Genomic DNA, 57,671 nt, shown 5'->3' with positions numbered 1-57,671 from the left:
CACAATATGTCATTTCTGGTTAACGAAAATGACAGCACTGAAATCGTTCAGGGTCTGCATCGCTCGTTATTTGAATAAACAGATTCAGGGCGGCCCCGCCCTGAGAGTTAGCTATTCGCTTTTTCAAGCTCATCATGCAGCTTTAACACTTCATCACCGTCTTCCTGTTCAATCAGGTAGGCGGGGTTGTTGTCATCGGCCTTGCGGGTGACATCTTCGCCCTGTAATTTGCGGGTGACTTCTTCCCAAAAGACTTCTCTAACTTTGCCCTGACCTTTGCCGTTGCCCCATTTCCACTCGACCTTAGTGTTTGTTTGGTATGCTTTCGTCATTCCTGTTCTCCTTTAATAACGTGTAGATTGTTACGGGCAGCATTTCTGTACAGCGCATTAATATTTGGTAATGCCGGAGACGTTAACGTGAGCGAAGAGAGGGGAAGTGAAAATAAAAAAAGCAGGTCACCGGCATCCCGGTGACCTGCTTTATGGTTAGGCGATTACGCAACGCGCAACGCGCTACTTATTGCCCGGTTTAAACAGGTTTGTATCTGCACCCGGCTGAATGCGCTGGGCATGCAAAAAGTGCATATGACGTTCAAACTGAGTCAGGATATCCTCTATCACCTGCGCTTTGGTGTAACCCATCAGGTCATAGCCCTGTCCGCCTTCTGCCAGCAAAGGTTCAACCCGGTAATACGTTGATCCACTTTTTGCTGAGCGTGTCGCGAATGATGGCATGGAGTATTTACTCGGGCGCAGTTCGTAATAAAAATCCTGCGCTTCGTGCAAATCGACCTGCAGCGACATAAACTCATCATCAGCATCGCGATTTTCAGAAATACTTACGTCCAGATCCCGCTCTTTTAGCGCGCTCTCCACTTCCTTCATGGCTGGCATTGCGACATCATCGAGGAATTTACGACATTGCTCGTGATCCGGGAAGCTTACGAAACGGTGCAACCGCTGAGTCCAGTTCTGACCGGTCTCGCCCACACGCGTACCACTGGGCAGGTTAGCATCCGAGGTTTTTTGCTTAAGCCCTTCAACACGTAAGGCTTTAAATAACCCCAGCATCATCAGGCACAGCACAATGGCAAACGGTAAGCCGGTTACTACCACCGCACTTTGCAAGGCTGTCAGTCCGTCGGCCAGTAACAGTGCTATGGTCAACAGACCAATTATAGATGCCCACATGATACGCATCCAGGCAGGTGCATCACTGTAGGGGTCTTTTAATACTGATGTCAGGTTAGAAAGTACCAGCGACCCGGAGTCACCGGATGTAATGAAAAATACAAACGCCAGAATACTTACAACAATAGTAGTCAGGCCAGCCCAAGGAATGCTTTCCAGGAAGATATAAATTGCTGAACCGGGGTTGTCCATCGCCTGCTGCCCAAATTCCTGCGCACCGTTCATCACCATATCAATGGCGCTGTTACCCATTACTGACATCCATACGATCATGAACGACAATGGCAGAATCAATGTGCCGGCAACAAACTCGGCAATAGTGCGTCCACGGGAAATACGCGCCAGGAATAAACCTACAAACGGACCCCATGCTATCCACCACGCCCAGAAGAACAACGTCCATGCATTCAGCCAGTCGGTAGGCTGGTCAAAGGCATAGGTGTTAAAGGACATACTGACGAAGTCTGAGAAATAATCGCCGATGTTCAGTATCAGTGCGTTGAGTAAGAAGCGTGTTTCACCGACAAACAGTACAAACAACATGAGTAGAAGCGCCATCAGCATGTTAAATTCTGACAACCGGCGAATCCCTTTTTCAACACCGGTGACGGCAGATATGGCGGCAAAAACGATAACTACCACGGCCAGAACGACCTGTGTGACAATCCCTTCAGGCACACCGAACACATGATTTAAGCCGTAATTGAGCTGTATCAGGCCAATCCCAAGGCTGGTGGCAATACCGAACACCGTTCCCAGTACCGCCGCGATATCAACGGTGTGTCCAATCGGACCGTAAATTTTCTTACCAAAAACCGGGTACAGGGCAGAGCGGATGGCCAGTGGCAAGCCGTGTCGGTAACTGAAAAAAGCCAGCGACATACCGACCAGCGTGTACACACCCCAACCAGACAGACCCCAGTGGAAAAGCGTTATTTTTATGGCATTGCGAGCCGCATCGCCGTCGGCGCCCATATCCACCGGTGGTGTCATAAATTGCGTTATCGGCTCAACAATACAGAAGAATATTAAATCGATACCAATGCCCGCAGCAAACAGCATGGCCGCCCACGTGACAATATTAAACTCTGGCCGGGTATGCTCTTGGCCGAGCCGTATTTTGCCCCACGGCGAAAGGGCGATCACAATGACAAAGAGCAAATAGACAAAAATAGCCAGAAAGTAGAACCAGCCAAATGTTGAAGAAATCCAGGTGAGTGCTTTTCCAATTAAAGAGCTGGCCGACTCGGTGAAAAACATAGCCCATAGCGCAAAGGTAATAATACCGATGACCGATCCGTAAAACGGGATCTTATTTACGCGAACCTTTTCCTGTGAGTTGTCAGCATCTTGCTTATTATTATTTTGCGACATTGCGCTATCCTCTCGTAAATTGATGCTCCAATGCATCGTTCACTGAGCTGAACACCCGCATCCATTCTAATCAGCGTAGTTAAAGTGCAAACAAGGGTTTCCATCGCAAGGTCACCAACCATCGGTCATTTTGTCGGGTACAGGTGACGTCGCTGGCGCTTGACTGACAGACACTCACAACGCTACAACACATACCCTCACCGAGATGACGAGCTGCAGATGTATAATTATTTTGAGATATATAAACATTATAGAAGCATTTGTGACTTTTCGATCATGCATAAGTCACTCTTTCGTACCACATTTCCATCGTTAAAATGGGTTGAGCGTGTATCCCTGCTGTTGCAAGAGTGCGTGTGCGGTCATCGCCGACAGGCTCACAGATACGCCTTCGATAAATTGTTCGGCAGATAAGCCATGACCGGCCATAGACTGCCCGCATACAATTATCCTGACATTTTCATTAAGTAATGCATTTAACAGCGGCAGATTTGCATTCGATGCAGATTTTTTTTGCTGATAGGCATCCTTATTAAGTAAATCAAGTGTTGCGCTGCCGTGCACTACAATGGCCAGCTCTATATTTTCCTGTTTAACACCATTAGCAACATGCATGTTGATAAAACGTGCCGCACTATCGAATTTTCGGTTAATAGTGCCGGGCTTGGCACCGGAGACGACATCAAAGGCCACTTTAAATGATGTTGCTTCATCCAGCGGTGTATGTGCGATATCCGCTTTTTTGCCAAATTTTTCGAATACCGGTCCGGTAGTAAACGCGGCGCCATATACAGACGTGGTCAATACCGTAGTGAATAAGGCAAACACTGAGATGAGTCGAGGCATGATAAGTCCTATCTTGTTGTAATATTTTTGGTTACATCACACCGGGGGAAAGCGATTAATTCTATTCATATATTGATAAAAAGGGGGAGTTGGCAAGTGTAAGATTTGATTATCTTTTCAAGGTTGATGCGTACAGCATGTGACCGTAGTTTAGCGCGTTCTGTTGGCGAATTTTATCAGAATAATCCAGATAAGCACCTGCGCTACACGGATAACCAGTGTTTAAAGCTGATGGTATCGCCGCAGAGTTATTTCGGCTGAACACCGAAGAACACATTCTAAAAAACGTTGGGAAACTATCTTATTGGTCCGTTCAGCTACGAAACCGAGAGCAGCCCATATTTCGGGGCAGACTTTGAGACAGGGCGCTGGTTTAATCGGAACCTACGGATTTTCCGCAATATCCAGCGTATTCCTGCAGCGCCGAAAGAGCGTATCCTTGTGATTTTTGGTTCCGGGCATATGAATTTACTAAACCTGTTTTTCGATGCTTCGCCACAATTCCATCGCGTGCCACTTTCTGGCTATCTGTCAGTGGAAGACCATTAAATGAATAAGCGGCCCTGATGACCGCTTTATTGGTATTGGATAGTTTGAGCCCGCCGTAAAACTTATGCGTGGCTGACCAGCGGATCAGAAACTGGCCGTAACACTGGCCCAGACATTTCTGGTTTTATCTTTCGCGTTGTAATCATCGGTGAATGCTACCTCGCTGACCACGCCGCGTCCGGTGAGGTATTCGAACTCGCCGTCGCCATTCAGGTCGTTATATTCAACCGAATAGGTAGTAAAGTCCTTATCCAACAGATTATTCACCCGGAGATTTAACGTCACATTGTCGTTCAGCGTCCAGCGAGCTCCCAGATTGAGCAGGGCGTAGTTTTCAAAGTAAAGCTCTCGTTCAAAAACAGCGTCGTAACCGCGGTATCTGTCAGAGCGCCACTCACCTTGCAAATACACATTAAGGTCATCGGTTACCTGCCACTCAAGATTAGCATTGGCCATATGTTCTGCGGTATTGGTCAAGGGCAGGCCCGCCTGACTACCACTTTTTTGTTCACTGTCGGTCCACGTATAGTTTGCATAAATCGACCAGTCAGGCAAAAACGCGTAGCGTCCGGCAACCTCTACCCCTTGTAAGTCAACTTTATCAATATTGATTTTCTGACTGTAGGTGTCGTAACCAAGCTGGTCATATTCACCCAGGTTAACGCAGGGGCGAACGTTGCCGGTCACCTCACAACTAAGCACCGTGTCGCCGCGGGCAATTTTGTCATCAAAACGGGTGTTGAAATAGGTGATATTGAAGTTGTGTTCACCGGTACTCCAGTAAAGGGCAACTTCCGAGTTTACGCTGGTTTCCGGTTCAAGCTCCGGGTTTCCGGCAAACGGGCTGGTTCCCTGGCCACCAAAACCGGTAACCCCGTCATACAGGTCGGTAGTTTGGGGCGTTTTATAGCCTGTACTGACCCCGCCTTTCAGCGTCCAGAAGTCGTTAAGATTATAAACGGCGTACAAGCGCGGAGAAGTCTGACTGCCAAATACATCATGATCGTCATAACGAATCCCGGCTGTTACTGTCAGGGCGTCGGTCATCATCCAGTTATCTTCAGCAAAAACGGAATACATGTTTTGCTCCTGAATCGCGCCAGCGTTGCCTGTTTCCAGGCCGAACACGCCGTCTTGCAGCTCACCGTCAATTAGCTGCCCGCCCAGTACCAGATTGTGATCGCCTGCTAAGTCCCTGAGCGGAATATCCGCGCGAATATCAAAGGTGTACTGACTGCTGTCGAGGGGCCGGTCAGGGCGAGGCAGGAAGGTTTCTTCTGCCAGATCACGCCGCGCTTCTTCAGATAAGCCTTCATACTGGCCACTTCCGTCATACATTTGTTGCAACAACAGACGCTCGCCAACGCTTAGTGGCAGCGTACGGCCATTGTTCTGTGTGTCAACGTAGGAGAGGGCCGCCATTAACGAGCCAAACCCGTACTCTCCGTCATAGGCTAATGACCACCACTGGCGATCAAACTCTTGCTCCGCCGCATAACCAGCACGGGGGTTAACCTGACCGCGACGATCCTGCCAAAGACTTTCTATACTGTCGCGAGTACCCAGCGGATAAATAATCTCATCGGCTTCCAAGTTGTACTCTGGAGTATTGTCGTACTCCTGATGAGAGTTATCATAATTAAACGTTAGCTCATGCCCCTTGGCGGGCGTGTAGTTTACCGTGAAGCCATAATGCTCGTTGGTATTGTCGACGGTACGCCCGCCACTGCCAAAACCCAGCGAGCGCACGTGCACGATCCCGTTGGGGTCAACAGCCGGGGAAAGTTGTGGCGTAGAGGCTTGTTGTTCATACAGGCTACCTCTGAAGCCCAGACTCAGCGTATCGGCGATCACCGGTCCGTTCACTGAAAAGTCGGTGGTGATGTCATCGCCAAAATCATCATCAGACTGAAAGCTTCGACCAAATGTAATGGCGCCGTTCCACTCATCGGTATGCTTTTTCGTGATTACGTTAATGACGCCGCCCAGCGCATCAGCGCCATAGAGTGTAGAAGCCGGCCCGCGAATGACTTCAACACGCTCTATGGTTTCTACCGGAGGAATATGATTAAACGCGTTGCCACCAAAGTTGTTCGGATAAATATCACCGTGGTTATTTTGACGTCTGCCGTCAATCAGCACCAATGTGTACTCGCCGGTGAGTCCCCGCATACTGATGCTTCCCTGGCCGGTCTTATCCCGGGTTGAGCCGACATCGATACCTTCCTGGTATTTCACTGCATCAAGCAGGGAGGTAAATGCACGGGTTTTAATGTCTTGCGCAGTGATGACGGAAATACTTGCTGGTGCCTGGGAGAGTTTTTGCTCAAAACCGGTCGCCGTAACAACAACGCGTTCAATTTCATTGTCGTCGGGAACTGCTACAGCATTAGCGTTAAATGAAAGTGCAGCCTGAATAGCAATTGCAACAGTGGTAACGGCATGTTGTTTTCTCATAATCTATCTAAGTCCTTAAGTATGTTCACATTCCTGATGCGATGAAGTGGGCTTAGTGTAGTGAGAACAAAATCAATGTCAATGCAAATGAGTATAATTCTCATTTAGATTCAGGTAGGCTTAATAATGTTGTTAAAAAGCCTTAATTAACGTGCATCGGGGAGCTACTGGCTTGTACTGGCGAGGTGACGATGACTACGAAAAGAGGCATAAAAAAAGCGGCGCTTATGGCCGCTTTTTTTTAAAAGGATACTTTTACACTTTAAACTGACGGATTGAATGCTGAAGCTCTTCAGCCAGACGTGCAACTTCAAGACTGGATTCAGAGGTCTGCTGTGCACCCACCGTGGTTTCTTCTGCGATACCAACGATGGTTTCCAGCTTCTCACTGATTTCCTGAGAAACAATATTCTGTTCACGCGCAGACTGTTCAATCTGAGAGCTGACATCGTGCGCCTGACGTACGGCAGTAGAGATAATATCCAGTGCACGGGTCGCAGAGTCGGTTTGCTCAACACATACCGCCGTCTGATCTTTACCCTGATTCATCACATCAACCGCGCGCTCGGCACCAGCCTGCAGTACTTCAATCATGGCATTGATTTCCTGCGTAGACTCCTGAGTACGACTTGCCAGCGTTCTGACTTCATCGGCAACCACCGCGAAGCCCCGGCCTTGCTCACCCGCACGCGCTGCCTCAATAGCTGCGTTCAGCGCCAACAGGTTGGTCTGGTCAGCAACGCCACGAATTACATCCAGGATGCCGCCGATGCTGGCACTGTCCTGATGCAGCTTATTGATAACATCAGCTGCCTCCTGAACATCTCTTGCCAGTACTTCGATAGTGCGTTTATTTTCTAATGAAATCTGGCGTACTTTTTCCGCCTCGCTGTCAGCGTGGCGGATCTGACTAAGCGTGTCTTCGGCATTTTGTACAACCAGCTGTGAGGTAGAATGCATTTCTGTTGTGGCGGTTGCCACCTGAGAAATTTGCAGTTTCTGATCCTGAATAGAGTGGGTGGTTTGTGAGGTCACCGTTGAGGTTTGCTCAGAGGCTGCCGCTAACTGCTCGGCCCGATCGTTAATGCCGTTAATCAGCGCCTTAAGATTGGCAATAAGCAGGTTACAGTTGCGTGCAAGCTGGCCAAATTCATCTTTGGCGGAGTCGTCAAGCTTGTGCGTCAAATCTCCTGATGAAGCCACCTGAAGCAACTCGTTGACACGGTTGAGCGGCCGTGTGATAGCCCGAACAGTGAAGTAACCGATGATTGCCGCGGCAATTAAAGACGCCACAACAACAATGATGACTATCAAATTACCGTTTGAGACTTTGTCTGTCACCTGCTCATCAATTTCAGCTGCACGTTGATTGGTCAGCGCCAGCAGCTTTTCCAGTTCAACCATGGCCGACTGAATGTTGTTATCAGACGCATTTAAAGCCTGTTCGGCGGCATTTCGGTAAGACAGACGATCCTGATGAAGTTGCACCACACCATCGCTGCCGGAAATCGCTTCCAGCGCTTCGCTGACCATTTCACTGATTTCTTCCAGGCTGCCCGATGCATCCTGGCCATTTGCCGCCTCCAGCATCGCTGAGAGCTTTTCAGACACATTCTCCACCACCAGAGACACTTCGTTACTTAGTGTTTCGGAACGGATAATCGTCTGTGTTTTAACATACTCGTTTGATACCGTGAGCATGGAAAGCAGGGCGCTCTCCAGTTCTCCGCCTATTTTTGCCGCTTTCTGCAACGAAGGATTTGATTCAACTTCGGGCAAATAGGAGAAATCCAGCAGGTACGTTGAGGCATCGTCAGCATTGTCTTCTGCAACGCCTATCTGATCTTCAATCGTATTGCGCATACTCATGTACTGACGATGCATCTTATACATTTTTTCAGCGTTGGCGATATAGTTGCTATAGCTGTTATGAACCTTGTCCAACGAAGACTTTAATGCAGGATCGTCACTGACTATCGGCTGAAGTTGTGCATACGTTTTATCGAAGGTCGCCTTACTTTCATTGAAGCTTTCCTGCTTTTCATTCAGACCGGATAACTCTTCTTCAATGTAAGATTCAAAGGTCAGTCGACCCATATTCAGAAACGTTGCCTTTAGCGTATTGCTTCCTGAAATTGTCGGGATCGCAGTGTTATTAACTTCGTCAGTGGCCGCACCAATGGAGTTGAGGTTATACAATGAGGAAATGCTGATTAATATCAGTAAAAGACTGATGGTAAGAAAGCCACCAATTATACGTTTGGCCACCGTGATTTTCATCGGAACTCCTGCTACTACCCAATTATCATTATCATTTATACAGCTAATACCAAATCATTACAGATTATGCTTAAAAATCCACATAAATGTGTTGTTTTAAGTGGCTGCACCGCAAAATTGCGCGATTCTGGTATTATATCGACTTAAGCACAGTGAACTTAAGTAAAATAATGATACAAAAGTATCGTATTAGACGTTCCGAATATGCGAAAAATCAGAGGTTTCCGGAAAACGGATTTACCCTATTTGGCTTGAACGTGCGTCATGACACCTGTTTCAATGCAGTAGGCTGACATTTCGTTGCCCCATACATACCCGGTATCTAAACCAATGACCTGTTTTTTATCTGTTACGCCATTTAATGCCGCCCAATGTCCGAATATCACTTTCTCGTGACTCTTCAGGCCGGGGTTGTTTAGCTCAAACCATGGTTTTAAGTGTGCAGAGGCTGAACCAGGTTTGCCTTTTTCTTTAAGATCAAGTCGATAGTCGGTGGAGACAAAACGCATACGGGTGCAGGCGTTGATGATAAACCGTAATCTGGCAAAGCCTGAAAGTTGCTCTTCCCAGTGTTCAGGGGCGTTATCGTACATGTTTTGCAGAAGTTCAGGATAGCGCTCAGACGCCAGCCACGAACTGACCTCGTTACTGAATGCCAGTAACTGGTCTGTGCTCCATTGGGGAAACAAGCCTGCATGAACCAGTGTATGATGCTCATCAGCTTTTAGGGCCAGCCCGAAAGTGCGTAGCCACCGGCCAATTTCTTCAAGTCTTTCACTCCCCAACAGATTATCAAGATTATCTTTAGGGTTAGCCTTGCGTATCCCCTCAATCACTGACAACAGGTGCAGATCGTGATTACCAAGCACCGCATCAAAGCGATCGCCCAGGCTCATGAGATAATTTACGGTAGCCAGTGAATCTTCACCCCGGGCAACAAGATCGCCCACTGAAAGTAAGCGATCGCAGGACGGATCGAAGTGACACTTATCCAACAGTTTTCTTAAGCCGCTATAGCAGCCCTGGATATCGCCTACGATAATTGTCTGACCTGACGCCATGAAATGCCTTACTTAATTGCAGAAGAATTAATTGATGATATTCGGAACGGCGAGAGTGAAGACGTCAATCGGCACTTTAAACATATCGCCATCTTCCGTTTGCATCTGATAATAGCCTTCCATGGTACCCACCGGGGTGTCAATGACAGCGCCGCTGGTATACTCGAAATTTCCGCCCGGCGCAATTTTCGGCTGTTTGCCAATGACGCCATCCCCCTGCACTTCAGACTTTTTGCCCGAACCATCTGTAATCAGCCAGTAGCGGCTGATTAACTGCACAGGTATATCGGATTCGTTAGTAATGACAATCTGATAGGCAAAGGCATACTTTTCATCAGTATTGGCGGGATGATCCGGTAGATGCCTGGTACTGACATCGACTTTAATTAACGATTCGTTCACTCCTGCGGTACCTCTTGGGCAGAAATATAGTTGGCAATGCTGGCAAAATCCTGCAAAGACAAGGTCTCTGCTCGTGTACCGGGATTCAGTCCCAGCTCAGACAGCGCTTGCTCACTAATACAATCTTTCAGACTGTTGCGAATGGTTTTGCGACGCTGGTTAAAGGCCTGTGCACATACCCTCTCCAGCGTATTGACCGAGGTGACATCTACCGGTGGTGCGCGATGAGGAACCAGACGAACGACCGCTGAATCGACCTTGGGTGGCGGTTTAAATGCTTCAGGCGGCACGGTCAGCACGGGCATGACCTGACAATAATATTGTGCCATCACCGATAAGCGGCCATAGTTTTTCGACCCCGGGCCGGCTGCCAGACGATTTACCACTTCCTTTTGCAACATGAAATGCATGTCACTGATGCTGTCGGTGAAGTAGAAAAGATGAAACATTAACGGCGTGGAAATATTGTAGGGAAGGTTACCAAACACGCGCAAACGCTTCTGCGTATCTTCTCTGGCAGCCAATACTGTGCTGAAGTCCAGTGTTAATGCATCCTGCTCGATGATATTCAGCTTTTCCCCATGAAACGGGTGATGGCGCAGACGCTTAGCCAGGTCGCGGTCAAGCTCTACCACTGTAAGCGCATCTACACGCTCACAAACAGGATCGGTAAGGGCGCCCAGGCCGGGCCCGATTTCAACCAGATTCTCGCCATTCTGTGGATTGATAGCATTGACGATCTGTTCGATAACGTAATCATCATGCAGGAAATTCTGGCCAAACCGCTTTCTCGCGGTATGGCCTAAATGGGTTTTACTCATAGGTGACTGTTCGCAAGTTCTATGGCTTTTTCGAGGGCTTTTTTAAAGCTACCGGCATCGGCCTGACCGGTGCCGGCTAAATCCGTTGCTGTGCCGTGATCGACCGAAGTGCGGATAAAAGGCAGGCCTAATGTGATATTTACTGCAGCCCCGAAGCCTTTGAATTTTAATACTGGTAATCCCTGATCATGGTACATCGCAAGTACCACGTCGGCATCTTCCAGATATTTGGGTTGAAAGATTGTATCAGCAGGAAGCGGTCCCGTCAGGTTAATTCCTTCATCGCGCAGTTTTTCCAGCGCCGGAATGATCGTGTGGATCTCTTCTTTGCCAATATGCCCGTTCTCGCCAGCGTGAGGATTTAAACCGCACACATAGATATGCGGGCTGGCAATACCAAACTTTTGCTTAAGATCGGCATCGATAATACGGATAACCCGGTGAAGACGCTCTTCGGTAATAGCTTTAGCGACATATTCTAACGGAATGTGCGTGGTAGCAAGTGCAACATTCAACCCTTCGGTGGCAAGTAACATCACCACGTCGATCGTGTTTGACTGATACGCGAAGAACTCAGTGTGGCCGGAAAAGGATACCCCGGCTTCGTTGATAATGCCTTTATGTACCGGTCCGGTGACAACGGCATCAAAGCCTTCTTCCATATTGGCCTGACATGCCTGACGCAGTGTCTCGACCACATATTTACCGTTGGCGCTATCCAGCGTCCCCGGCTGAACGGGAGCGTCAGTATCAATCTGACGAATAAACAATTCACCGGGTACCTGTAACCGGGTTTCGTCTTTTTCAAATGGCGTCAGTTTAATCGATAGACCAAGTTGTTCAGCGCGCTGGGACAGCACCGCCTCATCGGCAAACACCACCAGTTGCGCATCCCACGCCTGCTGTGCAAGTTGCAGGATCAGGTCAGGGCCGATCCCGGCGGGTTCGCCGGGGGTGACTGCTATTTTTAACGGTTGCGTAGACACAGTAATTTACAGCACCTCAATATAGGCGGCATCACGCATTTCACGCATCCAGGTTTCAGATTCTTCCTTAAATTTCCGGCTGTATATCAGCTGACGCGCCTTATCTTCTTTACGCTTTTCTGTAGCATCATCAAAGCGGCGATCCTGTAATTGAATCAAATGCCATCCATGCGTAGAACGGATAGGCTGGCTGTATTCACCAGGTTCAAGATTTGACAGTGCTTTTTGGAATGCAGGTACGTACATGGTCGGGTCAGCCCAGCCAAGATCACCGCCTTTAAGCGCAGACCCCGGATCTTCTGAATGCTCTTTGGCCAGCTCTGCAAAATCGGCGTCTTCGGCGATAACCTGCTCGCGGAATGTTTCAAGGCGCTCTTTGGCTTTTTCTTCACTCAGGATAATCGACGGTTTGATAAGAATGTGGCGGGAATTTACTTCTTCCACAGTCACTTTTTCGATACCGCGGGTATCTTTTATTTTCAGTATATGAAAACCTGCGCCGCTTCGAATCGGACCAATCAGATCATCTTTACTTTTACCCTGTACCGCTTCGGCAAAAAGTGTCGGCATGGAGTTAATATTCAGCCATCCCATGTCACCGCCTTCCAGGGCGTTTGAACCCGAAGAAGAGGTGATGGCTATTTTGGCAAAGTCAGACCCGTCTCGCAGTAGCTGCAGCACCCGATCAGCACGAGCCCGTGCATCCTGTACCGCTTCCTCGTCCGGCTCTGAGGGCAGACCAATCAGAATATGACCAAGATTGTACTCTGCCTGTTCAGCGCCCTGTTCGTTCATCAACTCAACCAGCGAGTTAACTTCCTGCGGGGTAATATAAATACGACGGCGGACATTGGCGCGGCGGACTTCACCGACAATCAGTTCTTCCCGAACATTTTCGCGATAATCATCGTAGCTCAGTCCATCCTGCGCAATCGCCTGTCGCAATTGATCAACGGTCAGATTCTGATTTTGCGCGATATTGGCGATGGTCTGCTCCAACTGTGGGTCAGACACCTGGATACCCATTCGCTCAGCACGCTGCATCTGCAGATTTTTAAGAATGAGGCGCTCGATTGCCTGCGTGCGAAGTACCCGATCAGAAGGTAATTCCTGATCTTCTGACTGCGCGCTGCGCTTAACCTCAGCAATCAGCTTTTCAATTTCGCTTTCCAGGATGACACCCTGATCAACGATTACCGCTACGCGGTCCAGTGAAACTTGCTGTGCCCAGCATGTAACAGTAAGCAAGGCACTTAAACACATAGCCCGGATAATGAACTTCATAATTACTCTTTATTGTCGTTAATGTGGCCGGCAGAGCGTCTGCCGGCAGGGTAAATTAATTCAGATTATAGGGTTGCCGATAACCAAACATACCATCTTCGAGCATGCGGCGGCTGGATTTTGCAGATCCTAACCCTTTGAAGATAAATTGTAAGCCTACGCCCGAATCATATTCATCCGTTGACTGTAGCCCGTCAATACCAAATCGGTTGCTTAGCTGACGCTGCGCCACAACCTGCACAGCCCAGCAACAGGATTCATACTCAACACCCACATAGGTTTCAATGCTGCGGTGACGTTCAAGGTCACGGTAAGAGCGTCCAACCCAGTGCCAGTTTTTGCTGATTGGCCAACTTACTGACACGCCAACCTGGTCAATCGTTTCACCGCTCAGCTCACGCACATAACGGTGGGTAAGCTGAATCAGACTTTCACTGTCACGACGATATTCCAGCCCCAGGCTGCTTCTTTCCACCTTATCGGTTTGGGTCGTGATTTGTATATCAGAATGGAAATACCAGTGAGAGTCAAATCGCCAATCCAATTCTGCAGCCAGTGCCGAGCGATCCCGATCACCATCCGGAGACATTATACGATTATCTTCAAGATAGAATATCTGACCCAGACTGATCGCAAATTGTTCCCGATTTTGTTCATCCATAATGCGCGAGGTGGCACCAAGGGTAATCTGGTTGTTATCAATAATACGGTCCAGGCCGGTATATTCACGGCCCCGGAAAAGCCCCTCAACATCGGTCAAAAGTGTAGTGGTATCATACAAACCGATGTTGCTCTGATCTTCATAACTGGTATACAGATACTGAACTTTTGGCTCGAAGGTCATGGTATCGGTTTTATCAAACCAGCTGCCGTCCCTTTCAAAATACAAGGTGCCATAGAGTCTGCCACGGCCCAGCAAGCGGTTCACATCTTCGTCCAGGTCTGTTCCCTCAACATTATTTTGCTGATAGGTGGTGTTCATTAAGGTAGCTTCTGCAGTTAACTCACCCCAGTGACGCTGGTAAGGCAGTGCCAGCGAGGGGGCAACATGAAAACGCATGGCTGTAGGCTTTGTTTCATCAGCGTTATCAAAATAGGCCAGCTCCGAATCCAGCCGGAATTCAAGCAATGTGCCAATAGGCTGAGTCATATTCAGCCGGGCTTCGGGCAGCGCACGATAGTTATCCGGACGATCGCCTATCGTCTCAAAGTCGCGAATGTGCAAATCCAGGGTCATGTTTTCAGAAAAGTAGTTGAACCCGACCGTGCGAAATAAATGGGTATCAGCCCGGTTGTAATCATCAGAGCCCAGGTCGACAATATAATTGTCGTCACTTATGCCATTCACATCGACGCCAACGGTCCAGTTTTGCCCCAGAATTCCGTCATGTTTTATGCGATAAAAGTAACGGTGATCATCGCTGGCGGTATCTTTATCAGAAGGCAGATATTCAACATCTACGACGCTGTAGCCTTGCTCACTCAAATGACGAAACTCTGTCTGCAGCTGCACGCCACGCTTTGACATTACCCGCGGTGACAGCGTCATATCGTACTCAGGGGCCATGTTCCAGTAGAAAGGTTGCTCGTAATCAATACCGGTATTGGATGAGCTGCCAATTTCGGGGAAAAGCAATCCTGTCTGACGTTGGTTACTCACAGGAAACGCAAAATACGGCAGGTAGAAGACAGGCACGTCGCCCACGTAAAACCGGGTGTTCTTGGCTTCGCCCCATAGCGAGCCGCGCGCAATATCAATTTCTGACGCGCGGATGGACCAGTCTTCGGCGCCAGCCGGACAGGTCGTAAACCGGACATCTTCAAGGGTAAGTCCTTCAGACGTTGACAGATCAATGACCTGCGCAGTGCCTCTGCCGCTTGAGCCATTGAAAAAGTACTCGGTGTTTTGCATCTGCAGGGTTTCTTCAGCAGAATCCAGCGAGACCTCGTCACTACTGACCTTCAGTTGTGCATCCTGATACAGTACATCGCCCGATGCATGCAGCTGACGGCCATTATTGCGGATTTTTGCTTCATCGGCGCGAATCGTGGCGGCATCAGAGGTTATATCCACATTACCGCTGAAATTAGCTTCTTTTTGCGATAGCACCTCTGTGCGGTTAGCCTCAACTCGCACCTCACCCGGGGCCATAAGTTGTTCAGTCGAGAACTGAACCGGCGAAACAGGGCAAAGTAATGCGTTGTCGGCGTCATTATCATCGCGTGTGCTGTTTGCAGACTGGGCATAAGCTTGCCAGCTTAAAGCACATAATAATAACGAAGCGCAGGTATTTTTCATGCGATGACGGATAGCCTGTGGTAATAGATAACTTATATTCTTCGGGGTCAGATGACACCGACTGCTTTTATCATTCTTAGCGTCGAGGTGACGCATTTTGCGCCGCTAAGCGAAAATTAACCGCTAATTCTAAGCCCTTCTAATCCAATAACCAACCGATGAGCTAAAAAAATCAGCGTTTAAGACATTTTTTATGCATAAATGCGCACATTATGTAATCAGCTTACGGTGAGCCTGCATTATTAGTTGCCCGTCGAGTCGATATTTTCTATTTTGTTTTTTGAGTTATAGTGCCACTGACCACGTATAAGCGAATGAGTTCAGCGGATGTCGGTGATGAGGAGGTTGTAAAAATGCCATTCTGGGGCAAATTACTGGGTCTGATTTTTGGTTTCATGTTTTTAAAAATACCCGGTGCGATACTCGGCCTCATTGTTGGGCATCTGTTTGATCGCGCATATAGTCAGGACTTCAATAAGCTGGGGGGCTTCGGGCGATTTTTTACCGATCAGTCCGGGCTGAAGCAACAGGCTATCTTTTTTCATAGCTTGTTTGCGGCATTAGGCCATCTGGCAAAATCAGATGGTCAGGTTACGCCGCGCGAGATTCAACTTGCCTCAGCGCTGATGGACGAAATGCAATTGCAGGGCGATGCCCGGCGAGAAGCGCAGCAAGCGTTCAGAGAGGGCAAAGCGTCCGATTATCCCATTACCGACACCCTGAAAACCCTTTATGACAATTGCCACGGGCGCCGCGATATCCTTCAGGTATTTCTGGAAATCCTGATTCAGGCCGCGTTTGCCGATGGTAATGTGACATTGGGCGAAAAGCGCGTGCTGGATAAAGTGGCCAAAGCGCTTGGTTTTAAAAAGCACGACCTGGATTATCTGATTACCGCTTATGATGCCCAACGTCGATTCCGACAGCGCGCCGGGGGTCAGCAACAGCAATCTCATTACGATGAGACGCATTCGCTTGCCGACGCTTACCAGATTCTGGGCGTGTCCGAAAAGGATGATGATAAAGCCGTGAAACGCGCTTATCGCAAACGGATGAGCGAGCATCACCCGGATAAACTGGCCGCTAAAGGTCTGCCTGAGCAAGCACTGGAAATGGCTAAGAACAAAACCCAGGATATTCAGGCCGCTTACGAAATTATTAAAAATCACCGGGGAATCTAGTCAGTGGGGCAGGCGCAGTTAACCGATGACAACCGGGAATTGATTGACAGTTTTATCCAGATGCTGTGGCTGGAAAAAGGCCTGAGCGACCATACACAACAAAGTTACCGTACCGATTTGACCAAGCTGGCCTTATTTAGTCAGCAGCAGTCTTTTTGCGCGATAAATCGCTTGAGTACAGAAATGATTCAGGATTATCTGTGGCATCGTCACGACAGCGGGCTCTCCACACGCAGCACACAGCGGTGCATGAGTGCGATGCGGGCATTTTTCAATTACCTTATCGCCAGCCATGTGCGGCCGGACAATCCGGTCTCGGTACTAAGTAACCCTAAAACACCACAGCGACTGCCGTCGTCACTAAGCGAATCGCAGGTAGAGGCATTATTAAATGCGCCTGACATCGACGATGAGATTGAGCATCGCGACCGGTGCATGTTGGAAGTGTTGTATGCAACAGGGTTGCGGGTGAGTGAACTGATCGGTCTGACGATGGAGCAGGTGAGTCTCGTTCAGGGCGTGGTGCGGGTAACGGGTAAGGGCAACAAAGAGCGCCTGGTGCCACTGGGTGAGGATGCCATGGACTGGATTGACAGTTATCTTCGCCATGCCAGGCCTGCTCTGGTAAAACAAACCAGCGATATACTATTCTTGAGCCGGCGAGGACAAAAAATGACGCGCCAGACTTTCTGGCATCGCATCAAGCACTATGCGGTGCGCGCCGGTATCACAGAGCACCTGTCACCGCACACGTTGCGTCACGCCTTTGCCACACACTTGCTTAATCATGGCGCAGATCTGCGTGTGGTCCAGATGTTGCTGGGCCACAGCGATTTATCCACCACCCAGATCTACACGCATGTGGCAACAGAGCGACTGCAGAACCTGATTCAGACGCATCATCCCCGAGGCTAACACCTTGGTGTTCAGTTATCCTGTGGTAGTATGCGTAAAAATTGAAAGTTAACAGTGAGATTACCGGTCTGTAGATTAAGTGACCGAGTAAGGAGAAATTGTGATTAAAAAACTGATTAGCATTCTGGCTCTTACAACGGCGTCGATAGGTGTCGTTCATGCGCAGGATGATGCCCTGAAGCAAAAGCTGGAAAATGTCCTGGGCATGAATGTAACCGCGCTGGCAGACTCGCCGGTAGCCGGGCTTAAACAGGCTACCACAGACCGTGGACTGTTTTATGTCAGTGATAACGGTCGCTATTTTATGCAGGCCCGTATTTTTGATATGCAAAACGGTATGCAAAATATTACCGAGTCTGCGCTGGCAGATATGCGCCTGGACGGTATCAAAAAGTTTAAAGATGATGCTATTCGTTTTGAGGCAAAAAATGAAAAGCATGAAATTACCGTATTTACAGATACAACCTGTGGTTACTGTCGCAAGATGCATAAGGAAATTGACCAGCTGAATGCGCTGGGGATTACAGTAAATTATCTTGCATTTCCCCGTAACGGGTTAGACTCACCGACCTATAAAGAGATGGTGTCTGTGTGGTGTGCCGATGATACGAAAGCCGCGCTGACCAATGCCAAACAGGATAAAGACATTGCGCCTACGCAGTGTGAAAACACCGTGGCAGAGCAGTATCAGTTTGGCCAGTCAGTGGGGGTTACCGGTACGCCCAATATCATTCTTGATGACGGCACCTTGATACCTGGTTATCAGCCAGCGGGCATGCTGTCGCAAGCTCTGGATGCCGAATAACGGCCAGCCACAATGTCAAGCAGCGCCGCTATCAAATCGGCGCTGTTCCTCCCCGGACAGTAGTCCCGCACACCATTTGTCGTTAAAATAGTGTCGCTATACTTCTTTTCTAATTTAAGCAAAATCGTAAAGGTGTACCTTCATGGGACTGGCAATTATCCGACGAGAACTACAGGCTGAGTCGCTGGGCGACGCGTTGCATCCTGTACTGGACAGGGTTTACCGTGGCCGCAATGTCGCCTCAGTGGATGAGCTGGATACCCGGGTTAACGCACTTTGTCATTATGAAAGTCTCAAAGGCATCGGACAGGCCGCGGCTATCCTTCATACGGCGATCGCCGAACAACAGCGTGTGGTCATCGTCGGCGATTTTGATGCAGATGGTGCCACCAGTACCGCCGTTTGTATGCTGGGGCTACGCCAGATGGGACTGCAGAATATTGCTTATCTTGTCCCTAATCGCTTTGATTTTGGTTATGGGTTAAGTCCTGAAATCGTAGATGTTGCCTGTGACGACGGGGCTCAGGTTATCCTCACCGTCGACAATGGTATCGCGTGTCTGGATGGCGTTAACCGGGCAAAGGCGCGCGGTGCCACCGTGGTTGTCACGGATCATCACTTACCCGGGGCAGAGTTGCCGCAGGCTGATGCGATTGTTAACCCTAATCAGCCTGACTGTGGCTTCATGTCCAAACATCTGGCGGGAGTGGGAGTTGCTTTTTATCTGATGCTGGCGGTCCGGGCCCGCTTACAGCAGCAAAAGTGGTTTGAACAACAAGGTATTACGCCACCGAATCTGGCTGAACTGTTGGATATCGTGGCTGTAGGCACCGTTGCCGATGTGGTGGTTCTGGATAAAAATAACCGTATTCTGGTGCACCAAGGCTTACAGCGGATCAGAGCAGGGCGTTGCCGCCCCGGTATTCGCGCACTGCTGGAAGTCGCTGGCAGACAGCCGGGGAATATCGGTGCGTCTGATCTTGGATTCGTGGTTGGCCCACGGCTTAATGCGGCAGGCCGGTTAGATGATATGGCGCTGGGCATAGAATGCCTGCTTTGCGAGGATGCCATGCAGGCGCGCTATATGGCGACCGAGCTGGATCGCCTGAATCAACAGCGCCGGACCATTGAGTCAGAAATGAAGGAGGAAGCCGAAGCGGCCATTGCTGCGGTGTCCGTGAACGCGTCCAGCCTGCCAGCGGGACTGGTGGTTTATCAAAAGGATTTTCATCAGGGCGTTATTGGTATTGTTGCAGGGCGTATTAAAGACAAATATAAACGTCCAACGATTGCGTTTGCTCATCAGGACGAAGATACCATAAAGGGGTCTGCCCGTTCGGTAAATGGTGTGCATATTCGTGATGTCCTGGAAGAGGTCAATATCCGCCAACCCGGACTTATTCCTAAGTTCGGCGGACACGCCATGGCCGCCGGATTAAGTTTGCCTTTGACATCGCTGACGGTTTTTCAGCAGACATTCGATGAGGTAGTTGCCACGCATCTTGCCCGCGTGGGTGACTCACATCATATTGTCACCGATGGTGCCCTCAATGTTGACGAGGTGTCACTGAGTGTGGCGCGTTTACTAAAGCAGGCTGTTCCATTCGGGCAGGGGTTCGAGGCTCCGGCTTTCGATGGTGTCTTTGAGATTGCCAATCAGCGGTTACTTAAAGAAAAGCACCTTAAACTGGCTCTGAAACTCGATTCGGGCGAAGAGGTGGATGCGATAGCCTTCAATGTGGATACATCGGTCTGGCCAAACTATCAGACCCGCTTAGTACAGCTCGTATATCAGTTAGAGGTAAACGCCTTTCGCGGGCAGGAAACGGTTCAGCTGATGGTGCAGGAGATCGCCCCCTATGAAAACTGATCCCAAAGCGCTCACCGACAAGCACGGTAGTCTGATCCACAGCGATGGTGTCAAAGTGGTGTCCCATGTACAGCGTGAAGAAGGTGAGTGGGTCCGGCATACAATCATGCTGGAGGGCTATGATGTACCTTTTATTTTTCGCCGCAAAGGCCATTACCGCACGTTAAAAGGCGCTACTGTTAATCTAACCTATTACCGGCATGAGGAAGATATCGCGGGTATTGCATTTGAACAGATGAAAGTTGTTCGTATCAAACGGGCCTGACAATCATGCCTGAAGCGCTTTGGCTCGACGCTTACGTGTTACACCGCCGCTCCTACCGGGAGACCAGCTACCTGGTCGACTTTTTTACGCTTTCACAGGGGCGGGTGTCCGCTGTGGCAAAGGGTGTCAAAAACAGTAAGTCGGAACGCAAAAGTTTGCTGCAACCGTTCGGCCCGGTGCGTATTCAGCTTTCCGGAAAATCAGAATTAAAAAACCTCAATCAAATAGAAAACGCCGGCCCCTCACATCGTCTGGCAGGCAAAGCGCTGTTCTGTGCCATGTATCTTAATGAACTGATAAACCGGGTCATGCCGGCAGGACTGGCCAGTGAGGCATTATTTACCCATTACCAGCAGGCGCTGGTTTTGCTCAGCGAACAACAGCACCCGGAAGATGTGGTATTGCGGCAATTTGAGTTCGCGTTGCTGGAAGAAATGGGGCTGTTGCCTGACTGGCTGAACGACGCGGCCAGTGACGAACCGGTGCAGGCGGGTCTGTGGTACATCTTTGTGGCTGAACAAGGCATTATGCCTGCACCGGCGCATATTCAGCGAGGACGGTTCCCCGGACAGGGCCTTATCGATATGGCGCAGGGCAACTGGACAACCCCGGCCCGTAAAACAGCTAAAATTATCACCCGGCAGGCACTGCACTTGTTATTAGGTGATAAGCCGCTCAAAAGCCGCGAATTATTTCGTTAAACCCTGCCGCCGCGCTACTTTTTTCGTTACACTGCTGCTTTAACTGATGGCATCGGAAGAGACGTGATGACTGACATTTTACTGGGTGTGAATATTGACCATATTGCGACGCTGAGAAATGCGCGGGGAACGAATTATCCGGATCCTGTGCACGCGGCAGATGTCGCTGAGCGCGCTGGCGCCGACGGCATTACAGTGCATCTGCGCGAAGACCGCCGTCACATTAAGGACAGAGACGTTGCCTTATTGGCGCAAACCATCAACACACGCCTTAATCTTGAAATGGCCATCACCGATGAAATGCTGGCGATTGCGGAGAAAACCCAGCCGGCCTTCTGCTGTCTGGTGCCCGAGAAACGCCAGGAGCTGACCACAGAAGGTGGCCTTGATGTGGCCGGTAATCTGACCCAGACAAAGGCCGCGTGCGCCCGGTTAAAAGACGCCGGGATCGCGGTTTCCTTATTTATTGATGCTGACCGGGCGCAGATTGATGCAGCACTGGAGTGTGGTGCACCTTATATAGAGATACACACCGGTCAGTATGCGGAAGCAAAGAATGACGCCCAGGCGCACAATGAGCTAACCCGGCTTAAAGCTGGCATACAGTACGCGCATGAGGCGGGCATCAGGGTAAATGCAGGCCATGGCCTTCACTATCATAATGTAAAAGCAATCGCGGCGATTCCTCAAATCATTGAACTTAATATTGGTCATGCAATTATCGCCCGTGCAGCGTTTGATGGCTTGCACAAAGCGGTGGCAGATATGCGCGCACTGATGCAAGAGGCCAGAATGGCCGCAATGGTAGCCGGTTAGTGGCAATTATTGGATTAGGCACCGACATCGTCGAGATTGCCCGAATTGAAAACACAATCAGACGCCAACCCCGATTTGTACAGCGTATTCTGACGCCAGCAGAACAGATGCATTATAAAGAGCATACTGATTCTGTGCGCTATCTGGCCAAGCGCTTTGCCGCTAAAGAAGCGGCTGCCAAAGCATTGCAAACCGGCATCGGGCGAGGGGTCTCGTGGCAGCATATGCAGGTGGAAAATGATGATAGTGGTGCACCTCATCTGATATTTTCACAGGGCGCGCTGACGGTGTTTGAAGAAAAAAAAGCGCGCAGTTGTCACCTGTCAATTTCAGATGAAAAACACTACGCGGTGGCCACCGTAATTATTGAATCCTAGGTATACAGGGCAGCTATGGTCAGTTTCTATAAACCTGCAAAAAAATCACGTAAACAACACACCATCAAAACGGTGACGGTGGAAAGTCTTGATATGCATGGTGTGGGCGTCAGTCGTTCACAAAGGCCTGTTATGTTTGTGGAAGGTGCGCTGCCAGGTGAGCAGGTACAGGCTAAAGTGGTAAACAGCCAGAAGCAGGTAAGTAAAGCTGTTACCCGGCATGTGGTTGAAGCAAGTCCGCTTCGGGTCGAACCCTTTTGCCAGTATTATGGCAGATGCGGCGGTTGCCAGCTTCAGCATATCAGTGCTCAAGACGCCCTGAGCGAGCGACAACAAGCCATGAGCGATTATTGGGCGCATCACCTGAATATCACCGATTTGCCCTGGCAACCTGCCATTACCGGCGCGCGCCCTGCTTATCGCAGAAAAGCCCGCTTTGCCGTTGATGCCCGCAATCCTAAGGCGCTTAAAATCGGCTTTCGGCAAACCAGCAGTAAAGCGATCGTTGATATTGAGACCTGCCCGGTGCTCGAGCATCGATTACAAGCGCTTATGCCAGCGCTTCGAAAGGTACTGACCTCGTTTTCAGCCTTGCAGCATATTGGACACATTCAGGCCTTATCCGGCGATAATGTCGCAGAATTTACTATTAAAGCGACTCGTGATCTGCCGGCAGCCCTGCGCGACGCATTGGTTGAATTTGCCGTCAGTGAAAAAGTAAATGTTGTGATTGAAAATGCGGCTGGCGAGATTGAAACCTTGCACCGTGAGGCTACGCTTATCTGTAAAACGCATGACGGATTTTATTTAACCCCGACCCCGAATGATTTCGTACAGGTAAATGCACAGGTTAATGAAAAAATGGTGTCGCACGCGCTTAACTGGCTGGCGGTAAACAAGAACGACACCGTAGCAGACTGGTTTGCCGGATTGGGTAATTTCAGCTTGCCTTTGTCCAGCCATGCCAGTCATGTTTACGCGGTGGAGGGCGTTGCGGCAATGGTGGAAAAAGGGCAGGCCGCCGCACAACAACAAGGCATTGATAATATCACCTGGCAGCATCTTGATTTAAGTGACGCTGGCAGCGTAAAAAATGCGTTAGGTCACGGCGTTACCAAAATACTACTGGATCCGTCCCGGGAAGGTGCTGCTGAGGTGTGCCGACAAATAGCACAGGCAAAAACAAAGCAGGTTTTGTATGTTTCTTGCAACCCGAATACTTTTACCCGCGATGCCAGAATTATGCTCGACGCAGGCTATAAGATTGAGAAAATCGGATTGATTGAAATGTTTCCCTACACCCGGCACCTTGAAGTTATGGCGCTATTGTCACATGCAACACATTAATTATTCAGCGAGTTGGTAAGCAATGGTATCAACACGGAAAGTCCACGAGCCCACACGTCCACCCTTTGAAATCTGGCTGGACAGCCTGGGGTTAACCGAGCAAACAAAGCAAAAGCTTCGTGATATCTCCAGCGCACCAGAACGGTTACTGGTGGGGCAGGAAATGGTCGAAATCCTGGCTCAGCTGAACATGGATGATAATACGCTACAGGCAGCCTTGGTACTGCCTTACTGCGAGCAGCATGCGTTGAACGAGGAACAGATCAAAACGCAGTTTGGCGTGGAGGTCGAAAAGCTCATTACCGGCGTGAGAAAAATGGATGCAATCAAGGCATTACACTCACGTCGCTCGGGCATGAAACAGGTGCCTGATGAACAGCATATTGACAGTATCCGGCGCATGTTGCTGGCGATGGTCGAAGATGTGCGAGCGGTAGTTATCAAAATGGCCGAGCGCATTTGTGCGTTGCAGCAGGTTAAAAAGGCCGATGAGGAAACGCGGGTGATGGTTGCCCGTGAATGCGCCACCATTTACGCACCGCTGGCAAATCGCCTGGGTATCGGCCAGCTAAAATGGGAGCTGGAAGATCTGGCATTCAGATATCTGCATCCTGTTACCTACAAGCAAATTGCCAGGCAGTTGGATGGAAAGCGTAAAGCGCGTGCCCAGTATATTGATAACATTGTCTGTGAGCTGCAGTCGCTGGTCGATGAGCAGGGAATAAAGGCCGAAGTCTACGGGCGCCCCAAGCATATTTTTTCTATCTGGAAAAAAATGCAGAAAAAACGGCTCACATTTGAGCAGTTGTTCGATATCCGGGCCCTGCGGATTATCGCAGACAGACTGCAGGATTGTTACGCTGCTTTGGGCGTGGTTCATGCTCAATATAAACATATTCCCCGGGAATTTGACGACTACATTGCAACCCCGAAAGCCAATGGTTATCAGTCGATTCATACTGTCATTGTCGGCCCTGAGGGCAAACCGGTTGAGATTCAAATCCGCACTCAACAAATGCATCAGGATGCCGAGTTAGGGGTGGCTGCCCACTGGAAATACAAAGAGGGTGGCAGCGGCAAGGGCAGTGGATCTGAAGATCGCATTAACTGGTTGCGTAAAATCCTGCAGTGGCAGGAAGAAGTTGCCGAGTCCGGCGATTTGGTTGAAGAATTGCGTAGCCAGGTCTTTGATGATCGGGTGTATGTGTTTACCCCAAGGGGCGATGTTATCGACTTACCACAAGGCGCGACACCGCTGGATTTTGCGTACTACATTCACAGCAATGTCGGACATCGTTGTATTGGTGCCAAAGTCAACGGTCGTATCGTGCCGTTCACCTACCAGCTGCAAAGTGGCGATCAGGTCGAGGTTCACACCGGCAAAGCGCTGAACCCCAGCCGTGACTGGATGCACCCGGGACTGGGTTATGTGCACTCCTCGCGGGCCAGAGCAACCATCCATTCGTTTTTCAAAAAGCAGGACAAAGAGAAGAATCAGCAGGCCGGTAAAGAGCTGCTGGAACGTGAGCTACAACGGGCTGCAGTGCCGCTGAAAATGGCCTCACGGGCGACTAAAAAATTTAACCTGCAACATCTTGATGATTTACACGCTGCCATAGGTGCGGGCGATGTACGGGTAATGTCTGTGGTGCATTTTCTGCAACAGCAGTTGAGTCCGCCTGAGCCAGAACCACAAATCAGCCCTAAACTAAAAACCCGGCGTAGCGCAGGCTCTAAGGGAAAAAGCGATACCGTGGTGGTTGAAGGTGTCGGGCACCTGATGAGTCAGTTAGCAAATTGCTGCAAACCTGTACCCGGTGATGACATTGTCGGCTATATCACCCAGGGCAGAGGCGTGAGCGTCCATAAAACGGCCTGTGAACAACTACAGAATTTGAGTGAACAGCATCCTGAACGACTGATTGAAGTAAATTGGTCAGACTCACTGGAAGTTGGCTTTGAAGCCATGCTCATTATCTTTTGCGCTGACAGAGATGGCATGCTTCGAGACATTACGACAGTTCTGGCAAACGAGAATGTTGCATTATTAAGTGTTAACAGTGCCAGCGACAAACCCCGTCAGACCGCCACCATCGATATTTCGGTTGAGGTGAAAACATTAGAAGCGCTGACCCGTGTGATGACGCGATTGCGTCAGCTAAAAGGAATCACGGATGTACAGCGAAAAGCACAGTAAGACAGATAATACCCAGCTCAATCGTCTGCTGGATATCATGGCCCGGCTTCGAGCCCCTAATGGCTGCCCGTGGGATAAAAAGCAGACCATGGCGTCACTGACCCGGTATACCATCGAAGAGGCCTACGAGGTAGCGGACGCTATTGCCAGTAACGACAGTGAAGCCGTGCGGCAGGAGCTGGGTGACCTGCTGTTCCAAATTGTATTTTACAGTCAGATAGCCAGCGAGAACGGCACGTTTGATTTTGAGTCTGTGGCTCAGGCGATTGCTGACAAAATGATTCGACGACATCCTCATGTATTTAGCGACACGCCGGTGGATGAGAATGATTTGAGTGCACAATGGGAGGCCATTAAAGCCTCTGAAAAAAGTCGCTCATCTCACTCTGACAGTATTTTTGATGACATACCTTCAGGCTTGCCAGCATTGAAGCTGGCCCACAAGGTTCAAAAGCAATGTGCCAAAGTCGGCTTTGACTGGAATACTGTTCAACCTGTGATTGCCAAAGTCCGGGAGGAAATTGACGAAATCGAGGCGGAGATCGACGCGCAACAGTTTTCTCAGCAACGTGTTGAAGAGGAAATCGGCGATGCATTGTTCGCCATGGTCAACCTTGCCAGGCATTGTAATGTTGATGCCGACGCAGCTCTGCGCCAGGCCAGTCATAAATTTACCACCCGGTTCAGACATATCGAACAGCGCGCCAGGGAACAGGAGCTCTCTCTGCAAGCCCTTGATTTAACAGATCTCGAGCAGCTATGGCAAGAGGCTAAAGCGGCTGAGAAAAACGCTGACTAAATTCTTTGTGTGACGCCTCGGGGGTTGTCGACCAGCGCGGTGAGGCCCACTCATAAGAAAGAATCGGATTGGTCAGCTGATGTTGTTTTCTGTCCGGTTCCATTATCAGCTGCTGCGCTTTGCGGTGTTCGGGGATGCTTTCAAACAGCTTCTGTAGACGGCCGGATGCCAGCAGCGCTAACAATCCTTTTTTCAGACGTCTGGCTAACTCGGGGCGCTCAGGATTCACAAAAAAGTATTCGTAGCTGGGATAGGACAACAGGTGGTTTTGCTCTATCACAATGTTCAGTGAAGCGTGGTGAGCTAAATCACGATGAACTTCAATGATGTTACGCGGAAAGTAAGTCACCATGTCCTTTTCGACCATTTTATACATGGTTATGTACCAGCTGCTCCACGGCGCCCCGGCAACGTTGAACTTGTGGGCAGAGAGGATATGGTAATCCGGCCAGTCCCCGCCCTGAACGGAAGGGAATTGTTTTAGTCTTTCCAGTGTCATCGTTGCCGGCAATGAAGGTTGACGCTGAGGCGCGATGGTCAGAATCCGCTGACCACCAGAACCCTGTAGCAACGGAAATCGCACGGGTATCAGCGACCTTTCCAGGTCATCGCTGGTCACGCTCCACATTACATCGGCTTTTCCGTCCTGCAGTAACTTGATCTGCCGGCTCTGGGTCAGCTCAAACGGATGCGCCTGAAGCACGTCATGGTTATTTTTTTCACGGCTAATTGCCAGGGCTTCGCGCAAGACTGTGATGTGGTATTTACCATAGTCGTCACCAGAAAATGCTTTGGTAAATATCACGGTGTCAGATGATTGCTGACGGGCGGATTGAACCGGGGTGTTTTCGACGGCACGGGCCTGGCAATTCGGCGCGAGAACGAGCAGTCCAAAAAGTAAAAATCCCTTTAATGGCATGGCCTGAGGCTCTTGTTCGAGACAGATTTGACACCCTAACGATTTTTTTAAGCTTTACCAGTTAAATTTTCGCATTTAAGGGTTCGCTTTTTATGCAAAACCTGTATAATTCGCGCCCTGCCCAGTTACACCCACCTTTGGGAAGGTGGAAGAATCAACAGGCTCGAAGGGGCTTACGGATTGATTTTAGGTGATTCCAATTATGGAATCAGTAACGACGAAATTATTCGGGTGAATTTAAATGAAAACTTTTGTTGCTAAGCCAGAAACGGTACAACGTGACTGGTATGTGGTAGATGCCACAGACAAAACTTTAGGCCGTCTGGCGTCTGAAATTGCGCGTCGTCTGCGCGGTAAGCATAAGCCAGAGTACACACCTCACGTAGACACTGGTGACTACATTATCGTTATCAATGCTGAGAAAGTTGCTGTAACAGGCAATAAAGCATTGAAGAAGATGTATTATTCTCACACAGGTTACCCAGGTGGTCTGAAAGAAACAAACTTTGAAAAACTGATCGCTCATAAGCCAGAAATGGTGCTTGAGAAAGCAGTTAAAGGAATGCTGCCAAAAGGTCCTCTGGGTCGTGCAATGTTCCGTAAAATGAAAGTTTACGCTGGTGGCGAACACGCTCACGCAGCACAGCAACCACAAGTTTTGGACATCTAAGGAGCAACTGACATGGCAGATACTCAATACTACGGCACTGGCCGCCGCAAAAGTTCTACTGCTCGTGTGTTCCTGCGTCCAGGTACAGGTAACATCACAGTAAACAAACGTGCTCTTGATGAGTACTTTGGTCGTGAAACCGAGTGCATGGTTGTTCGTCAGCCACTAGAACTTGTAGAAATGACTGAAAAGTTTGACGTTTACATCACCGTTGCTGGTGGTGGTTCTAACGGTCAGGCTGGCGCAATCCGCCACGGCCTTACTCGTGCTCTTATGGACTACGATGAGGCACTGCGCTCACCTTTACGTAAAGCTGGCTTCGTTACTCGTGACGATCGTCGTGTTGAACGTAAGAAAGTGGGTCTGCACAAAGCGCGTAAGCGTCCACAGTTCTCAAAGCGTTAATTTTTCGCTTTTGCAAAAAACCCGGCTTATGCCGGGTTTTTTTATGCCTGCGCAAAAAATCCTGCCCATATATTTCCAATTCTTACGATTTCTTAATTTTTATTTTATTACCCACCTTTCGCCGATTTTGATGGTTGTATGAATTGTGAACGGCCTGTTGTCGTAGGTGTAAGCGAAAGTCTACTGTAATTTGATACTTTTTTATTCAGCTTAGAGAAGTAAAACCTTGTAAACAGAAAGGCTTTTCCCGTATGATTTTGTACGAAAAATAACATATTATAAAAAAATGTTTGTCTGAGTCGGTAACGTGCTGTTGTGACGTTGATGACCAGCAGTTATGACAGGACGATGTTGTCAGTGTCTTCTGATAGGTCTGCCATAACAATCCAACCTGGAGAAATGTGGATGAGCGATGTATCTGTAGATGCAAAAGAGTCTGCGCCTGAAAAAGGGCCGGGAGATAATACCCGACGTCGTTTTCTGACTGTGGCAACCTCAGTGGTCGGCGCTGTAGGCGTTGCAGGGGCCGCCGTACCATTCATTGCGTCATGGAATCCGAGTGCTAAAGCGAAAGCGGCCGGTGCAGATGTTGAAGTCGATATCAGTGGAATAGAGCCGGGCCAGCTGATTCGGGTTATGTGGCGCAGTAAGCCTGTCTGGATTGTACGACGAACACCCGAAATCCTTGAAGAGCTGAAGCAGCACGAAGCAAACCTGAAAGATCCTACCTCTGAAGCCGAACAACAGCCCGCATTTGCGAAAAACTATTATCGGTCATTAAAAGAAGAATATCTGGTGTTGGTTGGAATCTGCACGCACCTGGGCTGCTCACCTACGCATCTGAAAAATGGCGCGTTTGAAGAGATTGTAGAAGGCGTTCCCGATGGTTTCTTCTGCCCGTGTCATGGCTCAAAATTTGATATGGCCGGCCGCGTTTTCCAGAATGTCCCGGCGCCTTTGAATCTTGTTGTACCGCCTTACCAGTATGTTGATGATACCACGATGATCATCGGCTCAACCGCGGAGGAAGCATAGCATGAGTGGATTTATGAATTGGATTGAACAGCGCATTCCTATGATGCGCGTAGCCAATATGCATGCTATTCAGTATCCCGCCCCGCGGAACATGAACTTCTGGTATGTGTTCGGTTTTCTCGCCACTATCGTGTTGGTTAACCAGATTATAACCGGCATTTGGCTCACCATGAATTATGTACCTACAGCAGAAGGCGCATTTGCTTCTGTTGAATACATCATGCGTGAAATCGACTACGGCTGGATTATCCGGTATATGCATAGCACGGGCGCATCTGCGTTCTTTATCGTGGTGTACATGCACATGTTCCGTGGCATGATTTATGGTTCTTATCAAAAGCCACGAGAATTGCTCTGGGTATTTGGTATGTTTATCTACCTGGCCCTGATGGCTGAAGCCTTCATGGGTTATGTACTTCCCTGGGGACAAATGTCTTATTGGGGCGCGCAGGTTATTGTCTCCCTCTTTGGTGCAATTCCGGTCATTGGCCCGGACCTGGTCATCTGGTTGCAGGGGGATTATGTTATCTCCGGTGCAACGCTGAACCGGTTCTTCGCATTACATGTCATTGCATTACCACTAGTGATAGTGATTCTGGTCTTTTTACATATTATCGCGCTTCATGAAGTGGGCTCTAACAACCCGGACGGTGTTGCAATAAAGCACAAAAAAGGGTCACTGTCAGAAAGTGAGAAGACACCGTATAAAATCCACGAATATTACACTGATAAATATGACATTGCAGATGATGTCGTGCCGTTCTTCCCGCACATAGTGCTAAAAGACCTGGTTGCATTCTGCGTATTTCTGGCTGCGTTTTGTTACATCATGTTCTTTGCACCGGAAATGGGCGGTAAATTTCTTGAACACCCCAACTTTGAAATTGCCAATCCGTTGAAAACGCCTGAACACATTTTCCCTGTCTGGTATTTCACGCCTTTCTACGCCATTTTGAAAGCCGTACCAGATAAGCTGTTTGGTGTGTTAGCCATGTTCGGAGCGATAGCAGCCTTGTTTGCTATGCCCTGGATTGACAGAGGGCGTGTCAGGTCCTGGCGCTACCGGTGCGGACTGCACAAAGTTAACCTGCTGGTATTTGCTGTGGTATTCATCTTCCTGGGTTATCTTGGAGGAACACCGCAGGAAAACTGGAAAATCATCGCTTCACAGATAGCGACGGTACTTTACTTTGGATTCTTCGTTGCGCTGTTCTTATACAGTAAAAATGAAAATACTAAACCTGTTCCAGCGAGGATCCCGAAATGAAGAAACTGTTAGCGTTAATGTCTTTATTCGTGCCGCTGTGGGCCAGTGCTGCAGGTAGTAGTGTTCATCTGGATGAGGCACCTATTGATCTGACAGATAAGGCCTCGCTGCAACGCGGTGCACAGATTTACATGAATTACTGCTCTGGCTGCCATTCGATGAAATATCAGCGATATTCCAGAACGTTTAACGATTTGGGGATCCCTGAGGAACTGGGTGAAGAGAATCTGCAGTTCACCGGCGATAAAGTTACAGATTACATGAAACGGGCGATGCCGGAAGAAGGAGCGGCAACCTGGTTTGGCGCCGCGCCACCTGATCTAACGCTGGTTGCGCGTGTACGTGGCGGTGACTGGCTGTATACCTACCTGCGCACCTTTTATGTTGATAAAGAGCGTCCTTTTGGCGTAAACAACAAAGTGTTCCCCGATGTGGGTATGCCACATGTCTTACAGTCGCTGCAGGGAACGCCCCGTGAAACCTATGAAGAAGTGATGGTTGACGGTGAACAGGTCAAGCGCTACGCCGGCATTCAGTCTGACGGCGATGGTGCGTTGTCGCCGGAAGAATACGACCAGGCCATCGGTGATTTGGTCAATTTTCTTGAATACACCGGTGAACCATTCCGCCTGCAGTCGGAAAAAATAGGTAAGTGGGTGCTGGTGTTTATCCTAGTATTGTTTGTATTTGTTTTTCTTCTGAAAAAAGATTACTGGCGAGAAGTACACTAAACCTGTCATTTTCTGTATAATACCAAAGGGGGCAATCTGCCCCCTTTTTCAGCTTTAGGCGCACTGTCGATTGGGAGACAGTGTGAAAGTCTCTCGACGGAGGAAAATTAATGGCCGTAGCCGCGAATAAACGCTCTATCATGACGTTGTTCTCAGATAGTATCGATATTTATAGTCACCAGGTACGGATTGTTCTGGCCGAAAAAGGCGTAGGTGTAGAAATCAGCTACACTGATCCGAGCAATCTGCCAGAGGACCTGCTCGATCTGAACCCCTACGGAACTGTTCCAACACTCGTTGACCGAGAGCTTGTACTGTATAAGTCGCACATCATCATGGAATATCTGGACGAGCGTTTCCCGCATCCGCCACTTATGCCTGTTTATCCTGTCTCTCGTGGACAGAGCCGCCTGATGATGCATCGCATTGAGCAGGACTGGTATTCGCTGGCTGCGCGTATTTTCCGCGGTGAGGGTGATGTTGAATCAGCGAGAAACGAGTTGCGTGAAGCGCTGTTGTCGCTGGCACCTGTGTTTTCTGAGTTGCCTTACTTCATGAGTGAAGAGTTCAGCCTGGTAGATTGTTACTTGGCACCATTGTTGTGGCGCTTACCTGCACTGGGTATCGAATTAAAAGGTGCCGGTGCGAAAGAAATAAACGCCTATATGACGCGTATTTTCGAGCGAGGCTCATTTAAAGCATCGCTGACCGATCAGGAACGCGAAATACATAACCCGTTATGAGCACTATGACACCTAATCAGCCTTACCTGTTACGCGCATTTTTCGATTGGATCGTCGACAATGATATGACGCCTTATATTGTCGTGGATGCTACAAACGCGCTGACAGAAGTGCCGCAGGAATTTGTGAAGGATGGGCAGATAGTTCTGAATATCTCTCCGTCAGCCTGCGTCAACTTTGGTCTGGATTTGGAGTTTCTCTCATTTCAGGCGCGATTCGGCGGACAGCCCCGTCAGATTCGGATGCCCTGTCAGGCGGTGATGGCTATTTACGCGCGCGAAAACGGTGCTGGAACTGTTTTCGCTGTGGAGGAGGAGCTGTCTAGCCCTTCATCGGCAGAGTCACTGGAAGATGCGTCATTAAGCGATGATGCGTCTACGACAAAGCCATCGGGTGATGTCAATGAAGCGGATGCAGACAGTGCACCGGTTCCGCCTAAAAAGGGCAAGCCAAACCTCAAGATTATCAAGTAACAGTTGTTTAAATAAAAAAGCTCCTCAGGGAGCTTTTTTTATATCTCGTTAAAGGAAACCAGCCCTTTTAGTTACATTAAAAACAGGGTGGCTGTGCCCAGGAATGCGAATATCCCCACCACGTCGGTGATCGTGGTTAAAATAACGCTTCCGGCCAGCGCGGGGTCAATTTTTAATTTCTTCATAATGATTGGCAAAGTAGCCCCTGCGAGCGCCGCAGCCAGCAAATTGATCATCATCGCGAAGGCTATGATGGCACCAAGCATCAGGTTTTGTTTCCACAGCGCGATAACACTGGCGATAAGGACGGCCCAGATAACCCCGTTTAAGAAGCCGATCGCAAGCTCTTTGCTGATGAGCCAGCGGGAGTTACTGGGATTGACATGGCCCAAGGCCATCCCCCGGATTACCAGCGTTAAAGTCTGATTACCGGCAACGCCACCCATGCTGGGCACGATAGTATTCAAGATGGCTAACACAGCAAGTTGACTGAGCGTAGCCTCAAATAAATCACTGACAGCTGCAGCCATGAGCGCGGTCACCAGGTTCACGCCCAGCCATACTGAACGACGCTGAGTACTTTGCCATACCGGTGCAAACGTATCCTCTTCATCGTCAAGACCCGCCATACTCATCATAGAATGTTCAGCGTCCTCACGAATGATATCTACCACATCGTCAATCGTGATGCGGCCTACCAACCGGTTTTTTTCATCTACCACCGGTGCAGACAGCCAATTGTAACGCTCAAACAGACTGGCCACTTCATCATCTGGCATATTAACGGGAATCGCTTCGGCATCTTCGTCCATTACCTCTGACACCTTATCTTCCGTATCGGCAGTCAGCAGCCTGGCCACAGGCACCAGACCCACCAAATTATCAGTGCGATTAACAACGTAGAGTGTATCGGTGTTTTCCGGTAGCTCACCTTTGAGGCGTATATATCGAAGGACCACATCTATTGTTACGTCCGGACGCAAGGTGATGGTGTCAGTGTTCATGATGAACCCGGCAGTTTCCTCACCATAGGAAAGGGCTTGTTCGGCTCTTACCCTGTCCTGCGCATCCATAGATTGTAAAATATCCTGCAGAACTTCATCTGGCAGACTGCTGAGCGTTTCGGCCAGGTCATCGGTATCCATCTCCTCCAGTGCATCGACAACACGCAATGGGGCCATCTTGGTAATAATACCGTTCCTGACATCTTCGGATAGCTCTTCGAGAATATCACCGTGAAACTCACCATCAATGAGCTCCCACAGCTCATCACGGGTTTTTGTGGGGCTTGATTCAAGTACCAGCGCGACATCAGAGGGGGGCAGCTCGTGCAATATTTTGCGCACAGAAACAAAGCGGCCATCGTTCAGTGCTGCGTTAAGCGTACGTAACTGGCTTTGTGCAAATTTAGATTCTAATGCTTCTGCCACTTTCGATCCTTGGTGGAAAAGGGAGATTAAAGGTGAGGCCGGATAACTTGCGAAGTTCTTTTTCGTTATTGGTGGCGCCCCGCCTAAAAATGCGTTTTATTCTGATTCGTTGAATCGGCCCGCAATCAAACTTTCTATTGCCTGCATGGCTGATTCTGCGTCCGGCCCGTCACTGATAACGGTAACCGTTTCGCCCTGATGGCTTTCCAGCATCATCAGGCCCAGGACACTGTTAGCGTCTGCTGTTTTATCGCCCTTTACTAATGTTATTTGTGCATCGAACTGGTTAGCCAGTTCGACCAACTGCGTCGCAGCACGTGCATGTAAACCCAGTTTGTTTTCAATGGTCAGCTGTTTTTCTATACTCATTTTTCAGCAAGCTCCCGGTGCCGGATTTGTACGTCCGGGTGAATATCCCTGAAAGTTTTAGCCAGTGTTTGTGCGACAAAGACTGACCGGTGCTGACCGCCGGTACAACCAATTGCAACAGTGACATAGCTTCGGTTATTACGCTCCAGATGGGGTAACCAGGTCGTAATCAGATTTTGTATTTGCCAGATAAACTTTGTGACGATGGGCTGTGACCCAAGAAATACCTCAACAGGCGCATCCAGTCCGGTAAAATGCTTTAAATCCGGCTCCCAGTGCGGGTTAGGCAAAAAACGGGCATCAAAGACATAATCTGCATCTTTAGGAATACCATGCTTAAAACCGAATGATTCAAAGACTAGTACCAGTCGTGAGCTCTTTTTGCCCAGTATGCGCTCGCGAATAAGTTCAGCAAGCTGGTGAATCGACATGGAGTCGGTGTCGATATACAAATCAGCGCGCTCAGCCACCGGAGCCAGTAACTCGCGCTCGGTGTAAATTGCGTCGGAAAGAGACTTATTGAGTTTTGCCAGCGGATGTAACCGGCGTGTTTCGCTGAAGCGCTTTACCAGGATATCATCACTGGCATCAATATAGACGATAGTGACACTCCAGGACTGTGGCAGATAATCGAGAATTTCTACCAACTCAGAAGGATCTTTGGGCAGGTTACGCACATCAATGCTTACTGCCACCTGATCATATTCTTCAGAAACAGAGTGGGTTAACGCGGGAAGCAAATTAACCGGAATATTATCTACGCAATAATACCCCAAATCTTCCAATGCTCTGAGCGCCACGGACTTGCCGGAGCCTGAGCGTCCACTGATAATAATAAGCTTCAAAACGTTTCTCCGGTTATACGCGATAGGCCGCAGAGATTATTTTAATGCCTTCACTATATCATCACTGGTTGATGCCCGGCGAATGGCTTTTACAGTTTCTTTGTCGCTAAGTTTGCCGGCAACCAATGCCAGAGTTTGAAGATGGCCTTCTGTTTGTTCTTCCGGAACAAGTAAGGTAAAGAAAATATCGACAGGCTTATTATCTATAGCATCAAAATCGATGGCCGGGTCACTGGTGACCACGATGGCAATTACGTTTGCCAGACCGGGCAAACGTCCATGGGGGAGGGCAATGCCATTGCCAATACCGGTACTGCCCATGCGCTCACGGGAAAGCAGCGCATTAAGAACCGTTTCTTCTTCAACCTCGGTATTATTATCAGCAGCGATGCTGCTGATAATCTCAAGAATGCGTTTTTTACTATTGCACTGAACCGCACACTTGGTGCGGTCCAGGCTAACAATGGCTTGAATATCCATATTAGACATTAATGCTTTTTCAGCTTTTCCTTATGCTTGATAACCTGTCTGTCCAGTTTATCAACCATACTGTCAATCGCTGCATACATATCCGTATTTTCTGATGATGCAAATACCTCCGCGCCGCTAAGGTGAACCGTGGCTTCCGCTTTTTGGTTCAACTTCTCAACATTCAAAATAACGTGCACATTTGAGATGTGGTCGAAGTGCCGTTCCAGCTTACTAAACTTGGTGTCGACATAATTACGCAAAGAATCGGTGATATCGATATGATGACCAGTAAGGTTTATTTGCATATTTCGTCTTCCTTATTGTGAGCTTGCCTTTAACTGCTAAATCAGGCTTTTGCGTTGGTTAGACGGGGGAATCGACAGTGATTCCCTGTATTTTGCTATTGTTCGCCGGGCAACTTTGATGCCTTGTTCGGCTAACAATGTAGCAATCTTGCTGTCACTTAGCGGCTTGCTGGGTGTTTCTGCAGCGACCAGCTTTTTAATCAGCGCACGAATCGCAGTAGACGAACACTCGCCACCCGACTCCGTCGCTACGTGACTGGAGAAGAAGTATTTCAATTCAAAAATGCCGCGAGGAGTATGCATATATTTCTGGGTAGTCACCCTGGAAATTGTTGATTCGTGCATATCCACCATTTCTGCGACATCATTAAGCACCATTGGTTTCATCATTTCAGGGCCGTGTTCAAAAAAGCCCATTTGCTGCTGCACGATACAGTTTGCTACTTTCAGCAATGTATCATTGCGTGACTCCAGACTTTTAATGAACCACTTAGCTTCCTGCATATGCGAGCGGATAAACTGAGAGTCACTGCTGTTTCTCGCCTTGCGACTCATTGCTGCATACTGTTGGTTAACACTTAATTTGGGCAGGCTGTCAGGGTTAAGCTCTACCGTCCAACGTCCGTTTTTCTTGGCTACCGACACATCAGGAATAACATATTCAGGCTCTTTGGTCACCAGGGCACTGCCCGGACGAGGGTTAAGGGTCTGCAATAGTCGCATGGCCTCACGCAACTGATCTTCTTTCAGCCGGGACTTGCGCATCAGCGTGCGATAATCTTTGCTGCCTAACAAATCTGAATAATCTTCAAGTAGCATCTTTGCTTCTGCCACCCAGGGCGTCTCGGGCGCGAACTGTCTAAGCTGAACCAGTAAACATTCCTGAGGCGAACGTGAACCTGAACCGATGGGATCAAACAGCTGGATACGCTTTAGTACGCACTCAACCTCATCTTCTTCGATAGGTTCTTCCATATCCTCATCGTTGACACTTTGCAGAATGTCTTCGACGGTCACCGTCAGATAACCCGACTCATCAATGCAATCAATGATTGCGGTAGCAATAGCGCGATCAGTATCGGAAAAATGAGTAAGTCGCATCTGCCACAACAGATGGTCCTGGATGTTTTCTGATGTCTCACCCTGAAAAACCTGATCTTCATCACTGTTGGGACCAGGTGCTGGCGCAGAAGAGGCGGAATAATATTCATCCCAGGTACTGTCTATCGGCAATTCATCAGGCAAGTCATTTTTCTCAAGTGCCTCGCCTGAGTCCATATTATCCGATGCGCTGGCGGAGGCCTCAGCATTGTCTGAATCATTATCGAGATTGTTTTTCTCAGTAGCCTCATTATCGTTGCCTTCTTCGACTTCCAACAAAGGATTGGAGTCAAGCGCTTCCTGTATCTCCTGCTGAAGATCAAGCGTAGACAATTGCAGCAGTTTAATCGCCTGCTGCAACTGCGGCGTCATGGTAAGTTGTTGGCTAAATTTTAACTGTAAAGATGGTTTCATCTACGTCTTATTTTTAACTTTGTACGCGTTTAATGGAGGTGAAATAATAAAATTCAGTGGCGCTTTGTTAACTATAGCCTGAATTGCTCACCTAGGTATACTTCTCGTACTTTCTGGTTGCTTAATACCTGCTCAGCACTGCCTTGAGCAATTAACTCGCCGTGACTTACGATGTAGGCTTCCTCACATACATCCAGCGTTTCGCGAACGTTATGATCCGTGATTAGTATGCCTATCCCTCGATCACGTAAATGCTGAATGATTTTTTTTATGTCGTTTACTGATATAGGGTCTACACCGGCAAAGGGTTCATCCAGCAAAATAAACTGTGGGTTGGCTGCCAACGCTCTGGCAATCTCCACGCGACGTCGTTCGCCGCCTGAAAGACTCATCCCAGTACTATTACGTATATGGTTGATATTAAATTCATCAAGGAGCGCATCGGCCTCTTCTTCTCTTTTTTCTGCAGAGAGGTCATTTCTTGTTTGCAAAATCGCCATGATATTCTCATGAACCGTCAGTTTACGAAAAATAGACGCTTCCTGAGGCAGGTACCCAATCCCTTTGCGCGCTCTTTCGTGCATGGGTAAATGCGTTAGCTCATTATCATCGATGTGAATCTTGCCTTTATCCAATGGCACCAGCCCCACTATCATATAAAAAGTGGTTGTCTTGCCAGCGCCATTTGGTCCCAATAGCCCGACGATTTGCCCGGTTGAAACCGCCAGACTGACATCGGTAACGACCTGTCTGGATTTATACGATTTGGCCAGATTATGCGCCGACAAAGTTGCCATAATTACTCGTTATCCTTACTGCTGTCTTTACTTTCTTTATCGTTTAGCTCTTTGATGGCTTCCGGACGAAAAACGGTTTTAACCCGGCTTTCCTCATTATCATCGCTGCTGGTTGCCAGTAACTGCTCTTTCATCATGTCATACGTGATGCTGTCACCCTGTACCATGCTGGTATTTTGCTTTATTTGCGCATCACCGGTCATTGAGATAGTACGGTTGGCAACTTCATAGCGAAGCTCATTAGCTTGCGCCTGTACCTTGCTACCGTCATCCATGGTCTGGGAGTAGCGGGCAGGATTGCCTCGGGCGATCATAATTTCCCTACCTTCACCATTTTTTGCGCTTACCTCTACCTCATCAGCTTCAATGACAAGCGTACCCTGGGTTATTTTCACATTGTCTTTAAACCGGGTAATTTTATTCTTGCCATCCATTGACTGGGTTCTGGCATCAACAGTGATTGGCTTTTGAAAGTCCGATGAGCTGGCGGCTGCACCGGTGGTCATAATGATTGCTGCCAGCAAACTAGCGGCCAGGCGAATAAACAGTTTGTACATGATTATTTAACTCATATTCTTGTGAGCGAAGATTCCCTTTCAGTCCATTACTATCAACGACAAACTCAACGCCGCGAACGACAACAGGCTGCTCAGTCGATAAGGTCTTATCTTCCAGGTTGATGCGAATAAACTCAGTGTTAATACTTTTCAAAAATTCGTTTTGTGAACTTGTCACCGTTACATCGGCTTCCAGTTCTATCAGATTGTTGTTGTACAGCGTGCCCTCTTTAGCGGTAACTTGCCAGGGCGTCTGCCCGCCATCCATATAAACGGTATATTCTGGTTCCTCGAACAGGACAAAATCCAGCTGGTCGTAATGCTCCATTCGTTTGGCAAATACCTGATGATTCAGTTTACCTTCGCCATCATACAATGTCGTTGTAAGGTTTCTGGCGGTGTAGGCAGGCTTTAATGCCGTGTTGCCCTTCGACTGTACTGACTGCTCAGGTTCGGCAATCCAAACAGGAAAATACACCAGCAGAACCAGAACAAACAGCGCCCCGATACTTAAACTAAGCCGACTCATGTACTCGACCCAGCGGTGGCATCACCATAACCTTTTGCCTGACAAATTATATCGCAAAGCTCACGCACAGCCCCAAAACCGCCGGGTTTTGTTAGCACCCAGTTCGCAGCGCTCGTAACTCTGGCATGTGCATCCTTAACGGCAACTTTGGTGTCGGCAAACGAATACATTCCTAAGTCGGGCACATCATCACCAATGGCGGCCACTTCATGCGACGATAAATCAAGTTCTGTGCACAGTGCTTTCATCGCCGAAGCCTTGTCCTCTATCCCCTGAACAATATGATGGACACCCAGATGCTGCATTCTTCTTTCAACAATAGCAGATGTTCTGCCAGTAATCACAGCAACCTTCGTGCCGGTATTAATCAAAGATTTGATGCCGAAGCCATCCCGGGTGTGAAACGCTTTAAGTTCTTCGCCATCGTTGCCCAGATAAATCCGGCCATCGGAGAAAACACCGTCGACATCGCACACCAATAACTTCAGTCCTTTAAGGCGTTCAAACGTCTTTTCTTCGATCATTCCGTAATGAGTCACAACATGAGGCATTATAAAACTCCGGCTTTCAATAGCATATGCATGTTAAATGCACCGACAGGGCGGCGTTCGTCGTCTACCACCATCAGTGCCGTTATCTTACAGTTTTCCATTGTATTAAGTGCTTCTACGGCCAGCGTATTAGATTGGACGGTTTTTCCACCCCGCGTCATTACCTTATCAATTGACGTGGTGTGAATGTCCGCTTTGGCGTCCAGAATGCGGCGTAAATCACCATCAGTGAAAACGCCGGCCAGTGTGCCATCACTGCTCACCACGCCGGTCATTCCAAGGCCTTTACTTGAAATCTCAAGCAACGCTTCACTGACAGTTGCTCCGGTGGTAACCAGCGGCAAACCTTCACCCTGCAACATGATGTCCTGCACTTTTAACAGCAGTTTACGGCCCAGGCTGCCGCCAGGGTGGGACAAGGCAAAATCATCCGGCGTAAATCCGCGCGCATCCAATAGCGCAATTGCCAGTGCATCGCCCAGAACCAGTGTTGCTGTCGTGCTTGCCGTGGGGGCCAGACCCAGAGGGCAGGCTTCTTTTGCCACACTGATATCCAGCACCACATCGGCGTGCTGTCCCAAGCTACTTGAGGCTTTATTGGTCATGGCAATAACCGGCACATTCAGCCGTTTGATAACAGGCAGTAAGTTAAGTAATTCGCCGGTTTCACCAGAGTTTGATATGGCCAGCAATACATCCCCTTTTCCCAGCATGCCGAGGTCGCCATGATTCGCTTCGCCCGGGTGCATGAAAAAAGATGGCGTGCCGGTACTGGCCAGCGTAGCGGCAATTTTATTACCGACATGGCCGGACTTACCCATGCCACTGACCACGACTTTTCCCGTGCAGTGATAAAGCAGCTCACATGCCTGAATGAATTGCGCATCCAGCCTGCTGGTGAGGCTTTCAATGGCCGCTGTTTCTATTTCGATAACGCGTCTGGCAGACGCCAGAAAGGTTTCATGCATATCACACTATCCAAATAACCAGTATTGATATCCTAAAAATCCAGCTAATAGCAAGGTGCCTTCTAATCGACCAATCTGCTTTTTGCCAATGATACTGAAACTGAAGAAAAAGAGCATAACAGTCAGCCCCAGCATGACATACATGTCGCGATTATAAACATCCGGATCGATGGGTCCCGGTGCGATGAGGCCTGGCATACTTAGCACTGCCAACAGATTAAAGATGTTGGAGCCGATGATATTCCCCAGTGCCAGATCATCTTCTCCTTTGCGCACGCCGGCAATACTGGCAGCCAGTTCAGGCAAGCTGGTCCCCAGCGCAATTATAGTCAGGCCGATAACCAGGTCAGAGACGCCGAAATAGCGCGCCATGAACACAGCAGAGTCCACGATATAGTGAGCACTTAACGGAAGTAACACCAGACCCACACCAATCCAGACCACCGCCATGCCGGTGTTTACTCCGGCCGGTACCTCATCAACGGTATCTGCCATCAGTGGGTCGCTTTTTTCCACATGCAGCGATAACCAGGCCATGCCCGCTAATACAAAGATAAACAGACCGAACAGAATCAGGCCTTCAAAATGCGCAAGCCGGCCATTATACATAAACACCATAGCCAGCAGAGTAATCACCAAAAGTGCCGGCATTTCGCGTTTAAGCGTTGTGGAAGACACCACTAAAGGTTTAACCAATGCGGTTATCGCAAGTACCAGCCCGATGTTGGTAATGTTGGACCCGAGGGCATTACCCACTGCGGTATCAGGGGAGCCGTTCACCGATGCTATAGCAGATACTACAATTTCCGGCGCGGAGGACCCCATTGCAACAATGGTGAGACCGATCATCATGGGGGAGATGCCGATATTTCGTGCTAGCGCAGAGGCGCCATATACGAATCGATCGGCTGCCCAGCTAAGAACGATTAAGCCTAGAACAAAAATGGAAACCTGTAATAGCACGCGTTGATCTATGTTTATGAGTTTGCGGTGATTGTCGCAGAATCAACGCGTTTTGCCTATGGCTATTATGAGATAACCCTCGCAATCCCACTGCTGTTATCGGTACGCTTTGCAATCAGCGCTGAGAGCCGGCCGCTTTACGTTCAGCCTCAAACACACTGATTACGCCTGACAGGATACTGGTCGCTAATTTCAGGCATTCTGACGATAGAAACCCTTGCACAATGATGAATAAATCCTCATTCAATCTGGCATCTGACACAGGTGGCGTAATGCTTGCTTTTAAATTTGGTGTCGAATCAGCGGCAACATGCAACAAGTGAATGGGAAGTGACGCGTTATACCGGTTTAGACCTTGCAGCGAATCATCCGGTTTATCAGTTCATTCGTCATTTTAGAACATAACTTGTAACTAATTCCTTTTGGAAGGGAATATCAAAACAAAGTACAATACGCCGAAAATTTAGGTAAATGATTATTTTACATTTTATTTTCCTTATCTTCCGGGCAGCTGTTTAGGGCTGTCAGACACTCATCAAGGAATATTCTGATTCTGATATGGATAATTTAGTCACAGTGGACAATCTGACGTTCAAGCGTGGTGACCGTCTCATTTATGACGGCATTTCACTGAACGTGCCCCGCGGTAAGATTACTGCCGTAATGGGGCCTAGCGGTATAGGTAAGACAACGCTGCTTAAACTTATCGGTGGGCAGTTACATCCGGAGAACGGCGATATTCAGTTTGACGGTGATTCGATTGTTTCGATGAATCGCTCTCGCTTATATAAAACACGTCGGCGCATGAGCATGTTGTTTCAAAGCGGCGCGTTATTCACCGATATGAGCGTGCACGATAACGTTGCGTTTCCGCTAAAAGAACATACGCAACTGGACAACGACATTATTGATACCATCGTCGACCTCAAATTGCAGGCGGTCGGACTGCGCGGGGCAAGTAAACTGATGCCCAGCGAACTGTCTGGTGGTATGGCCCGTCGAGCGGCGCTGGCAAGAGCTATAGCGCTTGACCCGGACCTGATTATGTATGACGAGCCTTTTGCCGGACAGGACCCTATTTCAATGGGCGTGCTCGTAAAATTAATTCGTCAGCTCAATGATGCACTGAACCTGACGAGCATTGTGGTCACCCATGATGTCACCGAAGTGCTGACTATTGCCGATCACATTTATATCCTGGCGGATAAGAAGGTTATTGGCGAAGGCACGGCCGATGAAATAAGAAACAGCGATTCTGAATTAGTGCAGCAGTTTCTCAAAGGTGAAGCCGATGGGCCCGTTCCCTTTCATTACCCGTCGGACGAACTTGAGTCCTCGTTTTTCGGAGCCCGGTCATGAATCCGTTTCGTTCATTAGGCGCAAGTACGATTGCGCGCGTGGAAGCTGTCGGGCGAGCCGGTGTCATGCTTTTTGGTGCGCTTTTCGCGCTGCCTAAACTTAAAAATATAGCCCTGACGATTAAGCAAATTCATGTCGTGGGTGTGCAGTCGCTACTCATTATTATTGTGTCTGGTTTGTTTATCGGCATGGTGATGGCGCTGCAAGGCTATACCATTTTGGTGGATTATGGGGCCGAAGGCAGCCTGGGACCAATGGTGGCATTATCCTTGTTGCGGGAGCTTGGACCGGTGGTCACAGCGCTGCTTTTTGCTGGCAGGGCCGGTTCGGCGCTGACCGCTGAAATTGGTTTGATGAAAACGACCGAACAGCTCAGCAGTATGGAAATGATGGCTGTTGACCCGCTTCGCCGCGTAATATCTCCGCGCTTTTGGGCTGGACTGATATCGATGCCGATGCTGGCAGTCATTTTCAGCGCTGTAGGCATTTTAGGCGGCCACCTGGTGGGTGTTGACTGGCTGGGTGTTGACGCCGGTAGTTACTGGTCATTGATGCAGTCATCGGTTGACCTGGGCAGCGATGTGGGTAATGGCGTGATTAAAAGCCTCGTTTTTGCCATTGTTGTGACCTGGATCGCCATATTTAAGGGGTATGATTCAACGCCTACCTCAGAAGGCATTAGTAAAGCCACCACTGAAACGGTGGTATTTTCATCTTTAGCAGTACTGGGGCTGGATTTCGTGTTAACCGCCCTTATGTTCGGAATTGAGTAGGGGAGTAACATGAACAGATATAAAGCGGAACTTATGGTGGGCGTGTTCGTCGTATTAACCGTCGGCGCAGTTTTACTATTAGCACTGAAAGTGGCTAATCAGAGTATGACCACTGATGGTGATACCTACACACTATATGCAAAATTTGACAATATCGGCGGTCTTAAAGAGCGTTCAGCCGTAAAAGTAGGTGGCGTAACCATCGGTCGTGTGACATCCATAAGCCTGGATAAGAAAGATTACACGCCGGTGGTTGAGCTGAGCATTATTAGCAAATACAGCGAATTTCCCGAAACCAGTTCGGTTTCTATCCTCACGTCAGGATTGCTGGGTGAGCAGTATGTTGGCTTTCAGCCAGGGTTTTCGTTTGATGGCATCGCTAATCTCAAAGATGGCGATTATCTTCAGGATACAAAGTCAGCACTGGTACTGGAAGACCTGATTGGACAGTTTTTGTTTAATCGCGGTGATAGTGACAATGGCGAATAAATTTTTAGTTAGGAGACTTGCAGTGAAAAAAATACTGTCAACATTTTGCATGACGCTTATGCTTTTTACCGGTGCAGTTCAGGCGCAGGAAGTTAATCAGAAGAACCCGTATGAAATGATTCAGGACGTGGCTATGCGCACGTTTGATCGTATCAAGGATAATCAGGCGTCAATTAAAAATAACCCTGAGCAAATGCGTACAATTATGAAGGAAGAATTATTGCCTTACATTGATTACAAGTTTGCTGCTTATAAGGTGCTGGGCAAATACGCATCGAAGGTTGAACGTGATGAATTACAGGAGTTCGTAAAAGTGTTCCGCGAATACCTAATCACCACATATGCTGTTGCCATGAACTATTACGATGATCAGGAAGTGGTTTTTGAACCTGCTTCGGATGTTGGCGATGCCAGCTATGTTGTAGTGCGTGCTATTGTTAAAGATCCTAATCGCCCTGAGATTAAGGTAGCGTTTAAAGTGCGTAAAGACTCTAAAACAAATGAGTGGGGCGCGTTCGATATGGTTGCTGAGGGGATCAGCCTGCTGGATAGTAAACGTAGCGAGTTCGAATCCATTATTCGTCAGGAAGGTATACAAAAAGTTATCGATTTGATGCAAAGCAAAATTGATAATCCTGTAGAACTTGAAAAAGAAATGGATTTGAAGGAAAGTGCGTGAGTCTGTTTCAGGTAAATGATAAAGGCGTGGTCAGGGTGCATGGGCACCTTGATCGTGAGACGCTCTCAAAAAATTGGTGGCCAACGCTCTCGACTTCAGAAAAGTCGATGTTAGAAGGTCAGGGGCAATGCACTTTTGATTTGGCTGAAGTTGAGCGTGTTGATAGTGCGGGTCTGGCCTGGCTTATAAATGCCATCAGGGATGGTCGTCAGAATAACATTGAAGTAAAACTTACAGATGCTCCGGAAAAACTAATCAAACTCGCTAAAATCAGCGACGTCGACACCCTTTTACCTGTAGAATAGATTCAAAGTAACCAATACAGAGCAGAATGATTTATGGATGTAGCTGAAATTGAATCGATGCTTAAAGAAGCATTGGATCTTGCTGAAGTTCACGTAAAGAGCGACGGTTCACATTATACGATTATTGCTGTGAGTGATGAGCTCGCCCAATTAAGTCGCGTTAAGCGACAACAGGCTATATATGCGCCGCTGTCTGACAAAATTGCTGATGGCACCATGCACGCAATATCGATAAAGACCTTCAGCGAAGCTGACTGGCAGCGCGAGCGCCAGTTTAATATCCCTCAATAATCTGAGTCTGCCCGTGGATAAACTTGTTATTAAAAAATCACCTGCGCTGCGTGGTGAGGTGCGAATTTCCGGTGCCAAAAACGCGGCCCTGCCTTTATTAATGACCAGCCTGTTAACGCAGGAACGGTGTCGGTATACCAATGTCCCCGCATTAAGAGATATCAACACAACAACCGCCCTGCTTAAAGAGCTTGGGGTGGGGGTTGAAAATAATGGTAATGGTGAAATTTGTTTGTCTGCAGGACAGCTCAACAGTGTAACCGCTTCCTACGACCTGGTGAAAACCATGCGCGCCTCGATACTTGTATTGGGGCCTTTACTGGCGAAGTTTGGCAAGGCTAATGTTTCGCTTCCGGGCGGCTGCGCTATTGGCGCAAGACCAGTTAATCTGCACCTTGCCGGCTTAGAGCAAATGGGCGCTAACATTGAGGTGGAAGAGGGCTATATTCGTGCGCACGTCGACGGACGTTTGAAGGGGGCACGTATATTTATGGATATGGTCAGTGTCGGTGCCACTGAAAACCTGATGATGGCAGCCGCGCTGGCTGAAGGTGAAACAGTATTGGAAAATGCCGCACGTGAGCCGGAAATTGTTGATTTAGCGAACTGCCTGAAGCAGATGGGCGCTAAGATTACCGGTGCAGGAACCGATAATATTCACATTACAGGCGTACCATCGCTTTCTGGTTGTGATTACCGGGTGTTGCCTGACCGAATTGAAACCGGCACATTTTTAGTCGCAGCAGCGGTCTCAGGTGGCAAAATACGATGCACCCATGCGGCGCCGGAAACACTGGATGCGGTACTTAATAAGTTACAGCAGGCGGGTGCCAAAATCACCTGTGGCGCTGATTGGATTGAGCTGGATATGGAAGGGAAGACTCCTAAGGCTGTGCAAGTTAAAACAGCGCCTCATCCAGCGTTTCCGACCGACATGCAGGCTCAGTTTGTGACACTTAACTGTATCGCTGAAGGTACCGGTGTGGTAACAGAAACCATTTTTGAAAACCGCTTTATGCACGTACCAGAGTTGCAGCGTATGGGCGCTGAGATTGCGCTTGAGGCGAACAGTGCTGTCTCCAAGGGAACCTCCAGGCTTAAGGGCGCTCCGGTAATGGCAACGGATCTACGCGCTTCTGCCAGTCTGGTAATAGCAGGCTTGATTGCTGAAGGTGAAACACACGTAACCCGTATTTATCACCTTGATCGCGGCTATGAAGCCATAGAGGAAAAACTTGGCGGTCTTGGGGCAAGCATTACACGTGTCAGCGACAGCTGAGAGCCGCTTACTGTGAAGAAAGGCGCAGCTTGTCTGCGCTTTTTTTGTGCCCGGCGCGACGCGAAAGTCTAACGTATCTTCGATACGTATGATTTTTATTTACAAAGGTACAAAAAAAGATACGCGGTTAATTGATCGAATAACCGTTTGGTCAGAAAATATGGCACAATTCGGCGAACTGTAGATGCATTGCGCTAAAAATACAGTATACTCTTGCGTAATCTTCAATCTGTCCGGTTTGTGAAATAACTGAGAGCAGGGCTGTTGAATATCTGGCAGGAGGCCAGGCATTCAAAGAGGCCTTTGGATTGTAGAGACGAATAAGAAAAAAGTGGTTTAACGAACGTATGCAGGGAAAAGTTGGTTTGAAATACGTTATTCTTCGGCTTCGTCCATATTTAGAGCTTCGCCACTCCATTCCGACTGTACTTTTCGCCATGATGGTAATGACAATGTTGTTCATTGGTGAACCGCCTTATGCGCTGGCGGATGAAAAGCAGGAAGATGGAATTAAAACTGCTCAGCGGGATAATGTTTCCCATGCTGAAAAGCAGGACACTTCAGGCAAGCAAAACAATAGTTAGTGGGTGTTAAGCCGCTTCGGCGGCTTAACCTCCTAATTCTGCCACCGTTACATTCATATCCATTAATTCACCATCCCTGCTTATCTGCAGCTTTAACTGCGTACCCGGTTCAGTTTCGGCAATCATATCCAGCGTTTTAGAGGCGCTTTCCAGTTTAATATCATTGATAGCCAGAATGACATCATTGGGCTTCAGGCCGGCCTTTGCGGCGGGGCTTTGTTTTGCAACGGCGGTAACGGTTACACCCGGGCGGTTCGCAATTTCCTGGCCGATAAACCCCAGTTGACCGCGGGTAACGCGGCCGTCGGTGACAATTTCATCCATCACGCGTTTTGCCAACTCATAAGGAACTGCGAAATTAATACCATCGACATTTCTTACGCCATTTCTGCCATCGCGTACCTGAAAATTCGCATTGGTGATACCCACCAATACACCATTACTGTCTACCAGAGCGCCGCCCGAATTGCCCTGATTTAAAACCGCATCAGTCTGTATAAAGTCAACGAAATTTGATAAACCCTTACGACCTGCGCGGCTGACAATGCCATGTGTGACGGTTTGTCCAAGATCAAACGGATTACCAATAGCCATAACCATATCGCCTACCGCCACATCAGGATCTTCTGATTGGGGGATGACGTGCAGGTTGACGCCGTCGTCTACTTTCAATACCGCCAAATCAGTATACTGATCGTAACCAACAATGTGAGCTTCGAGTATCTGGCCATCCTGCACCGCAACCACAATGCTATCGGCGTTCTGCACAACGTGGTTGTTAGTAAGAATGTACCCTGATTCAGTCATAATGACACCTGAACCAAGGCTGGTGCGCTCGCGCGGGCGGCTGCGATAAAAGCCGACATCGTTCTCAATACTGACACTGTAGATGTTAACAACCGCAGGACCGGCTTTATTGACAGCGTCTTTGTAGGATATGCGACTGGCGCTGCTGCTACCGGGATTAAACACGTTTTGCGCAAAACCGTCGCCCTGTCTGAGGTTTGGCACCAGAAACAGCATGAGAGCAGCGACAATAACGCCCAAAAGAACAGATTTGAAAAGAAAACTAAAAAATTGCCTGCTTGCCACGATTTCTTCTTATATTAACGCCTCCGCAAAAGTGTGGAGGGAGGCAATTTATCAGTGGATTAAAGAATAACATCGGCGATTTAGGAATGCCAAAAGAAACTGTAAATTGACGCACAGCCAGTAACTTAGGTGACTTTCCATGCGTAAAAATGTCTCTGGTAATTATAAAAAAACCACCCGAAGGTGGCTTTTTTTAATCAAAATTTTACTGGCGTATTACCAGATAACGGGTAGAGGCGCCGCGCTTAATGTTCAACGCTATCACCCCCTGAGAGGCGTCCATTGCTTCGCGCAATTCAGCGATGCTCTCTACGCGCTGGCGGTTTACACTCACAATCACATCTTCAGGTTGCAGCCCAATGCGTGCAGCCGGACTACCGCGGTCAAGCTCTGTGACTTCGACACCTTTGTTACCGGCTTCGTCTTCGCCATTAGCCAGTTCTGCTCCTTCCAGTGCCGGGTGAAGTTGTGCTGCCGTAACCTGCGTTTTACTGGCATCATCAAGAGTCACTTTAACAGTTTTCTTGTCACCATCACGAAGAATAGCAAGTTCAACCTCAGCGCCAGCGCCCATGCTAGATATACGGGCGGCCAATTCTCTGAAACCGCTCAGCTTACGGCCATTCACTGCAGTAATAATATCGCCGGCGCGCAGACCCGCTTTGTCAGCCGCAGTGTCAGGCTGCACTTCCCTGATAAATGCACCTTTATTAACCGGAACATTCATTGCCTCAGCTAATCCGGCGTCAACATCGTTGCCCAGTATACCCAACAGACCCCGACGGACTTCACCAAATTCAGCAATCTGATCTACGAGGTTTTTCATCATATTGCTGGGAATCGCAAAGCCGATACCGACGTTACCACCGTTAGGGCCGAAAATGGCAGTATTGATACCAACCAGCTCACCATTTAGATTGACCAGTGCACCGCCTGAGTTTCCGCGGTTAATCGCAGCGTCAGTCTGAATGAAATCTTCATAGCCGCCAATATTGAGACCAGAACGGCCAAGCGCGCTGATAATACCCGAGGTGACTGTCTGTGAAAGACCGAAGGGGTTACCAATTGCAACCACATAATCACCCACGCGGCTGCTATCGGAATCCGCCAGTGGCAGATCAGTCAGGTTTTCTGCATTTATTTTAAGCAGGGCAATATCGCTTTGCTCATCAGCGCCCAGTTTTTTGGCAGTGATTTCACGGCCATCTTTTAATTTGACCGTAATTTCATCAGCGTTATCGACCACGTGGTTATTGGTAACAACATAGCCTTTATCTGCATCAATGATGACGCCAGAGCCCAGGCCCCGAAACGGTCGCTCTTGCACTTGTTCCTGAGGCCCGCCGAAGAAATAACGAAACATTTCTGGGACCTGCTGGCGCGCAGTCTGTGTCCCTTCCACAGAAATACTCACTACGGCAGGGGTCGCTTCTTCCAGCATAGGGGCCAGAGAAGGAACTTCCTGTTTATTGTTGTCACTGAAAAACGGCAAGCCGGCCTGAACCGGCACCGACATGACCACAGAGCTGGCTACAACTCCAGAAATAACAACGACCTGGCGAAGAGACTTTTTCATATTCGCTTACACTCCTCATGATTATTGCGAAACGTCTGTAATAACAGACAGACACAAAAAAAGTATGAAAAGTTCCTATTTTTCTTCTTCGGTTGCGGCGGTTGGCTTACCACTGCCGACGAATAGCCCGGAACTTGCGCCGGCGAAGTCTTTAGGTTGCGAACCAGAAACGGTCTTTACCTTTGTTTTTTCCCGGCCATGCAAATTATTTCGTAAATACGCTGATGCCTGTTCGCCGTAAAACGGCACGGTATCGCTTTCATCACCTACATCATTTTTCAGTAATGCTTCATATTCTTCTATCTGCATACGCAATGACTGACACTGGTTTTCCATTGCGTCTACAATCTGGCGACTTTGGTGGAAGTGGTGTTCAGCTTGTTGCGCCATTATTTCCTTCACATTTTTCTCAGCCTGTTTAACAGATTTATTGCTTCCGTCACGGGTATAAATATACCGGGCTACGAAAAAACCGATGATCAGGCCAACGACCAGTAGGGCAAGAGGAATCAGGACTTCCATTTATATCTCCGAAAATTTACAGCAGAGGCCAGAACAAATGCTTAACCTCTTACTTCTTTAGTACTTATTTCTACTATACCAAGTTCACGCTATCAATACTGTTCAGCAGTAACTGTGACCACCGGTATAATGCATATAGCAGGCGTCGTATGTTTTTTAGTTTCGTCCAAGAACAGGTATAATTGCGGTATCGTACCGCAAACCATATGCAAGCCGGCGACCAACATGATCTCGGCTGGCTTACAGTTCGTTTGCTATTTTACCTACATTTTGCATCAAAGTATGTGTGCCATAAGCATTTTTCAAGCAGGTCGGTGCAGCTGACCTCAATGTGCAGGCATATTCAGGAGTAGTAACCTTCATGACACCATGGGAAGTCTATCAGGAAGACCTAAAACATCCCGAGTTTCACCATGACCCAGCGCAGGAAAATGCCGTAAAAGCATTGCAGCGTTTATACGATGACCTGCTGAATAAACCTAAAGCGCAAGAGGGGCTGGGAGCCAGTCTGAAAAAATGGTTCAAAAAGCCTTCTAAACCGGAGCCGGCAAAAGGAATCTACTTTTACGGGGGCGTAGGACGAGGCAAAACATATTTGGTTGATACCTTTTATGAATGTCTGCCGTTTGAAGATAAGATGCGCGTTCACTTTCACCGCTTCATGCATCGTATTCATGATGAACTAAAACAGTTAAAGCAAGCACAGGACCCCCTGAAAATCATCGCCGCCAAGCTGGCGAAAGAGGCGCGGATTATCTGCTTTGATGAATTTTTTGTTTCTGACATTACCGATGCAATGATATTGGGAACGCTCATGCAGGAGCTTTTTGGCCATGGCATTACACTGGTCGCCACGTCAAACATCGTACCGGACGATTTGTATAAAAATGGCTTGCAACGCGCGCGCTTCTTGCCGGCGATAGCCTTGATTAATAAACATACCGAAGTCATCAATGTCGATAGCGGCGTCGACTATCGTTTGCGTACGCTTGAACAGGCTGAACTTTATCATCACCCGTTAGATGAAGCTGCTACCGCCAATCTGCATGAGTATTTTGCCAAGCTGGCGCCGGAGAAAGGCAGTCAGGATGAAGCCATAGATATTAATAACCGTAAAATTCGCACGTGTCTGAATGCCGATGGTGTCATGATGGTGGAATTCAAAGAGCTATGCGAGGGGCCGCGAAGTCAGAGCGATTATATCGAAATCAGCCGCTGCTATCATTCTGTACTGGTAGCCAATGTAAAGCCTATGGGACAAAACAATGATGATGTAGCCAGGCGCTTTATTGCCATGGTTGACGAATTTTACGAGCGTCATGTTAAGCTCATTATGTCGGCGGCGGTGCCAATGGATGAGCTTTATTCGCAGGGTAAGCTCAGTTTCGAGTTTCAGCGTTGCATGAGCCGTTTAAAGGAAATGCAGTCGCATGATTATCTGGCAACACAACATCTGCCTTAAAGCGCTGTTCAGCATTCATGATTGTGGGTAAACTTACTCACGTATCGCAATTCGTGGCACGGCGCGGCCACACCCAAATAAGTAAGAGATTGAATAATGGGAAGAGCATTTGAAGTAAGAAAGGCCGCCATGGCGAAAACGGCGGGTGCAAAGACAAAGGTCTATTCCAAATACGGAAAAGAAATTTATGTTTGTGCGAAAAATGGTGGTGCGGATCCTGAGACGAATCTGTCGCTACGCCGACTGATGGACAAAGCAAAAAAAGACCAGGTCCCCGCTCATGTTATTGATAAAGCGATAGATAAGGCCGCTGGCGGCGCGGGAGAAAATTATGAACCTGCACGTTACGAAGGCTTTGGTCCGGGTAACTGCATGGTTATCGTTGACTGCTTAACGGATAACGCTAATCGCACCATCACGGATGTGCGCAATTGCTTCACAAAAACAAACGCAAAAATCGGTGCGCCAGGTGCGGTCAGCCACATGTTTGATCATCAGGCCGTTTTTCAGTTCGCCGGCGACGATGAAGACGCCGTACTCGAAGAGCTGATGGAAGCCGATGTTGATGTGTCTGAGGTGGAAGAACAGGATGGCAAGATCACTGTTTATGCTCCGCACACAGAGTTCAACAACGTGCGAACTGCATTAACTAATGCTTATCCGGATTTAACGCTGGATACGGAAGAGATTACATTCATTCCGCAAACGGAAACAGAAATCAGCGAAGAAGATCGTCCCATGTTTGAAAAATTCATGGACATGTTGAATGATTGCGACGATGTTCAGGATGTTTATCACAATGCGGTTTTACCCGACTAAATGTTCATTCTAAACAACTGAAGATTTAATAAAGCTCTCTGTCAGAGGGCTTTTTATTATTCTTTCATAGCGCTACAAAAGTGTTCTAAAGTTTAATTATTACTTCCCGTTTACTAACGTTACACTCTGTTTATCTACTCCTGTACCTTCGTTGTAATAAAAACTAAACAACAGCATGAACAAAATTAAGTCATCGCGTCACAGCGCAACACTTAGGGTTATTAACCTGCTTGAGAGTCACCGTCTAAGTTTGATTAATCAGTGGGTCAGACAAGTAAAGGAAGAGTTCGGACAAGAGGTGTCGCTGACAGACGCTGAATTTGCCGACCATATGGTGTATATCATTGATGCCCTCATTGAAGAATTGCTCAGGTTTTATTATCAGGATGAGAATGTCAGGCAGCAACCCGATGGTGACTTAAATTACGATGAAGGCGAGATCGAAGACAAAAAGCACGGCGGTAAAAAGCATGGGCAGCAGCGAGCGGGAATCCATGCCTACAACGCAGATAAGATTTACTGGGAATACACCATTTTGCGTAAGGTGTTGGTGGAGTTTTTGCAAAAGCACCAGGTACTGGATATCGATCATCTGGAAATCGTGACCTGTGTTATTGAGCAGTGCACGCGGGAGTCAATGTCCGTGTTTACCGAGTCGCTTCACGCCACGCAGCGAAAATTACTGGGCACTGTGGTTCATGATATTCGCTCTCCTCTTTATGTCATTTCCATGCTTGGGGAGCTGGCAAAAGAACAACATAGCATTGTTCACACACCGGCATTCGGCCAACGCATCCACACCGCCACGGGCCGAATTTCCGCCATGCTGGAAGATATGCTTCAAACCCTGTCGCTAGAATCCGGGCAGGGCATTGAGATCAATTTCAAAGATGGTGACTTTACAAGCTTTTTATCTTCAGTGGCTGAGGATGCCGTTCATTTTTATGGCGAGCGTCTGAAGCTTTCGTTACCCGATAGCCAGATCGCCTATACGTTTGACGAGATAATCTTCCGCCGCGTATTGGAAAACCTCATTTCAAACGCGTTCAAATATGGCGGAAAAGAAAGCGATGTCACTATCAGAGCAGACGTCATTGATAACAATGTTCTGGTTGAGGTGCATAATTTTGGCAACCCCATAGAAGAGGCGCATTGGAAAGATATTTTCCGGTTCCTGAAAAGTACTGATGCAAGAGACGAAAAGCTAAACAATAGCTGGGGAATCGGACTGGCGTTTGTGAAATCAGCGGTGGAAGGTCATGGTGGTAGCGTCACGGTGGGCAGTAGTAAAGCAGAAGGCACTAGATTTCGCGTATTGCTTCCTAAAGACCAGTTTCATAACGGAGACAGCACGCTGGTCAAAATTGAATAAACCAGCAATCAAACGTTAGTGAAATCGTTTTACCGGTGTGCGGTTAACTTCAATTGTGCCTGCGACAGTCGTTTACGCAAATTATCCTGCTTTTACTGATCGTATTCCATTAGCAACTCAGGTAAAATGCGCCGCGGAGTTGGCCAGGCAATCGCCGCTTTCTTTTGGAAAGGGGAGGAAAGTCCGGGCTCCACAGGGCAGGGTGCCAGATAACGTCTGGGCGGCGTGAGCCGACGACCAGTGCAGCAGAGAGTAAACCGCCTAAGCGCATCAGCGCCGGTAAGGGTGAAAGGGTGCGGTAAGAGCGCACCGCACAGCTGGTAACAGTTTGTGGCACGGTAAACTCCACCCGGAGCAAGACCAAATAGGATCCCGTTACGTGCGGCCCGCATGGGGATCGGGTAGGTTGCTGGAGCCAGTCAGCGATGACTGGCCTAGAGGAATGGTTGCCCACGACAGAACCCGGCTTATCGGCTAACTCCGCCTCTTTTCGGAAAATCTATGCTTATCAGTACTTTGCTGGTAAGCATAGGTAGCCCTAAGCCTCTCTGTTATAGGGGCGTTACACTTCATGTCACACATTTCAGTTCCATATACCATTAAACGTGGTAGCACTTACCATTTCAATTTACGCCACAAATCATCTATTGTTCGTCAGTCTCTTCATACTAATTACCGTTGTGAGGCAATAGAGTTAGTAGGTAAAATCTTAGGTGTAATAGAGTCACAAGGAAGTAGAGAAAATATGGATAAGGTAACTCTAGATAAATTAGTTCGAAAAACTATAGATGAACACCTATCCAGAGTAGGTTGTCTGTTCGGTGAGAAAAATTCTTACGGCGATATGCTGTTTAATAACTATCAGCATGAATCTATTAACCAGCAATTTACCTATATGTATGAAAGTGATACCTCTCTACCGAGTTACCACCAGTATAAGATTCAAGAATGCTTTCCCAGTAACTCTCCATCTGTTTTAGCTTCAAACCTGTGTAGCCAACTATTTATTAAAGACGACGAAAATCCCGATAGAGTGCCGACACCCGATATCGTAGACTTTGATAGAAATTTTTTTGAAACGGAAGAAAGGCTAGAAGTTTTCTTTGGACAGATTGAGCGTATCAAAAAGTTACTTAATTCAGGTGATTTCGAAGTAGCTGAAAAATCGTATCAATCATTGAAAACGAAGCACGAGAAATCTTTGACATTCTCGGAAGTATCGGAGTTGTTTTTGACGGCAGGAGAGGAAGGCAAGCTTCCGATCACGAAAAGTTATAGTGGTGACCCATGGAGCCAAAGCGTCAAAAAAGATTATCAAAGATGCTTCAATATCATGAACGCTCATTTCGATGAACAAATGATTGATGATATAAATTCAGATGAGTTGGATTTTTTATTCAGAGAATTGCTATCTAATTTTCCAAAGGGAAATGTCGCGCCTTTCAATAAAATGTCTCCTAAGGAGTTAATAGAAATAGCTGCTGGTGGTCAGGTAGATGAAGATAAAATCATATCTGGGAAAAATGTATTTGAGCACTTTAAGAAGTTAAAAACGTTCTTCAACTTTTACGAAAAGAAATTCAATGGTTCGAGTGAAGCCATAGATAATATGCGCTTCAAAGTTAAAGATGAACCAATAAAAAGAGGGCGTTTTTCTAATAATCATGTCTCTAAAATACTCAGTTTTGTAGATACGTTAAATGAAGGAAAAAAGTGGCCTGTAAATATAATGGCGTTTACAGGGATGAGAAACGCAGAGGTAATGCAGTTAAGGAAAGAGGATATACTAAAGAGCGAAGAGGATATCTGGTACTTTAGAGTAACCGAAGATGCTGGGAAGTTGAAAACAAAACAAAGTAATCGGATAATACCTGTACACAAGAAATTATTAGAAAAAGGATTTCTAGACTTTGTCGGTAAGTGTAAAGATGAATACCTATTCCGACGGTTTTCTACGTCTGAAAAGTATCTCACACGATTGTACTCAAATAGTATACAGCCCAAATGTGAAATTCCTCAGGAAACAGAAAAAGGCGAGAAACTCACTCTATATAGTTTTAGACACTTTGTTGTTTCCACCTTGATAGATAAGAATGCGCAGGCCGCCTATATCCAGTCAATGATTGGACATTTAAAATCCATAGATAAAAGCATTACAACTATCCATTATACGCACACTGATAATATGCAACTAATGCAAGAAATAATTAATATGATATCAGTAGATGATTAATGACGGTTTTGGCTCTTATGGTCTGCTTAACTGGAATGATTTTTTAATGTCAATATTTACCGCATACTTATGAGCTTTTTTGTAACTAATTCATCAATGCCTCTTTACGCTAGGCGTTATGTATAGCCTATATAAGAGCTAGGTGTTGGGGTTGTGTTGAGTTGTAGTAACTATGGATAAGGATTCTTTACATATATTCTTCTAAAGTGAGTACATTATGAGCGAAACATCAGAGGATAAAACTAAGAGAAAATATATAAAGCTTTTACAGTCCTATCCGTGGGAATGTAAGTTGAATTTATACTTTCGTTCTTACGAGTTTGGCAAAGATATATTCAAGCATCTAACAAGGCTCAATAGCTCCTTGAGTAAGAAGAATCCAGATATAGGTTGGTAAGGCCTAACTTTCCTAGACACTTTCTATGTCCTTAAAATACTGCCTGTCATATTCTGTTGGTGACGTGCGTC

At 48.0% G+C, this 57,671-nt stretch carries 59 protein-coding genes and 1 other RNA gene (1 of these 60 running past the window's edge); 33 read left to right on the top strand and 27 right to left on the bottom strand.

The annotated features are described in order from the left end of the window. Positions 1 to 78, top strand: the 3' portion of a protein-coding gene (lysC, locus tag HHX48_RS09165; RefSeq protein WP_191024395.1) for a lysine-sensitive aspartokinase 3. 1,272 nt of this gene lie to the left of the window's left edge; only the last 78 of its 1,350 coding nucleotides appear in the window; its start codon lies off the left edge, out of view; the stop codon is at positions 76 to 78. 29 nt (positions 79 to 107) lie between these two features. On the opposite strand, the gene HHX48_RS09160 is transcribed toward lysC, so the two are convergent. The 3 genes from HHX48_RS09160 to HHX48_RS09150 form a co-directional block, all read right to left on the bottom strand. Further along, positions 108 to 332: a hypervirulence associated TUDOR domain-containing protein gene (locus tag HHX48_RS09160; protein ID WP_191024393.1), complete on the bottom strand. Its 225-nt coding sequence runs from the start codon at positions 330 to 332 to the stop codon at positions 108 to 110. Between the two features lie 183 nt (positions 333 to 515). Further along, complete coding sequence (gene betT / locus HHX48_RS09155) at positions 516 to 2,567, bottom strand: choline BCCT transporter BetT (protein WP_191024391.1); 2,052 nt, start codon at positions 2,565 to 2,567, stop codon at positions 516 to 518. Between the two features lie 312 nt (positions 2,568 to 2,879). Further along, positions 2,880 to 3,413, bottom strand: a complete 534-nt coding sequence (locus tag HHX48_RS09150; protein WP_191024389.1) for a DsrE family protein — start codon at positions 3,411 to 3,413, stop codon at positions 2,880 to 2,882. A gap of 288 nt (positions 3,414 to 3,701) precedes the next feature. Here HHX48_RS09150 and HHX48_RS19145 point away from each other — a divergent pair, with 288 nt between their 5' ends. After that, positions 3,702 to 3,962, top strand: coding sequence for a DUF5694 domain-containing protein (locus HHX48_RS19145; RefSeq protein WP_223858220.1), 261 nt, complete (start codon positions 3,702 to 3,704; stop codon positions 3,960 to 3,962). A gap of 84 nt (positions 3,963 to 4,046) precedes the next feature. Here HHX48_RS19145 and HHX48_RS09145 read toward each other — a convergent pair whose 3' ends face one another. From HHX48_RS09145 to HHX48_RS09110, 8 genes are all read right to left on the bottom strand, one after another. Further along, complete coding sequence (locus HHX48_RS09145) at positions 4,047 to 6,419, bottom strand: TonB-dependent receptor domain-containing protein (protein WP_191024387.1); 2,373 nt, start codon at positions 6,417 to 6,419, stop codon at positions 4,047 to 4,049. Between the two features lie 255 nt (positions 6,420 to 6,674). After that, positions 6,675 to 8,699: a methyl-accepting chemotaxis protein gene (locus tag HHX48_RS09140; protein WP_191024385.1), complete on the bottom strand. Its 2,025-nt coding sequence runs from the start codon at positions 8,697 to 8,699 to the stop codon at positions 6,675 to 6,677. A gap of 242 nt (positions 8,700 to 8,941) precedes the next feature. Continuing rightward, positions 8,942 to 9,760 (bottom strand): symmetrical bis(5'-nucleosyl)-tetraphosphatase, encoded by an 819-nt coding sequence (locus HHX48_RS09135; protein WP_191024383.1) that lies wholly within the window; start codon positions 9,758 to 9,760, stop codon positions 8,942 to 8,944. A gap of 27 nt (positions 9,761 to 9,787) precedes the next feature. Further along, positions 9,788 to 10,162, bottom strand: coding sequence for a Co2+/Mg2+ efflux protein ApaG (gene apaG / locus HHX48_RS09130; RefSeq protein WP_191024381.1), 375 nt, complete (start codon positions 10,160 to 10,162; stop codon positions 9,788 to 9,790). Continuing rightward, complete coding sequence (rsmA, locus tag HHX48_RS09125) at positions 10,159 to 10,983, bottom strand: 16S rRNA (adenine(1518)-N(6)/adenine(1519)-N(6))-dimethyltransferase RsmA (protein ID WP_191024379.1); 825 nt, start codon at positions 10,981 to 10,983, stop codon at positions 10,159 to 10,161. The genes apaG and rsmA overlap by 4 nt, the downstream gene beginning before the upstream one ends. Then, a complete protein-coding gene (pdxA, locus tag HHX48_RS09120) occupies positions 10,980 to 11,975 on the bottom strand; it encodes a 4-hydroxythreonine-4-phosphate dehydrogenase PdxA (protein ID WP_397541080.1) in 996 nt (331 codons plus the stop codon). Before pdxA ends, rsmA begins: the two co-directional genes overlap by 4 nt. Beyond that, positions 11,976 to 13,253, bottom strand: coding sequence for a peptidylprolyl isomerase SurA (gene surA / locus HHX48_RS09115; protein WP_191024375.1), 1,278 nt, complete (start codon positions 13,251 to 13,253; stop codon positions 11,976 to 11,978). It abuts the gene before it with no gap. Between the two features lie 55 nt (positions 13,254 to 13,308). Further along, positions 13,309 to 15,552, bottom strand: a complete 2,244-nt coding sequence (locus tag HHX48_RS09110) for an LPS-assembly protein LptD (protein WP_191024373.1) — start codon at positions 15,550 to 15,552, stop codon at positions 13,309 to 13,311. A 353-nt stretch (positions 15,553 to 15,905) separates the two neighbouring features. Between HHX48_RS09110 and djlA the strand changes: the two genes are divergently transcribed. The 11 genes from djlA (at position 15,906) to mazG (ending at position 26,825) form a co-directional block, all read left to right on the top strand. Beyond that, positions 15,906 to 16,733, top strand: a complete 828-nt coding sequence (gene djlA, locus HHX48_RS09105) for a co-chaperone DjlA (protein WP_191024709.1) — start codon at positions 15,906 to 15,908, stop codon at positions 16,731 to 16,733. Between the two features lie 3 nt (positions 16,734 to 16,736). Continuing rightward, entirely contained in the window at positions 16,737 to 17,648 is a 912-nt protein-coding gene (gene xerD, locus HHX48_RS09100; RefSeq protein WP_191024371.1) for a site-specific tyrosine recombinase XerD, read from the top strand. Positions 17,649 to 17,748: 100 nt separating this feature from the next. Then, a complete protein-coding gene (gene dsbC / locus HHX48_RS09095) occupies positions 17,749 to 18,453 on the top strand; it encodes a bifunctional protein-disulfide isomerase/oxidoreductase DsbC (protein ID WP_191024369.1) in 705 nt (234 codons plus the stop codon). A 142-nt stretch (positions 18,454 to 18,595) separates the two neighbouring features. Continuing rightward, positions 18,596 to 20,323 carry a single-stranded-DNA-specific exonuclease RecJ gene (gene recJ / locus HHX48_RS09090; protein ID WP_191024367.1) on the top strand — a complete coding sequence of 576 codons (1,728 nt, stop codon included), beginning with the start codon at positions 18,596 to 18,598 and terminating at the stop codon, positions 20,321 to 20,323. Then, positions 20,313 to 20,588 (top strand): hypothetical protein, encoded by a 276-nt coding sequence (locus tag HHX48_RS09085; protein ID WP_191024365.1) that lies wholly within the window; start codon positions 20,313 to 20,315, stop codon positions 20,586 to 20,588. The genes recJ and HHX48_RS09085 overlap by 11 nt, the downstream gene beginning before the upstream one ends. A 5-nt stretch (positions 20,589 to 20,593) precedes the next feature. Beyond that, positions 20,594 to 21,289: a DNA repair protein RecO gene (gene recO, locus HHX48_RS09080; RefSeq protein WP_191024363.1), complete on the top strand. Its 696-nt coding sequence runs from the start codon at positions 20,594 to 20,596 to the stop codon at positions 21,287 to 21,289. A 66-nt stretch (positions 21,290 to 21,355) separates the two neighbouring features. Further along, positions 21,356 to 22,105, top strand: coding sequence for a pyridoxine 5'-phosphate synthase (gene pdxJ / locus HHX48_RS09075; RefSeq protein WP_191024361.1), 750 nt, complete (start codon positions 21,356 to 21,358; stop codon positions 22,103 to 22,105). Then, entirely contained in the window at positions 22,105 to 22,482 is a 378-nt protein-coding gene (gene acpS, locus HHX48_RS09070; protein WP_191024359.1) for a holo-ACP synthase, read from the top strand. Before pdxJ ends, acpS begins: the two co-directional genes overlap by 1 nt. A gap of 15 nt (positions 22,483 to 22,497) precedes the next feature. Beyond that, positions 22,498 to 23,829 (top strand): 23S rRNA (uracil(1939)-C(5))-methyltransferase RlmD, encoded by a 1,332-nt coding sequence (gene rlmD / locus HHX48_RS09065; protein WP_191024357.1) that lies wholly within the window; start codon positions 22,498 to 22,500, stop codon positions 23,827 to 23,829. Between the two features lie 22 nt (positions 23,830 to 23,851). Continuing rightward, on the top strand, positions 23,852 to 26,026 hold the full coding sequence (gene relA / locus HHX48_RS09060; RefSeq protein ID WP_191024355.1) for a GTP diphosphokinase: 2,175 nt from the start codon (positions 23,852 to 23,854) through the stop codon (positions 26,024 to 26,026). Then, on the top strand, positions 26,004 to 26,825 hold the full coding sequence (mazG, locus tag HHX48_RS09055) for a nucleoside triphosphate pyrophosphohydrolase (protein ID WP_191024354.1): 822 nt from the start codon (positions 26,004 to 26,006) through the stop codon (positions 26,823 to 26,825). Before relA ends, mazG begins: the two co-directional genes overlap by 23 nt. On the opposite strand, the gene HHX48_RS09050 is transcribed toward mazG, so the two are convergent. Continuing rightward, positions 26,797 to 27,744 carry a hypothetical protein gene (locus HHX48_RS09050; protein ID WP_191024352.1) on the bottom strand — a complete coding sequence of 316 codons (948 nt, stop codon included), beginning with the start codon at positions 27,742 to 27,744 and terminating at the stop codon, positions 26,797 to 26,799. The two genes, mazG and HHX48_RS09050, sit on opposite strands and share 29 nt — an antisense overlap. 241 nt (positions 27,745 to 27,985) lie before the next feature. Between HHX48_RS09050 and rplM the strand changes: the two genes are divergently transcribed. The 7 genes from rplM to HHX48_RS09015 all read left to right on the top strand — a co-directional run bounded on the left by rplM (position 27,986) and on the right by HHX48_RS09015 (position 33,068). Further along, entirely contained in the window at positions 27,986 to 28,414 is a 429-nt protein-coding gene (rplM, locus tag HHX48_RS09045; protein WP_191024350.1) for a 50S ribosomal protein L13, read from the top strand. 12 nt (positions 28,415 to 28,426) lie between these two features. Further along, positions 28,427 to 28,819 carry a 30S ribosomal protein S9 gene (gene rpsI, locus HHX48_RS09040; RefSeq protein ID WP_191024348.1) on the top strand — a complete coding sequence of 131 codons (393 nt, stop codon included), beginning with the start codon at positions 28,427 to 28,429 and terminating at the stop codon, positions 28,817 to 28,819. A 405-nt stretch (positions 28,820 to 29,224) separates the two neighbouring features. Next, positions 29,225 to 29,854, top strand: coding sequence for a ubiquinol-cytochrome c reductase iron-sulfur subunit (petA, locus tag HHX48_RS09035; protein ID WP_191024346.1), 630 nt, complete (start codon positions 29,225 to 29,227; stop codon positions 29,852 to 29,854). A gap of 1 nt (position 29,855) precedes the next feature. After that, complete coding sequence (locus tag HHX48_RS09030; protein WP_191024344.1) at positions 29,856 to 31,121, top strand: cytochrome b; 1,266 nt, start codon at positions 29,856 to 29,858, stop codon at positions 31,119 to 31,121. Continuing rightward, on the top strand, positions 31,118 to 31,852 hold the full coding sequence (locus HHX48_RS09025; RefSeq protein ID WP_191024342.1) for a cytochrome c1: 735 nt from the start codon (positions 31,118 to 31,120) through the stop codon (positions 31,850 to 31,852). Before HHX48_RS09030 ends, HHX48_RS09025 begins: the two co-directional genes overlap by 4 nt. A 110-nt stretch (positions 31,853 to 31,962) precedes the next feature. Continuing rightward, positions 31,963 to 32,595 carry a stringent starvation protein SspA gene (gene sspA / locus HHX48_RS09020; RefSeq protein ID WP_139757246.1) on the top strand — a complete coding sequence of 211 codons (633 nt, stop codon included), beginning with the start codon at positions 31,963 to 31,965 and terminating at the stop codon, positions 32,593 to 32,595. Next, entirely contained in the window at positions 32,592 to 33,068 is a 477-nt protein-coding gene (locus tag HHX48_RS09015) for a ClpXP protease specificity-enhancing factor (RefSeq protein ID WP_191024340.1), read from the top strand. Before sspA ends, HHX48_RS09015 begins: the two co-directional genes overlap by 4 nt. Before the next feature lie 71 nt (positions 33,069 to 33,139). Here HHX48_RS09015 and mgtE read toward each other — a convergent pair whose 3' ends face one another. The 12 genes from mgtE to HHX48_RS08955 form a co-directional block, all read right to left on the bottom strand. Next, positions 33,140 to 34,498 carry a magnesium transporter gene (gene mgtE / locus HHX48_RS09010; RefSeq protein ID WP_191024338.1) on the bottom strand — a complete coding sequence of 453 codons (1,359 nt, stop codon included), beginning with the start codon at positions 34,496 to 34,498 and terminating at the stop codon, positions 33,140 to 33,142. Positions 34,499 to 34,594: 96 nt separating this feature from the next. After that, a complete protein-coding gene (locus tag HHX48_RS09005) occupies positions 34,595 to 34,867 on the bottom strand; it encodes an HPr family phosphocarrier protein (RefSeq protein ID WP_191024336.1) in 273 nt (90 codons plus the stop codon). Continuing rightward, positions 34,864 to 35,712, bottom strand: a complete 849-nt coding sequence (rapZ, locus tag HHX48_RS09000; protein WP_191024334.1) for an RNase adapter RapZ — start codon at positions 35,710 to 35,712, stop codon at positions 34,864 to 34,866. The genes HHX48_RS09005 and rapZ overlap by 4 nt, the downstream gene beginning before the upstream one ends. Positions 35,713 to 35,748: 36 nt before the next feature. Then, complete coding sequence (gene ptsN, locus HHX48_RS08995; protein ID WP_191024332.1) at positions 35,749 to 36,192, bottom strand: PTS IIA-like nitrogen regulatory protein PtsN; 444 nt, start codon at positions 36,190 to 36,192, stop codon at positions 35,749 to 35,751. Between the two features lie 8 nt (positions 36,193 to 36,200). Next, complete coding sequence (gene hpf, locus HHX48_RS08990) at positions 36,201 to 36,488, bottom strand: ribosome hibernation promoting factor (RefSeq protein WP_139757241.1); 288 nt, start codon at positions 36,486 to 36,488, stop codon at positions 36,201 to 36,203. Positions 36,489 to 36,524: 36 nt separating this feature from the next. Beyond that, complete coding sequence (locus HHX48_RS08985; RefSeq protein ID WP_191024330.1) at positions 36,525 to 38,003, bottom strand: RNA polymerase factor sigma-54; 1,479 nt, start codon at positions 38,001 to 38,003, stop codon at positions 36,525 to 36,527. 71 nt (positions 38,004 to 38,074) lie between these two features. Next, positions 38,075 to 38,800, bottom strand: coding sequence for an LPS export ABC transporter ATP-binding protein (lptB, locus tag HHX48_RS08980; protein WP_191024328.1), 726 nt, complete (start codon positions 38,798 to 38,800; stop codon positions 38,075 to 38,077). 2 nt (positions 38,801 to 38,802) lie between these two features. After that, complete coding sequence (gene lptA, locus HHX48_RS08975) at positions 38,803 to 39,357, bottom strand: lipopolysaccharide transport periplasmic protein LptA (RefSeq protein ID WP_191024326.1); 555 nt, start codon at positions 39,355 to 39,357, stop codon at positions 38,803 to 38,805. Continuing rightward, positions 39,326 to 39,886 (bottom strand): LPS export ABC transporter periplasmic protein LptC, encoded by a 561-nt coding sequence (gene lptC, locus HHX48_RS08970; RefSeq protein ID WP_191024324.1) that lies wholly within the window; start codon positions 39,884 to 39,886, stop codon positions 39,326 to 39,328. The genes lptA and lptC overlap by 32 nt, the downstream gene beginning before the upstream one ends. Next, positions 39,883 to 40,437: a 3-deoxy-manno-octulosonate-8-phosphatase KdsC gene (gene kdsC, locus HHX48_RS08965; protein ID WP_191024322.1), complete on the bottom strand. Its 555-nt coding sequence runs from the start codon at positions 40,435 to 40,437 to the stop codon at positions 39,883 to 39,885. Before kdsC ends, lptC begins: the two co-directional genes overlap by 4 nt. Beyond that, on the bottom strand, positions 40,437 to 41,405 hold the full coding sequence (locus tag HHX48_RS08960) for a KpsF/GutQ family sugar-phosphate isomerase (RefSeq protein ID WP_191024320.1): 969 nt from the start codon (positions 41,403 to 41,405) through the stop codon (positions 40,437 to 40,439). The genes kdsC and HHX48_RS08960 overlap by 1 nt, the downstream gene beginning before the upstream one ends. Positions 41,406 to 41,411: 6 nt before the next feature. Further along, positions 41,412 to 42,368, bottom strand: coding sequence for a calcium/sodium antiporter (locus tag HHX48_RS08955; protein WP_191024318.1), 957 nt, complete (start codon positions 42,366 to 42,368; stop codon positions 41,412 to 41,414). A gap of 558 nt (positions 42,369 to 42,926) precedes the next feature. On the opposite strand from HHX48_RS08955, the gene HHX48_RS08950 reads away from it, so the two are divergent. From HHX48_RS08950 to HHX48_RS08915, 8 genes are all read left to right on the top strand, one after another. Then, positions 42,927 to 43,727, top strand: coding sequence for an ATP-binding cassette domain-containing protein (locus HHX48_RS08950; protein ID WP_191024316.1), 801 nt, complete (start codon positions 42,927 to 42,929; stop codon positions 43,725 to 43,727). Beyond that, the gene (gene mlaE / locus HHX48_RS08945) at positions 43,724 to 44,500 is read left to right on the top strand and encodes a lipid asymmetry maintenance ABC transporter permease subunit MlaE (protein WP_191024314.1); all 777 of its coding nucleotides are present in this window, start codon (positions 43,724 to 43,726) and stop codon (positions 44,498 to 44,500) included. The genes HHX48_RS08950 and mlaE overlap by 4 nt, the downstream gene beginning before the upstream one ends. 9 nt (positions 44,501 to 44,509) lie before the next feature. Beyond that, the gene (gene mlaD, locus HHX48_RS08940; protein ID WP_139757231.1) at positions 44,510 to 44,989 is read left to right on the top strand and encodes an outer membrane lipid asymmetry maintenance protein MlaD; all 480 of its coding nucleotides are present in this window, start codon (positions 44,510 to 44,512) and stop codon (positions 44,987 to 44,989) included. A 49-nt stretch (positions 44,990 to 45,038) separates the two neighbouring features. Beyond that, on the top strand, positions 45,039 to 45,668 hold the full coding sequence (locus tag HHX48_RS08935; RefSeq protein WP_191024708.1) for an MlaC/ttg2D family ABC transporter substrate-binding protein: 630 nt from the start codon (positions 45,039 to 45,041) through the stop codon (positions 45,666 to 45,668). After that, positions 45,665 to 45,973, top strand: a complete 309-nt coding sequence (locus HHX48_RS08930; protein ID WP_191024313.1) for an STAS domain-containing protein — start codon at positions 45,665 to 45,667, stop codon at positions 45,971 to 45,973. The genes HHX48_RS08935 and HHX48_RS08930 overlap by 4 nt, the downstream gene beginning before the upstream one ends. Before the next feature lie 33 nt (positions 45,974 to 46,006). Further along, positions 46,007 to 46,264 carry a BolA family protein gene (locus tag HHX48_RS08925; RefSeq protein WP_191024311.1) on the top strand — a complete coding sequence of 86 codons (258 nt, stop codon included), beginning with the start codon at positions 46,007 to 46,009 and terminating at the stop codon, positions 46,262 to 46,264. Between the two features lie 13 nt (positions 46,265 to 46,277). Next, on the top strand, positions 46,278 to 47,543 hold the full coding sequence (gene murA, locus HHX48_RS08920; protein WP_191024309.1) for a UDP-N-acetylglucosamine 1-carboxyvinyltransferase: 1,266 nt from the start codon (positions 46,278 to 46,280) through the stop codon (positions 47,541 to 47,543). Positions 47,544 to 47,908: 365 nt separating this feature from the next. After that, a complete protein-coding gene (locus HHX48_RS08915; protein ID WP_191024307.1) occupies positions 47,909 to 48,127 on the top strand; it encodes a hypothetical protein in 219 nt (72 codons plus the stop codon). A 24-nt stretch (positions 48,128 to 48,151) separates the two neighbouring features. Here HHX48_RS08915 and HHX48_RS08910 read toward each other — a convergent pair whose 3' ends face one another. The 3 genes from HHX48_RS08910 to HHX48_RS08900 form a co-directional block, all read right to left on the bottom strand. Beyond that, positions 48,152 to 49,219: a trypsin-like peptidase domain-containing protein gene (locus HHX48_RS08910; RefSeq protein WP_397541077.1), complete on the bottom strand. Its 1,068-nt coding sequence runs from the start codon at positions 49,217 to 49,219 to the stop codon at positions 48,152 to 48,154. A 205-nt stretch (positions 49,220 to 49,424) separates the two neighbouring features. Beyond that, positions 49,425 to 50,795 (bottom strand): DegQ family serine endoprotease, encoded by a 1,371-nt coding sequence (locus tag HHX48_RS08905; protein WP_191024305.1) that lies wholly within the window; start codon positions 50,793 to 50,795, stop codon positions 49,425 to 49,427. Positions 50,796 to 50,870: 75 nt separating this feature from the next. Beyond that, positions 50,871 to 51,317, bottom strand: a complete 447-nt coding sequence (locus HHX48_RS08900; RefSeq protein ID WP_191024303.1) for a ZapG family protein — start codon at positions 51,315 to 51,317, stop codon at positions 50,871 to 50,873. Positions 51,318 to 51,678: 361 nt separating this feature from the next. Here HHX48_RS08900 and zapE point away from each other — a divergent pair, with 361 nt between their 5' ends. The 5 genes from zapE (at position 51,679) to HHX48_RS08875 (ending at position 57,203) form a co-directional block, all read left to right on the top strand. After that, positions 51,679 to 52,779, top strand: coding sequence for a cell division protein ZapE (zapE, locus tag HHX48_RS08895; protein ID WP_191024302.1), 1,101 nt, complete (start codon positions 51,679 to 51,681; stop codon positions 52,777 to 52,779). 96 nt (positions 52,780 to 52,875) lie between these two features. Next, positions 52,876 to 53,598, top strand: a complete 723-nt coding sequence (locus HHX48_RS08890; protein ID WP_191024300.1) for a YebC/PmpR family DNA-binding transcriptional regulator — start codon at positions 52,876 to 52,878, stop codon at positions 53,596 to 53,598. Positions 53,599 to 53,773: 175 nt separating this feature from the next. Then, positions 53,774 to 54,970, top strand: coding sequence for a sensor histidine kinase (locus HHX48_RS08885; protein ID WP_191024298.1), 1,197 nt, complete (start codon positions 53,774 to 53,776; stop codon positions 54,968 to 54,970). A gap of 135 nt (positions 54,971 to 55,105) precedes the next feature. Beyond that, an RNA gene (gene rnpB / locus HHX48_RS08880) (RNase P RNA component class A) lies at positions 55,106 to 55,456 on the top strand. Positions 55,457 to 55,541: 85 nt separating this feature from the next. After that, positions 55,542 to 57,203, top strand: coding sequence for a tyrosine-type recombinase/integrase (locus HHX48_RS08875; RefSeq protein ID WP_191024296.1), 1,662 nt, complete (start codon positions 55,542 to 55,544; stop codon positions 57,201 to 57,203). Positions 57,204 to 57,671: the final 468 nt, after the last annotated feature.

The sequence above is a fragment of the Salinimonas profundi genome (assembly GCF_014750655.1).
Classification (GTDB): Bacteria; Pseudomonadota; Gammaproteobacteria; order Enterobacterales; family Alteromonadaceae; genus Alteromonas; species Alteromonas profundi_A.
Note: the sequence above shows the minus strand (reverse complement) of the source record. Positions and strands in the feature narration are given on the sequence as shown.

Coding starts and splice junctions, on each gene's coding strand:
- HHX48_RS09160 (WP_191024393.1), bottom strand. CDS start 332: ATGACGAAAGCATACCAAACAAACACTAAGGTCGAGTGGAAATGGGGC.
- betT (WP_191024391.1), bottom strand. CDS start 2,567: ATGTCGCAAAATAATAATAAGCAAGATGCTGACAACTCACAGGAAAAG.
- HHX48_RS09150 (WP_191024389.1), bottom strand. CDS start 3,413: ATGCCTCGACTCATCTCAGTGTTTGCCTTATTCACTACGGTATTGACC.
- HHX48_RS09145 (WP_191024387.1), bottom strand. CDS start 6,419: ATGAGAAAACAACATGCCGTTACCACTGTTGCAATTGCTATTCAGGCT.
- HHX48_RS09140 (WP_191024385.1), bottom strand. CDS start 8,699: ATGAAAATCACGGTGGCCAAACGTATAATTGGTGGCTTTCTTACCATC.
- HHX48_RS09135 (WP_191024383.1), bottom strand. CDS start 9,760: ATGGCGTCAGGTCAGACAATTATCGTAGGCGATATCCAGGGCTGCTAT.
- rsmA (WP_191024379.1), bottom strand. CDS start 10,983: ATGAGTAAAACCCATTTAGGCCATACCGCGAGAAAGCGGTTTGGCCAG.
- surA (WP_191024375.1), bottom strand. CDS start 13,253: ATGAAGTTCATTATCCGGGCTATGTGTTTAAGTGCCTTGCTTACTGTT.
- HHX48_RS09110 (WP_191024373.1), bottom strand. CDS start 15,552: ATGAAAAATACCTGCGCTTCGTTATTATTATGTGCTTTAAGCTGGCAA.
- djlA (WP_191024709.1), top strand. CDS start 15,906: ATGCCATTCTGGGGCAAATTACTGGGTCTGATTTTTGGTTTCATGTTT.
- recJ (WP_191024367.1), top strand. CDS start 18,596: ATGGGACTGGCAATTATCCGACGAGAACTACAGGCTGAGTCGCTGGGC.
- HHX48_RS09085 (WP_191024365.1), top strand. CDS start 20,313: ATGAAAACTGATCCCAAAGCGCTCACCGACAAGCACGGTAGTCTGATC.
- recO (WP_191024363.1), top strand. CDS start 20,594: ATGCCTGAAGCGCTTTGGCTCGACGCTTACGTGTTACACCGCCGCTCC.
- pdxJ (WP_191024361.1), top strand. CDS start 21,356: ATGACTGACATTTTACTGGGTGTGAATATTGACCATATTGCGACGCTG.
- rlmD (WP_191024357.1), top strand. CDS start 22,498: ATGGTCAGTTTCTATAAACCTGCAAAAAAATCACGTAAACAACACACC.
- relA (WP_191024355.1), top strand. CDS start 23,852: ATGGTATCAACACGGAAAGTCCACGAGCCCACACGTCCACCCTTTGAA.
- mazG (WP_191024354.1), top strand. CDS start 26,004: ATGTACAGCGAAAAGCACAGTAAGACAGATAATACCCAGCTCAATCGT.
- HHX48_RS09050 (WP_191024352.1), bottom strand. CDS start 27,744: ATGCCATTAAAGGGATTTTTACTTTTTGGACTGCTCGTTCTCGCGCCG.
- rplM (WP_191024350.1), top strand. CDS start 27,986: ATGAAAACTTTTGTTGCTAAGCCAGAAACGGTACAACGTGACTGGTAT.
- rpsI (WP_191024348.1), top strand. CDS start 28,427: ATGGCAGATACTCAATACTACGGCACTGGCCGCCGCAAAAGTTCTACT.
- petA (WP_191024346.1), top strand. CDS start 29,225: ATGAGCGATGTATCTGTAGATGCAAAAGAGTCTGCGCCTGAAAAAGGG.
- HHX48_RS09030 (WP_191024344.1), top strand. CDS start 29,856: ATGAGTGGATTTATGAATTGGATTGAACAGCGCATTCCTATGATGCGC.
- HHX48_RS09025 (WP_191024342.1), top strand. CDS start 31,118: ATGAAGAAACTGTTAGCGTTAATGTCTTTATTCGTGCCGCTGTGGGCC.
- sspA (WP_139757246.1), top strand. CDS start 31,963: ATGGCCGTAGCCGCGAATAAACGCTCTATCATGACGTTGTTCTCAGAT.
- HHX48_RS09015 (WP_191024340.1), top strand. CDS start 32,592: ATGAGCACTATGACACCTAATCAGCCTTACCTGTTACGCGCATTTTTC.
- HHX48_RS09005 (WP_191024336.1), bottom strand. CDS start 34,867: ATGAGTATAGAAAAACAGCTGACCATTGAAAACAAACTGGGTTTACAT.
- ptsN (WP_191024332.1), bottom strand. CDS start 36,192: ATGGATATTCAAGCCATTGTTAGCCTGGACCGCACCAAGTGTGCGGTT.
- hpf (WP_139757241.1), bottom strand. CDS start 36,488: ATGCAAATAAACCTTACTGGTCATCATATCGATATCACCGATTCTTTG.
- HHX48_RS08985 (WP_191024330.1), bottom strand. CDS start 38,003: ATGAAACCATCTTTACAGTTAAAATTTAGCCAACAACTTACCATGACG.
- lptB (WP_191024328.1), bottom strand. CDS start 38,800: ATGGCAACTTTGTCGGCGCATAATCTGGCCAAATCGTATAAATCCAGA.
- lptA (WP_191024326.1), bottom strand. CDS start 39,357: ATGTACAAACTGTTTATTCGCCTGGCCGCTAGTTTGCTGGCAGCAATC.
- lptC (WP_191024324.1), bottom strand. CDS start 39,886: ATGAGTCGGCTTAGTTTAAGTATCGGGGCGCTGTTTGTTCTGGTTCTG.
- kdsC (WP_191024322.1), bottom strand. CDS start 40,437: ATGCCTCATGTTGTGACTCATTACGGAATGATCGAAGAAAAGACGTTT.
- HHX48_RS08960 (WP_191024320.1), bottom strand. CDS start 41,405: ATGCATGAAACCTTTCTGGCGTCTGCCAGACGCGTTATCGAAATAGAA.
- HHX48_RS08950 (WP_191024316.1), top strand. CDS start 42,927: ATGGATAATTTAGTCACAGTGGACAATCTGACGTTCAAGCGTGGTGAC.
- mlaE (WP_191024314.1), top strand. CDS start 43,724: ATGAATCCGTTTCGTTCATTAGGCGCAAGTACGATTGCGCGCGTGGAA.
- mlaD (WP_139757231.1), top strand. CDS start 44,510: ATGAACAGATATAAAGCGGAACTTATGGTGGGCGTGTTCGTCGTATTA.
- HHX48_RS08935 (WP_191024708.1), top strand. CDS start 45,039: ATGACGCTTATGCTTTTTACCGGTGCAGTTCAGGCGCAGGAAGTTAAT.
- HHX48_RS08925 (WP_191024311.1), top strand. CDS start 46,007: ATGGATGTAGCTGAAATTGAATCGATGCTTAAAGAAGCATTGGATCTT.
- HHX48_RS08905 (WP_191024305.1), bottom strand. CDS start 50,795: ATGAAAAAGTCTCTTCGCCAGGTCGTTGTTATTTCTGGAGTTGTAGCC.
- HHX48_RS08900 (WP_191024303.1), bottom strand. CDS start 51,317: ATGGAAGTCCTGATTCCTCTTGCCCTACTGGTCGTTGGCCTGATCATC.
- zapE (WP_191024302.1), top strand. CDS start 51,679: ATGACACCATGGGAAGTCTATCAGGAAGACCTAAAACATCCCGAGTTT.
- HHX48_RS08890 (WP_191024300.1), top strand. CDS start 52,876: ATGGGAAGAGCATTTGAAGTAAGAAAGGCCGCCATGGCGAAAACGGCG.
- HHX48_RS08885 (WP_191024298.1), top strand. CDS start 53,774: ATGAACAAAATTAAGTCATCGCGTCACAGCGCAACACTTAGGGTTATT.
- HHX48_RS08875 (WP_191024296.1), top strand. CDS start 55,542: ATGTCACACATTTCAGTTCCATATACCATTAAACGTGGTAGCACTTAC.